The organism is Planktomarina temperata RCA23, from assembly GCF_000738435.1.
GTDB lineage: Bacteria > Pseudomonadota > Alphaproteobacteria > Rhodobacterales > Rhodobacteraceae > Planktomarina > Planktomarina temperata.
Genome location: NZ_CP003984.1, coordinates 975,993 through 1,033,663, shown reverse-complemented (window position 1 = coordinate 1,033,663; position 57,671 = coordinate 975,993). Strand labels below are relative to the sequence as shown.

Sequence of the window (57,671 nt, the reverse complement as noted above, 5' to 3'; positions counted from 1 at the left end):
AAAATCCTGACCCATTTTGTCGATCTCATCCAGCAGGATCAGCGGATTGGTGGTTTTGGCCTTTTTCAACGCCTGAATAATTTTACCGGGCATCGAGCCAATGTAAGTCCGGCGGTGACCGCGAATTTCGCTTTCATCACGCACCCCGCCCAAAGAGATACGAATAAATTCGCGCCCCGTGGCTTTGGCAACTGATTTTCCAAGCGAGGTTTTGCCCACGCCGGGAGGGCCCACCAAACACATGATGGGGCCTTTTAATTTGCGCGAACGCTGTTGCACGGCCAAATATTCAACAATGCGCTCTTTGACCTTCTCCAACCCATAATGATCATCATCCAGGGTCTTCTGTGCCTTGGTAAGATCTTTCTTGACCCGGCTGCGCACACCCCAGGGCAGAGACAGCATCCAATCAAGATAATTGCGCACGACGGTCGCTTCTGCTGACATCGGGGACATATTCTTGAGCTTTTTCAACTCAGCGGCGGCTTTGTCAGAGGCTTCCTTGGACAATTTCGTTTGTGCAATTTTGGCCTCCAGCTCGGCCAATTCGCCTTCGCCTTCTTCCCCCTCGCCCAATTCTTTTTGAATGGCTTTCATTTGCTCATTCAAATAATATTCGCGCTGGGTCTTCTCCATTTGGGTTTTGACCCGCGACTTGATCTTTTTCTCAACTTTCAGCACGGACATTTCGCCCTGCATCAGACCGTAGACTTTCTCCAAACGCTCCGCCACGCAGAGCAGCTCCAAAAGCTCCTGCTTTTGCTCAACCTCAACGCCAAGATGCCCAGAGGCGAGATCGGCCAACTTGCTTGAATTGCGCGTCTCGGCAATGGCCGCCAGCGCCTCCTCGGGTACGTTTTTCTTAACTTTGGCATAGAGCTCAAACTCAGATGAGACCGAACGCACCAAGGCTGCGACCATGTCCTCATCGCCCTGCGTCTCCTCCAAAAGGCTGGCCTCGGCTTCAAAATAAGACTCATTGCCGATGAAGCGATCAATCTGAACGCGAGCGCGGCCTTCGACCAGAACTTTAACCGTGCCATCAGGAAGTTTTAACAGCTGCAAGACATTGGCCAAAACACCGACCCGGAAAATCCCATCTTCAGAAGGGTCATCCTCTGCGGGGTCGCGCTGTGAGGACAGCAAAATTTGCTTGTCTTGCGTCATCACCTGCTCAAGCGCGCGCACAGATTTATCGCGCCCAACAAACAGAGGCACGATCATATGCGGAAACACAACGATGTCGCGCAGCGGCAATACAGGGTAGCTATCGGCTAAATTCAAAGTCATTCTCGTTCCTTAACTGTGGCAGGCATCGAGCGAATCCCAATCAGGCAATTCGCCCGGCCCCAATCTTGCTATATAACTGGGGCGCAACCGCCTCACTTTCAAGACCCCATGTAAACTGCCTGCACAATCTAAGAAGTGCAAGCATGAGGTTTAAATAAGTTTAAATATTGCGCCTTAGTCGATATAAAATCTCCAATCCCCCAGCGCCACAGGCATTTCATTTGCAGCCACCGGCGCCGCGCGATAGCATGAGATCAGTTCGAGAGGTGTCACAATGCGATTTGCCGTTAGTCTTGTGCTACTCACTGCACTGGCCAGCTGTGCCCCCCCGTTGCCCATTACAGATTACATCGCGGATGCCCGCAGTCCAAACGCCAAGATCACCACCCAGCCGCTGCGGTTTGATGTCATTACAGTCCGCAGCTTCGTGGCGGGCCATCGCCAAGAGCGGCCGGGCGCGCGCTGCCACATCTTCACGCCAGATCAGCGCCTGTCGGCCGCCTTTCAGACTCCGGCGCAGGTGCGCTTGCCGCTCTACAAAGGAGCGCCCGCGCCAATCAATGGATATTGCAGCCTGCCGGGCACAAATCTTGCGGCCCGCTTTACGCTCGAAGCCGTAAATCAATCTGCTCCCAAAAACGAAGGGCTGCGGCTCACATTGGGCAGCGGTGGGCCGCGCATTGCAGGCACGATTTCCCTGCGCGACCGCAGCAAGGACCGCTATGCCTATCCGGCGAAGCTGCGCATCACATTGGCACCCTAAAGGCCCCTTTGCTACACCGGCTCAATATCGCCCAAAGCCCGCTCTGCATGGAACTGGCGTTCAAATCCGGCAAAATCATCTACCGCAATAGCCGCGCGCATCTGCTGCATAATCTCTTGGAAATAATGCAGATTATGCCAGGTCAGCAACATGGAACTGATAATCTCCTGACTGCGGAAAACATGGTGCAAATAGGCGCGCGAATAATTGCTGCAGGCCGGGCAGCTGCAGGCCTCGTCCAAGGGCCGCGGGTCATCTTGGTGACGCGCATTTTTAATGTTTACCACACCCCGGCGGGTGAAGACCTGCCCTGTGCGACCGGACCGGCTGGGCAAAACACAATCCATCATATCAATGCCGCGTTTCACGGCGCCCACGATATCATCAGGCTTGCCAACACCCATCAAATATCGCGGCTTGTCCTCGGGCAATTGATCGGGCGCAAAATCGAGCACCTCGAACATGGCCTTCTGCCCCTCACCCACCGCCAGACCGCCAACCGCATAGCCTTCAAAACCAATGGCCTTGAGCGCATCGGCACTTTCGCCGCGCAATTGCTCATCCAAACCGCCCTGCTGAATGCCAAATAAAGCATGACCCGGACGATCACCGAAGGCCTCGCGAGAGCGCCCGGCCCATCGCATCGACATCCGCATGGAGCGGGCAATTTCATCACGTTCGGCCGGTAAAGCCGGGCATTCATCGAAACACATCACGATATCACTGCCCAAGAGCCGTTGGATCTCCATCGAGCGCTCGGGCGTCAGATGATGCTTTGAGCCATCAATATGCGACTTAAACGTCACCCCGTCTTCGCTCATCTTGCGCAGGCTCGACAGGCTCATCACTTGAAACCCGCCGCTATCGGTCAAAATGGGGCGCTCCCAGTTCATAAACTTGTGAAGCCCGCCCAGCCGATCAATCCGCTCCGCGGTCGGGCGCAGCATCAAATGATAGGTATTGCCCAACAATATATCCGCCCCAGTTTGCCGCACAGAGCCCGGCAACATCGCCTTGACCGTGGCCGCCGTTCCAACGGGCATAAAGGCTGGCGTGCGGATCTCGCCGCGCGGGGTGTGAATCGTGCCAGCCCGGGCCTTGCCTGAGCGCGCATGCAATTGGAATGAGAATTTTTCTGTCATGGGCCTCACATGCTCTAAACCTTATGAAGGATCAAGCGATTGGTCGCAAAATTCACGATTTTCACCCAAAACCAAGGGCGCGCCCGCCGCGCATCACGGTCTTACTTCAGGTTATTGCTTTACCCCAGCGTCCTGCCCCTTTATACCTTATAAAAATACTCAAGGATCATGACATGTCGGACGAGTCCCCTGTTGAAGGTACACCATTGATCGCGCCCTCGAGCACAGATCACCCGCTGTATGACAATATTGTCGACAGCATCCGCACGGTGTATGATCCTGAAATTCCAGTTAATATTTTCGATCTTGGCCTCATTTATACGGTAGATATCAATGAGGACTCCGAGGTGAAAATTGCCATGACCCTCACCGCGCCCGGCTGCCCGGTCGCCGGTGAAATGCCCGGCTGGGTGGCCGAGGCCGTTGAACCCTTGCCCGGCGTCAAACATGTGGATGTTGAGCTGGTTTGGGAGCCGCCTTGGGGCATGGATATGATGTCCGATGAGGCAAGGCTCGAATTGGGCTTTATGTAGGGTCCCGCGCCGTCTGAACACCGCAGGCTGGTCGCAAAGAGCGATTGCAACCTGCATGTCCCCTCTTGCAGTTCGCTTGGCCCGCTCTTAGGTTAAGAGCAGATTGAAAAGGATCAGACATGTTCGGTATTCCGGGTAAACAAGCTGTGACCCTCACCCCTGCCGCGATTGGGCAAATCACCAAGCTCATGGCGCGCGAGGGCCATAAGGGCCTGCGTATTGGCGTGAAAAAGGGCGGCTGCGCCGGCATGGAATATACAATGGACTATGTCGATGAGATCGAAGCCCATGATGAATTGATTGAAACCGAGGGCGCGCGGGTTATGATTGCCCCAATGGCGCAGATGTTCCTCTTCGGCACTGAGATTGACTATGAGACCAGCCTGTTGGAATCTGGCTTCAAATTCAAAAACCCAAATGTGGTTGATGCCTGTGGCTGCGGCGAAAGCATCAAATTTGACGAAACGCTTTTCGCCAAAAAATGAGCATTTCCGACGCTGATATCGCCTTTGTGAAAGATCTTTTTTCAGGCGTCGGCACTCTGACAACCCGCAAAATGTTTGGCGGATTGGCGGTCTATGCCGATGGGGTGATTTTTGCACTTGTCATCAGCACGGGCGCTTTGATGATCAAGGCAAAGGGCGCGCTTGCAAGCGACCTCGCCGCCCAAGGATCGCAGCAATTTATTCATGACGGCAAGGGCGACAAGCGTGTTGCCATGCCCTATTGGACCCTGCCCGACGCTGCAATGGACGAGCCGGAGCTGGCCTGCGATTGGGCCAGACGCTCTTTGCTGTAAAACTCCTAAATCAATACCCACCTCGTGGAAGGATCTCCGATGCCCCAAAAAATCGCCGCTGGAAATTGGAAAATGAACGGAACACAGGCCAGCCTGTCTGAGATCCAAGCCATTGCGGAGGCCGCACAAGAGAGCCCCTGCTCCACCATTCTATGCCCGCCGGCGCATCTACTACACAGAGCGGCCAAACTGGCTGGACCATTGGCCATCGGCGGGCAGAATTGCCACCACGCGCCGTCAGGTGCCTTCACCGGCGACATCAGCGCCGCGCAGCTGGCCGATTGCGGTGCCTCCTATGTCATTCTTGGCCACTCCGAGAGGCGCGAAGGCTATGGCGAGAGCGACAGTTTGGTGCGCGCCAAGGCGCAAGCGGCTCTCCAATCCGGGCTCACGCCCATCATCTGCCTTGGTGAGAGCCAAGAGCAACGCGCCGCAGGTCAGGCGCTTGAGGTCGTGTTGGCGCAGCTGTCCGGCTCCCTGCCCGATGATGCCCAGGTCATCATTGCCTATGAGCCAATTTGGGCCATAGGGACGGGTCTTGTTCCCACTGTGGCTGAAATCACCGAAGTCCACGATGCTTTGCGCGCTCAGCTCCATGCCATTTTTGGCGCGGCAGGTCAGGAGATCTCCATCCTTTATGGCGGCTCAGTCAAGCCGAGCAATGCCCAAGAAATTTTCGCCATCACCCATGTGAACGGCGCATTGGTGGGCGGTGCCAGTCTCAAAGCCGAGGATTTCCTACCCATTATGCGCAGCTTGGCTGAGAGTTAAAACAGCAGGTTCATCACCACCATAGAGACGACCAGAAACAATAGGGTCATCCCCGCGCCGCAACGCACGAAATCAACCACACGATAGCCGCCCGGCCCCATAATCAGAGCATTTACTTGATGGGTGGGGATCAAAAAAGAGTTTGAGGTCGAAATAGCCACGGTCAGCGCAAAAATCGCCGGGTTGCCGCCTGCCGCGACTGCGATGGAGACAGCCAAGGGCACGAGCAACACGGTGGCCCCCACATTGGACATCACCAAAGTGAAGATCGTGGCCATAATCGCCACGCCCACTTGCAAGCCCCAAATCGGCCATCCCTCTAAGAGCATGAGAACCTGTTGCGCAATCCAAGCCGCTGTGCCCGTGGCTTGGACAGCTACCCCAAGGGGGATAAGGCTGGCCAATAAAAACACGGTATTCCAGCTGACGGCCTCATAGGCCTCATCGATGGACAGGACACGCGACACGATCATGCCCGAGGCGCCGGTCAAGAGGCACAAAGACAGGCGAATATCGGTCAGCAAGATCATGGCAATCGCCAAGACAAAGAAGACCAAAGCCCAGCTCACTTTTTGCGGCCGCACCTCTTCGCGCGGGTATTCAGAGGTGACAATGACATAATCACGGTTGCGGCTCAGCCTTGTCAGGGATTCCCACTTGGTATGCACCACCAAAGTATCGCCTGCCAAAAGCGGCACATGGGTGAGACGCGTCGCGGCGTGATCAGGGGTTTCCACATGGCTCAAGGTGTCTTCCCCGCGATGAATGCCCAGCAACGACAGGCCATGGGTGGCGCGAAAACGGATCTGCCCCGGGGTTTTGCCAATCACAGATGAGCCGGGCGGCACAACAATCTCCGCCACACCTGCATGGGTCGCCGCAAAATTGTCGGAAAAATTGTCAAGCTGCGGTAAAATTTCCAAGCAGTAGATTTCGGCAAATTCCTCCACCACCCGCCGGCGGCCCAAAATGGCCAAACGGCAAGGGGCCTCAATCTGTGTGGGGGCCATGGGGGCCACCACTTGGCGGCCGCGATAATCTGTGCCGATGATATAGATGTGATGCGCATCCATGATATCGGCCAAACGATGGCCAATCAGAATATTGCCATCGGGCACTTTCACCTCAAAGATAACCGCCTTTAGCCCGTAAACCGCTTTGACATAGTCAAGCATCGATTGCGCCGAGGTGCCCTCACCCGCGCCATCTCTTCGCGGTAAAATCCAGCGTCCCAAGAGCATGAAATATAAGATCCCAGTTATAATCAAACACAGACCTATCGGCGTGACATCGAAAAGCTCAAAGGGGCGCATCTGTTGGTCGCTCGGCAATCCAGCATTGGCAACGCCCATAAGATCATTGAGCAAGATCAGCGGCGACGAGCCCACCATGGTGATCGTACCGCCCAAAATGGCGCAAAATCCCATAGGCATCAAAAGCCGAGACATGGGCAATTCTGCCCGCACGGAAATGCGGCTGAGCACCGGCAAAAACAGGGCTGCGGCCCCGACGTTTTGCATGAAAGATGAGATAACCCCGACCGAACCGGAAATGATCGGCACGATTCGCGTTTCCTTCGCCCCTCCGAGTTTCAAAATATAACCCGCCACTTTCGACATCAAACCAGTCTTATCGAGCCCCGCCCCGATGATCATAACGGCAATGATCGAAATCACCGCGTTTGAGGCAAAGCCGTCAAACAATCGCGAGGTATCGGCGAGATTGCCAAGTCCGGGCAGTTGGCTGAGCAACCCCAGGGCCAGCATGGTCAGGATTGCGGTCAAATCGATGCGAAAGGCTTCGGTGATAAACAATGTAACCGTCACAAAAAGCACCGTAAGCACAACGATCATGTCATGTGTCAGCGTCACCGGGTCCATTATTATCCTCCGTTTGGCCGCAAGCCCTTTGCAAAAGGGATATAGGCTTTGGCCTTTCTAATCTATCATTTTACAATCAATTCCGGTCCCATCATCGCATTTGGCAAGACCGTCGAAATCCAAGGCACATAGGTAATCAGAATTAAGAAAACGAACAGGACCGCCAAAAAGGGCAAGGCCGCGCGCACAACGGACATCATCGGCATATTCGCCACGCCAGAGGTCACAAAAAGATTGAGCCCCACGGGCGGGGTGATCATGCCGATCTCCATATTCACCACCATGATGATGCCCAGATGGATCGGGTCAATGCCCAGCTCAATTGCAATCGGGAAGACCAAGGGCGCCACGATGACCAAAAGCCCCGATGGCTCCATAAATTGCCCGCCAATCAACAAGATCACATTGACGATCACCAAGAACATAATCGGCCCAAACCCTGCGGACAGCATGGCAGAGGCAATATGCTGAGGGATTTGCTCATCCGTCAACACATGTTTGAGGATGAGCGCATTGGCGATGATGAACATCAAAGTCACTGTGAGTTTTCCAGACTCAAACAAGGTTTTGCGGGTGTCTTTATGCACAACAGCGGCTGGCAAATAGATAATCGCCTCAATCACACCTCGGCCCATGGCCTTGGCGCCGCCCAAAAGGCTGACGCCAAATCCAGTGGCCTCCCCCTCGCGGGCCGCTCCATGCAGCGAAAACGTGAAGATAATGGCTGGTGCCACGGTGGCCGCGAAGAGAAACACCGCAGCAACAAGAGCCAAAAGCCCGGTGCTGGCAAAAGCGAGCATCGAACCGGAGGCAAATTCCGATAGGCCGTGGAAAATTGAGATCATCGTCCAATAGGCAAAGATGACGCCCGGCACAGCGCCCAGCACCACGATCACGGGCCAAGCCACGCGGCTACGCTGGGCCGCAAAATGGGTCATCGCCCAGCCGGTGGCGAGGCAGACCAAAACCCAAGCAATCGCAACAGCCAGCCCCCAACCCGCGGGGTAGACACCCGCCTTGCCGAGCGAGACATGCAGCAAGAAGCCAATAATTGCAAAGGCCACAACGCGCAGCCCCAAACCAAAGGCGCGCTGCTCGCTCTCACGCAACCAGCCCTTGCCTTGCAAGGGGCCCATATCGCGGTAGATCATCAGAGCTGCGAAAAACGCATAGACGCAGGCCACAGCAGCGGCCTCTGTTGGGGTGAAAATACCGCCGTAAATTCCGCCCAGAATGATCACGATCAAAACCAATCCAAAGGCGGCATCGAGAACGGAAGCTGCAACCTCATCCCATCCTTGCCAATCCCCCTTTGGCAGGTTTTTCACTCGCGCCATAATGTAGATGGTAATCATCAACATGCTGCCAGCCAAAAGGCCCGGCAAGACCCCGGCCAAGAACATCCGCCCGACCGAAACATCCACCGAGGAGGCATAGACCACCATCACAATGGACGGTGGGATCAAAATGCCCAAAGTGCCCGCGTTGGCGATCACACCCGCAGCAAAGTCCTTTGTATAGCCCGCTTGGTGCATCCCCGCGATCACGATGGAGCCAATCGCCACAACCGTGGCCGGCGACGAACCCGAGAGCGCCGCAAACATCATACAAGCAAACACGCCGGCAATGGCCAGACCGCCCGGAACATGCCCCACAAGGGCCACAGAAAACCGGATAATCCGTCGCGCCACACCGCCGGTGGACATGAAGCCCGAGGCCAGTATGAAAAAGGGAATGGCCAGCAGGGTATAATGGCCCGCCATGGCCTGAAAGAATGTCTGTGCAATGGAGGCCAGCGAAGTATCGCCAAGGGCCAGCAAAAACAAGATGGACGCCATCCCCAGGCTGACCGCAATGGGCACGCCGATGAGCATCAGACCAACAACAACAGCAAATAAAATTGCAACTTCCATAGGGTTAGTCCTTAGCGTTCAAGTGTTTAACTTCGGCAACAGCCTCTTCAACTTCATGGCTGACAATCAAGCTGGCCTCTTGGCCGCGCAGCAAGCGCACGAAGACTTGGACAAAGCGGAACAAGAGCAGCGCCATGCCAAAGGGAAGAATAAAATAAGGAATGAACCGCGGGATTTTTTCATAGTCATCCCCATCGTTCATGAGAGGTTGGATCCAGCGCAACCATTCGGGAAAGGCGATATCAATGACCTCATACCATCCGCGGTAAGAGGTGCGTTTCATCTCTTCAAATCCGGTTGGAAACCAACGCCCCGTCGTTTGTGGCAAATTGGCGAAATTGGCCCAGTAATCCCAAGCCCCTTTCATCAGTAGCCCAGCATAGATCACGCAAACCGCCGCCGCGATCAGCGTTAGAATTCGGCGCGTTTTCGGTTTAAAAACATTGATGAGCGCATCGACGCCCAAATGCGCCGTCACCTTGACCGCATAGCTCACACCAAACAATACCAGCCACGCAAACAAGAAGGTTGTCGCTTCAAGCCCCCAAATCAATCCCGTGTTGAACCCATAGCGCAGGACCACATTGGTGAAGGTAATCAGAGTCATAAGGCCAAGAAGGATGGCGATGGCCGTCTCCTCAATCTCATTGACCCAATGGCCTATTCTGGAGCGAGGGGTCTGGGGGGATGATGACATTTTGCAAGTCCTAAAATGTAAAATTGGCCTGCATTTCTGCAGGCCAATAGGCTTGTGAGCCGCTTTAGTGGTTGGCGTTGATCGCCTGTGCAGCGTCGATATTGTCTTGGCCTACGCCGTCAACAAATTGACCCCAAACCGGCAACATGGCTTCAACCCAAGCGGCGCGCTGGTCGGCGTTCAATGTCCGCACAACACCGCCCGCATCCAAAATGGCTTGCTTGGCAGCCGCGTTCACCGCAGTGGACTCGCCATTGCGGGCCTCAGTCACCTCGGTCAAGATCGTCGCGAGTTGGTCACGCACATCTGAGGGCAGACCATCCCAAAAATCTGTTGAGGTCACAACGAGGTAATCGATCACACCGTGATCAGTTTCTGTCACACCGTCCTGAACTTCAAAGAATTTTTGGCCAAAGATATTGGACCAAGTGTTCTCTTGCCCATCCACAACGCCCGTTTGCAAAGCGCCATAGACCTCAGAGAAAGCCATTGGCTGCGGGCTTGCGCCCATTGCTGCCATTTGCGCTTTGAGCACTTCAGAGTTTTGCACGCGGAATTTCAAACCATCGGCATCGGACGGCAGCATCAAAGGAACATTGGCTGACATTTGCTTCATGCCATTGTGCCAGAACGCCAGGCCAAGCAGGCCGCGCTTGGTCATCGATTCTTTCATCGCTTGACCCGTTGCGGAGCTTTGGAACTCATCCACAGCATGGATGTTTTTGAACATAAACGGCAAATCGAAAATGCGGAACTGTTTGGTGAATTGCTCGAATTTTGACAAGGATGGCGCGGCCATTTGAACGTCACCGTTCAACAGGGCTTCCAACACTTGGTCATCGTTGTACAGTGTGGAATTTGGGAAAACTTCAACGCAGGCTTTGCCATTCATTTCCGCATTGACACGATCCATCAACAAAGTCGCCGCAATCCCTTTGGGATGCTTGTCTGTATTGGTCACATGGCTAAATTTAATGACAGTTTCGCCGGCATCACAGGCCGCAAAAGCTGCGCTTGCAGAAAACGACAGTGCAACAGCGGCCGCTGCCGCAGTAAAATATTTCATGGTATCCTCCCAAGTTAACCGGTTTGCCCGGAGTGAGACAGACTCTATATCGCGGTGGCTAAAAAACAAGGAACTTTCGTCGTTTTTACGTCGGATGTTGAAATACATTCAACACATCTTGTCACAGTGCACAGTTTCGGCTGTCATGGCGACATGAAAATATTCAAACAATCGCCCACAGATACCAGTTTTGTGCAAAATCCCTATCCCGCCTATGACCGCGCCCGCGCGATGGGTGATCTGGTGTGGTGGGATGACTATAAGATGCCAGCTGCCGTCAGCTACCGGGCGGTGCGCGGGCTGCTGACAAACCGCAAATTTGGCCGAGAGGCCCTGACCGCGCCCCAATGTCCCGCCCACCTCGCCGACTGGCAGGCCAATGAGAGCCACTCGATGCTTGAGCTTGAGCCGCCGCGCCACAGCCGGTTGCGCGGCTTGGTTTTGCGCGCCTTCACCAGCAAAAAAGTTGCCGCCATGGCCCCTCAGATCACAGAGACTTGCCACAGGTTGATCGACGCCTTCCCCGCCCAGCCCTTTGATTTCCTCAACGCCTTCGCCCGCCCCCTGCCGGTGCATATCATCGCCAAACTCTTGGGCGTGCCCACCGATCGAAGTTCGGATCTTCTAAGCTGGTCCAACGCAATGGTGGCCATGTATCAATCGAACCGCAGCTATGAGGTGGAAATCGCAGCCAATCAGGCCACGCTGGAGTTCACCGCCTTTCTGGACAGCTACATCGCCCACCGCCGCAGCCAGCCGCGTGACGATCTATTGTCCGATCTCATTGCAGCTGAGGAAGCAGGCGAAAAGCTCACCGGTGCCGAGTTGATCTCCACCTGCATATTGCTGCTCAACGCCGGGCATGAGGCCACGGTGCACACGCTGGGCAATGCGCTCAAAACGCTTCTGCCGAGCCCCCACCGTGAGGTGACACCGCAATTGGTTGAAGAAGTCTTGCGCTTCGACCCGCCTTTGCATCTCTTCACCCGATTTGCTTATGAAGACACCACGTGTTTTGGTTTTGATATTCACAAGGGCCAAGAGGTGGCTTGCCTTTTGGCAGCAGCCAATCGCGATCCCGCCTTTGTCGAAAATCCGCATGTTTTTGACCCACACCGCAAATCCACCGCCCATCAATCCTTCGGTGCCGGATTGCATTTTTGCGTTGGCGCGCCGCTTGCCCGGCTGGAAATTTCACTCAGTTTGCAGCTGCTCTTTGACCGCTGCCCGAATTTGCACATTAGCCAAGCGCCAACCTATGCCAACAGCTACCATTTCCACGGGCTCGATGCTTTGATGGTGCAGACTTAGGGCGAAGAGGCAGAGGCGCGGGGTTGACCTTTCGCCTTGTGCTGGTTTTATGCGCGCAAACTGGAGCCCTTCATGACCAAAGAACGCCTATATGTCTATGACACCACCCTAAGGGATGGTCAGCAGACGCAGGGGGTGCAATTTTCACTTGCGGAAAAACAGCAAATCGCAGCGACCTTAGACGCGCTTGGCGTTGATTATATTGAGGGCGGCTGGCCAGGGGCCAATCCGATCGACAGCGCTTGGTTTGACAGCCAACCCAAACTCCGCGCCACCTTCACGGCCTTTGGCATGACCAAACGCGCCGGACATTCCGCCGAAAATGACACGGCGCTCAATGCTGTGGTCAATGCCAATACAGCGGCTGTCTGTCTGGTCGGTAAAACCCATGATTTTCATGTCGAAACGGCGCTTGGCATCACCTTGGACGAAAATATTGAGAACATTAGGCGCTCAATCGAGCATCTCGTCAGCCAGGGCCGGGAAGCTCTGTTTGATGCGGAACATTTCTTTGATGGCTATAAGGCCAATCCCGATTATGCACGCGCCTGCATTCAGGCCGCCTTTGCCGCAGGCGCACGTTGGATCGTGCTATGCGACACCAATGGGGGCGCCTTGCCGGCCGAGGTTGGCCAGATCGTGCAAGAGGTCATCACAGCCGGGCTGCCGGGTGATCATTTGGGCATTCACACCCATAACGATACAGAAAATGCTGTCGCCAATACCCTGGCTGCCATCGATGCAGGGGCACGGCAAATTCAAGGCACGCTGAACGGGTTGGGCGAGCGATGCGGTAATGCCAACCTCACCTCACTTCTGCCAATCCTCAAGCTCAAAGAGCCCTATCGGTCGAACTATGAGATCGGCGTCACTGATGCGGCTTTGCGGGACATAAAACGCGCCTCACGGGTGCTCGACGATATTCTCAACCGGATACCAGCGCCCCAGGCCCCTTTCGTCGGAGCCAGCGCATTTGTCCATAAAGCCGGCCTACATGCCAGCGCCATCCTCAAGAACCCTGTCACCTATGAGCATATCGACCCGGCCTTGGTCGGCAATCAACGCGACATCCCCATGTCGAACCAAGCCGGGCAATCGAACCTACGCAAACGCCTCAAAGAGGCAAATTTGATCGTCGAAAAAGACGACCCCGCATTGGGGCGTATTTTGGAATTGGTCAAAGAGCGCGAAGCACAAGGATATTCCTACGACACGGCACAAGCCAGTTTTGAGATATTGGCACGGCGCGAATTGGGGCTCTGTCCAGTTTTTTTTGAAGTCAAACGCTACAAAGTCTCAGTGGAGCGGCGCAAAAACAAATACAATCGCATGGTGTCTTTGTCCGAGGCATTGGTTGTGGTGCGGATTGATGGCGAAAAGAAAATGTCCGTCAGCGAGTCAATGGATGAGCTGGGCAATGACCGGGGCCCTGTGAATGCGCTCTCCAAAGCTCTGGCCAAAGACCTTGGCCCTTATCAGGCGATGATCGATGACATGAATTTGACCGATTACAAGGTGCGCATCACCCAAGGTGGCACAGAGGCCGTCACGCGCGTGGTGATCGATTGCGAAGACAGCAAAGGACGCAGCTGGGCCACCGTCGGCGTTTCCGCCAATATCGTGGACGCCAGCTTTGAGGCTTTGTTGGATGCGGTCAATTGGAAGTTAATTCGCGACACGGCCCCGCCGGCCTAGGGCGCATGGGCCCCCTGTGCTGCGGGCCATATCAAACCTATCTTGTAAAAGGCTGACCTGATGACACGCTCTTTAGAAAGTTCTGCTTTTTGGACAGGGGTTGTGGATGTCTTGCCCTTTATTGTCATGGTCGTGCCATTCGCAACCCTCTTTGGAGTTGTTGCCATTGAAGCGGGGCTGAGCCTGGCCCAAACCCTGAGCTTTTCCATTCTTGTCATCGCGGGCGCCTCGCAATTTGCCGCGCTGCAATTGATGCTCGACAATGCCGCCATTGGATTCATTCTCGCTGCCGCTTTGGCGGTTAACCTACGAATGGCCATGTATTCCGCTGCTTTGGCACCCCATTTGGGCGGCGCGCCTCTGTTGCAGCGGGCCTTTATTGGGTACTTGAACTTTGATCACAGCTATGTGCTCGCTGTTGCAAAATATGAAGACCAACCCGACATGCCCCTGCCCTCACGGGTGGCTTATTTTGCAGGGGTCTCGCTCACGATTGCGCCGCTATGGTGCCTGTTTACTTATATCGGCGCAGAGATTGGCACTTGGATACCCAGCAGTTTGGAGGTGTCCTTTGTCTTGCCTCTGGCGTTTTTGTCCACTGTGGCGCCCTTGCTGAAATCGCTGGCCCATATCGCCACCGCCTTTGTGTCAGTTGTTCTAGCCCTAGCACTGGCCAGCCTGCCGTCGGGCAGCGGGCTCTTGATTGCAGCTTTTTGCGCCATGGTCACAGGGGTCATTGTCGAAACACTGCTGGAGCGCAGCGCATGAATTACTCGCAATTTGAAATCTGGCTGATTATTGCGCTCATCGCGATCGGTACATTTGCCATTCGCTTTTCGTTTCTTGGATTGATCGGCTCAAAGCGCATGGCGCCTGTGATTGAGCGTATGCTGCGCTTTACCCCGGTCGCAGTCCTTCCGGGCATGGTGGCGCCCCTCGTGCTCTGGCCAACCGATGCCGCCGATGGGGTCACCCTGTTGCATCTGGCCGCCGCAAGTGCCGCCGTTGGCACGGCCTATCTGACCCGCAAGGTCATTTGGGGCATGTTAGCGGGCCTCGGCGTTTTCTTCGCCCCGGTGATATTCGCTTTACTCTAGGCCCGTGAGATCCAGCCCTCACCCATCGCGTTCCAAGATCCATTCCACCTCGGGCGCCGCCACAAATCGCCACTTGCGCAGCGGCCCGGCCATGACATTGAGATAATACATTTCAAAGCCATGTGGCGCACCGCAAGGGTGATGGCCGCGCGGCACACAGACCACATCCCCATCTTTGGCCGCCATTGTCTCATCCAATTGCCCATCATCCGTGTAGACCCGCTGAATCCCAAAGCCCGAGGCAGGGTTGAGCCGATGATAGTAGGTCTCCTCAAGATAGGTGATCCGCGGATAATCATCTTCATCGTGGCGATGGCTAGGATATGAGGACCAATGCCCGGGCGGGGTGAACACCTCTGTCACCAGCAAGCTGTCACAGTAATCTTCATTTTCCATCGCAATATTGTTGATGTAGCGGGTATTCACCCCCTTGCCCCGCTCCGTCAGTGTGATGCCCTCGGGCCCAATCCGCCGCGCCGCATGCCCCCCTTTGCCCGGCGCTGTGCACAGAGCAATGACACAATCGGTCTCGGCCACGGCCGCCCAGTCGGTGTCATTGGGCAGATAAAGACAATGGGGCGGCGTCTTTTCAAACACCGACATCCGCGCGCCCAAGACCCCCCAATCCTGCCCTGCGCCCCAGATCTGCGCTTTACCTTCCACCATCACCAAAATAACTTCGCGATCCCCCGTCAGCTCAGCCGCGCGCTCGCCCGCGCGTAAATGATAGAGGGAAAAGCCCACATAGCGCCAACCCGCAGATTGCGGCGTGATTTCATGCACTTTTCCATGGGTTCCAAAAGGTTTTTTAAGCAGATCGGACATTGCGCCCCTCATAAGTTGAACTGTCCACAGTCATAACTAACTGCAAGCGGGGCATCAATCACCCCGTGCAAGGCACAAACGGGCACCCATGGGGGACGCTGGCCCTCATGCGAGCAACCGCATCAAACGCGCCTTGTGATCGACACCGCGCCGGCCGTTCAAATGATCTGAAAGATCTTGCAAACTGCCAAGATTGTGGCAGGCCACCAGTGAGGACACATGCGGCAGCATGGCTTTGATGCCTGCGGCCTGCGGCGAGAATTGGTCCCAGCGCAACAAGGGATTAAGCCATATCAGATCCCGGGCTTGCAGGGCCAGTCGGGCGATTTCTCCTTCAAGCGCCGCAAGTCCCGACCGCTCAAGCCCATCACTTATGAGCAAAACCACGGCCGGGGCTGACAAAACCCGCCGGGCCCAGTCACGATTAAACGTCCCAAGGCTTTCAGAGATGCGGGTGCCGCCCTCCCAATCCTGCACATGTTGACCGATCGCAGCCAGAGCAGCATCGGGGTCTTTAATGGTCAGCTGAGGCGAAATATTATGCAGCTGAGTGCCGAAGGTGAAGCCATGCACTGCGGCCCAGTCCGACCCACGCGCCTGTGCGCAGGAATGGACAAAATGCATCATCATTCGGCTGTATCGGGTCATGGATCCAGAAATATCACATAGCACCACGAGGTTGAGCTGTCGGGGCTTTGCCCGCTGCTTCGGCAAAGTGAGCAGTTCACCGCCGCTGCGCCGCGCCTGTTGCAGCGCTTTTCGCCGGTCAATCCGTAAGGCCCGAGCCGCCGTCTCAAAACGCCGCCCCGCCAGCTGTGGTAAATCCAACTGCAGGCTTCGAATGGCCTGTTCGGCTTGGCGAATTTCCGTGGCATTCATTGCCTCAAAATCCTTTTGCATCAGTTTCTCCACATCTGAATGAGAAAACTGCGCATCCAGTTCCAACAGCTCTTGAGGGGGCAGATCGCGCGGCTTTCCCCCACCGGCCGCCATCGCCTCCGCGGCCCTATTCTGCGCCGGTTTCATGGGCTTCTCAACCGAAGGGGCCGTGATCACAGGCAGGAGGTTGGTGATCATATTTTCCAAGAAATCAGGATCGCGCCAGAACATTGCAAAGACTTGATCAAATATAAGCAGATGCTCTGGCCGGGTCACAATCATCGCCCGTAGGGTGGTGTGAAAATCCTGCCGCTTGGTGAAGCCAACCAGCTGCACCGCCCGCAGGGCCTCCAGGATTTGCGCCGTTCCAACCGGCACGCCGGCCCGGCGCAAGGCGCGGCCAAAATAGACGATATTGTCCGGCAATCTCCCTGCAGCATCTGCCATTACAGCGCCTGCATATCTTGCCTGATTTGCTCCAAAATCCGTGTTGCAGGCCCCCCGGTGATCTTGGCAATATCATCTTGATATTTCAGCACCGCACCAATGGTGTCTGTGATCACATCGGGTGAGAGTGCCACAACATCCAACGCCACAAGGCATTTGGCCCAGTCCAAGGTCTCGGCCAGTCCGGGCCGCTTGAACAGCTCTTCCTCGCGAAGCTTTTGGATGAAAGCCACCACCTCGCGGCTTAAATCGGCGTTCACCTCTGGCAGGCGGGCACGCAAAATTTCCATCTCACGGTCAAACCCCGGATAATCGACCCAGTGATAGAGACAGCGGCGCTTCAACGCGTCATGTACCTCACGCGTGCGGTTAGAGGTCAAAATCACAATCGGCGGTTCTGGGGCTTTGATCACGCCCAGCTCTGGCACGGTGACTTGAAAATCAGAGAGCGCCTCCAACAAAAACGCCTCAAAGGGTGCATCTGTGCGGTCAATCTCATCGATCAGCAAGACCGGCGGCCCAGAGGGATGCGGCTCAACCGCCTGCAATAAGGCACGTTTGATCAAGTATTTTTCTGAATATATGTCGCCTTGCTCCGCCCCATTGCGCATTGCCAGCATTTGGCCGGCGAAATTCCATTCATAGACCGAGCTGCTGGCGTCTAACCCTTCATAGCATTGCAAGCGGATCAAATCTCGCCCAAGAGTTTTGGCGATCACCTTGGCCAGTTCTGTTTTGCCAACGCCGGCTTCGCCCTCCAAAAAGATTGGTCGATTGAGCGTCAGGGAGAGGAAGGTCAAGGTCGACAGCGCACGATCGGCCACATAGCCTTCAGAGGCGAGCAGAGCGGTGGTTGCGTCGATGGACTGCGGCAAGTTTTGCAAGATATCTGCCCTATAAATTGGCAACACCAACCCCAAAAATGGGGTTGGTGTGTAAGGTTTGTGAAAGATCTAGCCCAAAGCGCGTTTGGCCATGACCTTGATCAAATTAGCGCGATATTCCGCATTTCCATGAAGATCAGACAAAAGCCCGTCCGATGAGATCTCGACCCCATCAACAGCAGAGGCCGACCAATCCGCACTCAAGGCCGCTTCCAGACCGTCATGGCGATAGACCCCGTCTTCACTCGCGCCGGTCACAGCAACCCGGACGCTGCCGTCGGCTGATTTGGCCACAAACACGCCGGCCATTGCATAGCGCGACGCCGGATTAGGGAACTTGCCATAACCACCTTTCGCCGGGGCGGTGAAGCTGATGGCGGTGATGATCTCATCCTCTTCTAAGGCTGTGGTAAACATACCTTCGAAAAAATCATCCGCTGCAATTTCACGAGAGGTTGTGTGGATCCGCGCATTCAAGGCTAGGGCCGCTGCTGGATAATCAGCCGCCGGATCATTATTGGCCAAAGACCCGCCAATCGTTCCGCGATGACGGACAGCGGGATCGCCGATATTCGCCGCAAGTTTACAAATCGAAGGGCACAGCGCGGCGAGAGCGGCATGTCCCGCCACTTCTGCATGGGGTGTCATCGCCCCAATGGTGACCTGATCACCGGCAATGGTAATCCCGCGCAGATCCGCCGCGCCGCTTAGATCAATCACATCTGTCGGATCGGCAAGTCGTTGTTTCATGGTGGGGATTAAGGTTTGCCCCCCGGCCAATATTTTCCCATCTTCAGAGGTGTTCAACAGGGCGGCAGCCTCTTGTGCGGTGGCCGCTTTATGAAAATTGGTCTCATACATCGTCCAAACTCCTTATTCAGCTGCTAGTTTTTGGCTCACATCCTGCAACGCGGCCCAAACCGCAGAGGGGGTGGCCGGCATTGAAAGATTGTTATTGCCAATGGCATCCGTGATGGCGTTGATCACCGCAGGCGGCGAGCCAATCGCACCGGCCTCCCCACAGCCCTTCATCCCAAGCGGGTTTCCAGGACAGGTGGTCGAGGCATGATGCACCGAATAATTTGGCAAATCATCGGCGCGCGGCATGGCGTAATCCATATAGCTGGCCGATAGCTGTTGACCGGCCGCGTCATAGACAACATTTTCAAGCATCGCTTGGCCAATGCCCTGCGCAATACCGCCATGCACTTGGCCTTCCACAATCATCGGGTTGATGATGGTGCCAAAGTCATCAGAGGCTACAAATTGCACCACCTCCGTCACCCCGGTTTCGGGATCCACTTCGACCTCACAAATGTAACACCCCGCTGGGAATGTGAAATTGGTCGGGTCATAAAAGGCGCTTTCTTTCAGACCCGGCTCCATGCCTTCGGGGATATTATGGGCCGTATAGGCTGCAAGACCAACCTCATGCCAGAGCATCTGTTTGTCAGTGCCAGCCACTTTCACGGCCCCACCTTCGATCACGATATCATCCTCGCCGGCCTCAAGCACATGGGCGGCGATTTTCTTGACCTTGGCTTCCACTTTATCCATCGCTTTCACAATGGCAGACATGCCGACAGCACCGGACCGGGAGCCATAGGTGCCCATACCAAATTGCACCTTATCGGTGTCGCCATGGACAATCTGGATGTTTTCCGTTGGCAAATCAAAACGTTCCGACACGATCTGCGCGAATGTGGTTTCATGCCCCTGCCCGTGGCTGTGCGAGCCTGTGAGGATCTCAATGGTGCCCACGGGATTGACCCGAACCTCTGCGCTTTCCCACAGGCCAACGCCTGCTCCAAGGCTTCCCACCGCAGCTGACGGTGCGATGCCGCAGGCTTCGATATAGTTGGAATAGCCCATCCCTCGCAGCTTGCCACGGCTGGCCGCTTCGGCTTTTCTTGCGGCAAAACCCGCCACATCTGCGGCCTCTTGGGCCTGCTTCAAATTGGCGTCAAAATCACCGCTGTCATAGGCCATAATCACAGGCGTTTGATGCGGGAAGCTGCGCACGAAGTTCTTTGATCGCAGCTCGGCAGGGTCCATGCCCATTTCACGCGCCGCCGTTTCCATGATGCGTTCAACCACATAACAGGCCTCTGGGCGCCCCGCTCCGCGGTAGGCATCCACCGGCACGGTATTGGTGTAAACCGCCTGAACATCGCAATAGATATTTGCAATATCATACTGGCCTGACAGCAAAGTCGCGTAGAGATAGGTCGGCACAGCCGAGCTAAACAGGGACATATACGCGCCCAAATTGGCTTTGGTGTTCACCTTCAAGCCCACAATCTTGCCATCGCTGTCAAAACCGATTTTCGCGGTTGAAACATGATCGCGCCCATGGGCATCGGTGAGGAAAGCCTCAGTGCGGTCTGAGGTCCATTTCACCGAACAGCCCGACTTCATCGAGGCCCAAAGACAGGCAATCTCTTCGGGATAAATATAAATCTTGGATCCAAAACCGCCGCCAACATCTGGCGCAATCACCCGCAATTTATGCTCAGGCGCGACGTTATAGAAAGCCGAGAGCACCAAACGGGCCACATGGGGGTTTTGACTTGTGGTATAAAGCGTGTAGTGATCTTCCGCCTCGTTAAAAGTGGCAATTGCAGATCGTGGCTCCATTGGATTGGGCGCCAAACGATTGTTGGTGATCTCCATCTCCGTCACATGCGCCGCAGAGGCCAAGGCCGCGTCGGTGGGCGCCAAATCTCCAATTTCCCAGTCAAAGATCAAGTTGCCAGGGGCATTGTCATGTAGTTGCGGTGCACCGGGGGCCAAGGCCTCGACCGAGCCGACCACAACGGGCAGCTCTTCATAGGTCACAACCACCGCCTCAGCGGCCAATTTTGCCTGGGATTTGCTATCAGCCACCACAATGGCAACGGCATCACCCACATAGCGCACCTTTTCGGTCGCCAAAGCGGACCAAGCGCCCATATTCATGGGGGTGCCATCTTTGGAGGTAATGCCCCAACCGCAGATGATGTTGCCGATGCCATCGGCGACCAATTCCGGGCCAGTCAAAACCGTTTCAACCCCCTCCATAGCCAAAGCCGCGGAGGTGTCCAGCGAGACTATCCGCGCATGCGCATGCGGGCTGCGCACAAAGGCGGCATAGGCTTGGTTGGCCTCGATGATATCGTCTGTGTAACGGCCTTTGCCGGTGATGAATCTCTTGTCTTCCTTGCGCAAAACGCGCGCGCCAATTCCTTCTGACATATCCCGTCCCCCTATGCTGACGTCATCTTGGACGCACCGTCCGCGATGGATTTCACAATGTTATGGTAGCCGGTGCAGCGACAAATATTACCTTCAAGCTCATGGCGGATATTTTCTTCCGTCAGTGTTTTGCCCTCGGCTTGATAGCGTGCGACCATATCGGTTGCGGTCATGATCATGCCCGGGGTGCAAAACCCGCATTGCAGACCATGGTTTTCCTTAAACGCCACCTGCATGGGATGCAGCTCATCTTTCGATTTCGCGAGCCCTTCCACGGTCGTCACCGCCGCGCCTTCAGCACTGGCCGCGAGCATGGTGCAGGATTTCATCGCCTTGCCATCCACATGCACAACACAAGCGCCGCATTGGCTGGTGTCACAGCCCACATGGGTGCCCGTCAGTCGCAAATGATCCCGGATATATTCGACCAACAAAGTATTGCCGGCAACATCACGAGATACCGATTTGCCGTTCACAGTCATCGCAATTTTCATTCATTTTCTCCCTATTCGTAGTCTTTATTTTTGGCGTTATCATCTTACGCAAAGTCTTTGGCCTATGTCTCACCCACCGTCTTGGCAAAATAACCTAAGCGCTAGGCTTAACACAAAAGACAGATCACAAAGATCAAGGCAAACGCCTCCCAGTTTATTAACAATGGGTTAAGCGCAGGAACGTTAAGGTCTTAACACTGAGCTTATTGCATTCCTTTCATTATGCAAGACGCGACGTGCCGAAACCATCGCGTCGCCAGCCATCGCCCCCGGCGAGCGACCAACACGAGACACCAACCGGGCCGCCCGCCCTCTCAACAAACGATCTGTTTGGATGGTAAAGATGGACGCAACGCTCATGCACAAATTGTGCGCAAGAACTTCGGAATTTGTTTTTTGACCTTAAAGAATCCCGCGGTCGCATGGGGCCAGACCATCGCATCCCAATCGCGCCGCCATTCCGTCAAGGAAATGCCGGCCGCCTCGAGCTCTGGTTGGGCGCGCGCAAGCCAATCGCGCAGGGGGCCAACAGGCACATAGGGCGTCACAATTTGCTGCGCGCCCGATTGCAGCGCCCACCGCGCAAGATCTGACGGCGCGCCAATCTGCGTCGCTGAGACAGCAAGACCCGATCTTTGCGCAACATCGGCCAAAGCACCCGCCTCGAACCGCACCACAAGCTGCGCGACATCACGCGGCGAACGCAGGGGGCTCGCCGCCAAAGTGGCCGCAGCGGTGCAGATCAAGTCTCGAAAGGGAAAATCTTCGATCCGGCAATCCTCCTCCGTAAACAAAATCGCGGTTGGAAGGTGCAGTTGCGGCGCATTTGGCACCCTTGGAGGATTGCACTCTGGCAGCCCGTCAGGTTCAAGCGCCTCCAGCCCAGAGGCGCTCTGCGTCAACTCTTGCGCGCGCGGCACAAAGCGTTCTTCGGTGAAGCGCGCAATATTGCTCGCCTGTGCGACATAGGGTTTGCCGCGCGTGTGCAGCCCCGCGACCCAGCGCCAACTCAAGGTATTGGAGGCCGGATCCCCGTCTAACAAGTTCTTCAAGAAAAAATCTGCCCCAAGGCGCCATGGCAATTTAAGCGTGAAGATCCAAATGGAGGCAAACCACATCCGCGCATGGTTGTGCAAATATCCGGTCTCAATCAGCTCAGCTGCCCAACTGTCGAAATAGTCCAGCCCGGTTTGCGCCGTTTCGGCGGCATGAACCGCTTGGCGCAGCCCCACATCACCCTCCAGCGCGGCCAAGTCTTGCCGCAACCCCGCGGTATAGTTGTTCCACACCTCGGGCCGCTGTTCCAACCACCCCTTAAAATAACTGCGCCAAATCACCTCATCAATGAACTTTGCAGAGGCTTCAGCGCCTTGCGTTTTTATGGCCGTGGCGATGACCTCGGGCTCAGTTATGAGCCGGCGTCGGATATAGGCTGATAGCATCGACACATCCTGATGCGCAGCCGGTCCCCGATCGAAGTTGCGCCCCTGGGCATAATCGCGCCCCATTTTCGCGGAAAACTGTTCAAGCCGCGCTTGCCCCGCCGCACGGGTTGCCGTCATCACTTGTGCCATCGCCAGCTCCTATGTTGCCTCTGAGCTATAGCGGCACGCCGATATTGCAATGCGCTCTTGGCCTCTCACCCAGCAAAAATTCAAAGCACCGCGTTGCAGCGCGGTCAAATCAATCTAGTTGAAGGTTCCAAGAGTGGGCACCAGCCTGGGCAAAACGGAATTGAGGGAAAAGTGGCGGTATTACGCGTAATCTTAGGCGATCAGCTCAGTCCAACAATATCGAGTTTGCACGGTGCCGATAAGACCAAAGACACCATCTTGATCTGTGAAGTTCAGCAAGAAGCCACCTATGTCAAACACCATAAGAAAAAACTAGTCTTCATTTTCTCCGCCATGCGGCATTTCGCACAAGAGCTGCGGGACGCAAAATACCGGGTGATCTACCACAAGCTCGATGATGCCACGCCTGTGTCACGCTTTTCCGATGCAGTGACCCGCGCGGCTCAAATGGGCGATTTTGACGAAATCGTCGTAACAGAGCCCAGCGAATATCGTGTTTTGGAAGAGATCAAGCTTTGGCCTGATCTGCTAAATCTGCCGGTCGATATCCGCCCCGACACGCGATTTCTCGCCAGCCACAGCGACTTTCAGAACTGGAGCGCGGGGCGCAAATCCTTGCGCATGGAATATTTCTATCGTGAAATGCGCAAGCGTTACAATATCTTGATGGAGGGTGACCAGCCGATTGGAGATCAATGGAATTTTGACAGCGACAACCGCAAAGCGCCCAATGCGACACTGACTATTCCCGACACGTTTCGCCTTGCGCCCGATGGCGTCACCCAAGAGGTCTGCGCGATGGTCGAACAGCTGTTCCCCGACCATATGGGCGCCGCCACCCCCTTCCATTTCGCCGTGACCGCTGAGGGCGCACGCGCGGCATTGCAGCAATTTGTTGAGGAACGCTTGGCCTTCTTTGGCGATTACCAAGATGCCATGCTTCAAGATGAAGCCTGGATGTTCCATGCCCATATTGGGCTCTATCTCAACACCGGCTTGTTGCTTCCGCTTGAGTGTATTGCCGCAGCCGAGCAGGCCTATCATCGAGGTCAAGCGCCTCTCAATGCGGTTGAAGGCTTTATAAGGCAAATTTTGGGGTGGCGCGAATTTGTGCGCGGTCTCTATTGGCAAAATATGCCCGGCTATGAAACGCTCAACTTTTTTGATGCCCAGCGCGATCTACCCGACTTCTACTGGACCGCTGACACGCGCATGAACTGTTTGCGCCAATCGGTGCAAGAGACGATAGATCATGCCTATGCGCACCACATCCAAAGGTTGATGGTTCTGGGGAATTTTGCGCTCCTGGCCGGTATCTTGCCCGCGCAGGTCAATGACTGGTTTTTAAGCGTTTATGCCGATGCCTTCGAATGGGTTGAACTGCCAAATGTCTCGGGCATGGCGCTCTTTGCCGATGGCGGTAAATTGGCCAGCAAACCCTATGCCTCTGGCGGTGGCTATATCAACAAAATGTCCAACTATTGCAAAGGCTGCAGCTATAGCGTCACGGCCAAAAACGGCCCAAAGGCCTGCCCATTTAATTACCTTTATTGGGATTTTCTCGACCGCAACCGCGCCAAGCTGCGCGCCAATCCACGGGTTGGCATGATGTACCGGGTTTACGATCACATGGATGCCGACAAACAACAGGCCATCCGATCCGATGCCGAACAATTTTTAAAAGATCTCGCAACACAAGACCGCACCCCATGAATTTTCTTAACAGCCGCGCCATTCGAACCCAAATCCCAACCGCCCCCTTGTGGCTTGGCCTTGCCGGCGTGCTGCCGTTTCTTTGGGGGGCTATAAGCGCTTGGAACACGGATATTTCCCGACCGATCGCCGATTGGCTCGGCCCCGGTTTTTTGGGGCGCGATCTACAGCTGACCTATGGCGCGGTGATCTTATCGTTTATGTCCGGGGTGCTTTGGGGGTTCGCGTGTAAAGCACCAAAGCAAAACGCCCCCTTATTTTTCGGCCTATCGGTCCTTCCAGCGCTCTGGGCGACTTTCGTGCTGGCCAGCAACGCGCCCGAGCAGCTTGCGGCGCTCAGCGCCGGATTCTTGGCGCTCTTCGGCCTAGATATCGTGTTCTTCCGTCACCGATTGACGCCAGATTGGTGGCTGAAATTGCGCGCGCTGCTGACGGCTTTGGTTTTGACCTGTTTGAGTGTTCCCGTTTAATGTAGCGCGGCAGGTGTTTACTTTTCAGTTCATTCCCATGACTAAGTTCTCATACATTTAAATCTGGAAACTCATGCGGATCTCAACTCCTGAATTTATCACCCTGATGGCCATGCTGGTCGCGACCGTTGCCATCTCGATCGATGCGATGTTGCCGGCGCTGCCCGATATCGCTGCGCAACTGACACCTGAGCGCCCCAATAACGTGCAGTTGATCTTGTCGACCTTCATTATTGGCATGTCTGCCGGTACATTAATCGCCGGCCCGCTGTCGGACAGCTTTGGCCGTAAAACCGTGATTTATTGGGGCGCGGGGCTTTATATTTTGGCCTCCATCATCTGTATTTTCGCCAGCAATCTTGAGACCATGATTATTGCGCGCCTCTGTCAAGGCTTCGGTGCCGCCGCCCCGCGCGTTGTCTCCCAAGCTTTGATCCGCGATCTGTATTCTGGGCGCCAAATGGCACAGATTTCCTCATTTGTTATGATTATTTTCTCCATTGTTCCCGCTCTTGCCCCCTTGCTTGGGGCAGGATTGATCTCAATTTTTGCTTGGCAATCAATCTTTGTGATTTTCATTGTATTTTCAGCCCTGAGCACCACTTGGACCGGATTGCGAATTCAAGAACCCCTAGCACCAGAGCAGCGCATCCCCTTCCGCAGAAAGGCTTTTCAAACCGCCTTGGTCGAGATATTTTCCCTCGGCATGGTGCGCATGTCGATGCTGACCATGGTGTTTGCCTATGCGATGCTGTTTTTGAGCATCCTCATGGTGCAACAGATCTTCGATCAATTCTACAACCGCGCCGACAGTTTTCCCCAATGGTTTGCCTTGGTGGCGGGCCTGTCCGCCTCGGCCAGTTTTCTCAACTCCATGATCGTCATGCGCCTCGGAATGCGTCGCCTGATCAGTGCGGCCCTGCGCATACAGATTGTCTGGAGCCTCGGGATGCTGCTTCTATACGCGCAAGGGCTGATGGCCGGTGATCTTGGCTTTGCGCTTTTCATCTTTTGGATTTTCGGACTGTTTTTTCAAGCCGGAATGACGTTGGGCAACCTCACAGCTTTGGCTATGGAGCCACTCGGGCATATCGCCGGCACAGCCGCCAGCGTCACCAGCGCGGTTGCGACCTTGGGCTCTATCCTATTGGCCTCGGTCGCCGGGCAATTTTTTGACGGGACACCGCTCATATTGATTGTCGCCATCTTTGTATTGTCTATCTGCGGATCCCTCAGCGCTCATCGCCTGAAACGATTTGAACGCAGGGCGGCCATGTAAGATGCAATCACCGCAGCAGGCAAACCGCCGGCGCCGCAAGGCCGCGACTTGACAAGGGCGCCTATTTTCACTCCAAATTCACCGAAGACGGCGCGGAGTTTCAGAACTGAAAGCGAGTCTCGGCAACACCGTAATAAGGACAAGTCATGAATAACACAGCAGAGACGATCGGATTTATAGGCGTTGGCCTTATGGGACACGGTATTGCAAAGAACCTCTTGGCGGCAGGTTACCCAGTCTATGTTCTGGCCCATCGCAATCGCGCGCCCGTGGAAGATCTTTTGTCCAAAGGCGCAAAGGAGGTCAAAACTCTGGCCGATATGGCGCGCAATACAACGGTCATCCACATTTGCGCGCCCGGCTCACCGGAAGTGGAGGCTATCGTGGTCGAGCTCTTGCCCGATCTGCGTCCAGACACAGTGATCATTGACTGCTCAACCTCAGATCCCAATTCGACAGCGCGACTGGCCGCGCGCCTGGCAGAACAGGGCTGCCATATGGCCGATGCACCTCTGGGCGGCACACCCGTTCAGGCCGAATCCGGCGAATTGTCGACCATGATTGGGGCAACAGAAGACATTTATGCCCGCATTACACCCGTGGTCGAAACTTGGGCGCGTTCCATCGTGCACATGGGAGACAATGGCGCCGGGCACAAAATGAAACTGCTCAACAATTTTTTGTCGCTCGGATATGCCGCGATGTATTCGGAGGCCCTGGCTCTGGCCGAAAAAGTCGGCATCACCACCGCGCAATTTGACTCCGTTATTCGTGGCAGCCGAATGGATTGCGGATTTTATCAAACCTTCATGGGCTATGCTGTGGAGGGCAATCGCGAGGCGCATAAATTCACGCTGAAAAACGCTTTGAAAGATACAAGTTATCTTGCCAACATGGCCGATGGTGTCAATTTGGCAAATCCCATTGGTGGCGCGGTGAAAAATAGTTTTGCCTTGGCATTCGCAGCAGGTGGTGACGGCCCGGAAGATTATGTGCCGCATCTGGTGGATTATGTTATGGCGCAAAATGGCGTGAAAAAATGAGCGCCATATTGCGCCCATGCGGCGCAATTGATCGCAAAAAGGCTATGAGATGACTTATTCAGCCGGCGCAGCTTGGATGGACGGCAAGGTCATACCGGTATCGGAGGCCAAAATTTCGGTGTTTGATTGGGGTTTGACCCGCTCTGATATCACATATGATGTCGTCCATGTATGGGAAGGCGCCTTCTTTCGGCTGGAAGATTACTTAGACCGCTTCATGGTTTCGATGGATAAATTGCGGCTTGATGTGGGCATGACTCGCGCAGAGATAAAGGCAGCTCTGGTCGAATTGGTGGCCACATCGGGGCTAAAGTCCGCCTATGTCTCCATGGTGGCCTCCCGCGGCACACCGCAGGTTCCCGGCACGCGTGATCCAAGAGCCTGCACCAACCATTTTTACGCCTGGGCCGTTCCATTCATCTGGGTGATCCCACAGGAGGTGGCACAACGAGGCGCCCATATTTCTGTAGAAGAGAACCTGCGGCGTATCCCGCCTCACTCAGTTGATCCGACGGTTAAAAACTATCACTGGGGTGACATGACCGCCGCCCTATTTAACGCATTAGATGCCGGCTATGACACCACCGTATTGCTCGACACCGATGGCTATGTAACCGAAGGGCCGGGCTTTAATATCTTTGCAGTTATTGACGGTAAAGTGCTGACACCCAGATCGGGAATGCTCGAAGGCATTTCCAGAAAAACCGTCTTGGAGATTTGCGCCGACCTTGGCATTCCCTGTGCACAGACCGACATTAGTCTTGATGAATTCCTATCCGCCGATGAGGTTTTTACCGCAACCACAGCCGGTGGCCCGGTGCCTGTGACGCGCGTGAATAAAACCATTTTGGGCAATGATGCCGTCGGCCCCATCACGGCACGACTGCTCAAAACCTATTGGGATTGGCACAATCGCGATGATTTGACGGAGAAAATCACCTACGTTTAAGCGCCTCTTTCACCTCAAGCTTTTGAACGGCAAGCGGCGCCCTTTTGATTGAATATCCTTAAACAGATTGCCACCCTGCCCATTCCCCGTCACTGTGAACCCGATAAGGAGTGTGGCGCAGATGCTTCGAACTTTAGGATTGCTTCTTGGCTGTCAACTTGCGGGGGAATTTATCGCGCGCGGGTTGGGCCTGCCTATTCCCGGCCCTGTCTTGGGCTTGGTGATTTTGCTGGCGGCTCTTGCCCTCAGGCCGCCTTTGGCGAGCGCCCTGCGCCCGACGACACAAGTTATCCTGGCCCATTTGTCTTTGATGTTTGTCCCCGCCGGTGTCGGGGTTATTGGCAATTTAGACGTTCTGTCATCAGATTGGGCCAGGTTGCTTGTGGTTCTCATCCTGTCGACAATTTTGTCAATGCTTGTGACCGTCGCCACATTTATTGCGATGAAACGGCTCATGTACAGGGTGCAAAAATGAATGATTTTGTCAGCCTTTGGAGCTATTTATCCGCCACGCCCTTGCTCTGGCTTACAGCCACAATTGCCGCCTATCTGATCGCCAAAAGCCTGGCCGCACGATTGGGAAATCCCTCCTGGGCCAACCCGGTATTGATGTCGGTCCTGCTGCTCTCACCGGTGCTTGTTTTGACCAAGACCGATTACGGCACCTATTTCGAAGGCGCGCAATTTATACATTTTCTGTTAGGGCCCGCAACGGTCGCTTTGGCCCTGCCCCTTTGGGACAACCGCGCCACGATCCAAAAATCCGTGATTCCCATCCTATGCGCCCTGGTCGTGGGCTCTACGGTGGCGGCAGGATCGGCCATTGTATTGGCGCAGTTTTTTGATCTGCCCCTAAGCGTCCTGCTGTCCCTCGCACCAAAATCCACCACGGCTCCCGTGGCCTTGGGCATTTCAGAAGCCGTGGGCGGCATTCCAACGCTCACAGCCGTTCTGGTTATTTTAACAGGGATCATTGGGGCAATCACCGTGACCCCGTTGATGAACATCCTGTCTATCACAGATTGGCAAGCACGGGGTTTTGCAGTGGGTGTCGCCGCCCACGGAATTGGCACGGCGCGCGCCTTCAAGGTCAACCCAATTGCCGGCGCCTATGCAGGCATTGCCATGGCCCTCAATGCCTTGCTCACAAGTCTCATTGTGCCGATCCTGATAAGATGGTTGACCTAGACTAGCAGAAGATCCGCTTGCCCAGTCAAAGACCCCTGCGGCAATATCAAAGCGACCTTGGCACCCATGCCCCCCCCATCATCGCCGCTGGAAAGGGTCGGAAACCTGGCTCAGCCTTGCAATTTTATGGCAATATTTTTGGTCTGCACATAGTTCCAGAGGGCCTCGCGACCTTTCTCGCGGCTCTGGGCTTGGCACCTCACTTCTAGCTCCACCCACACCGCGCGAGTTGCTTGTTGTGGGTGCGGGTGGACTAGGCCCACATGTGGCGATGGCGCATATAGCGGCGCGTCCGTCAATTTCGCGTGTGCGGATCTGGAATCGCACTTGGTCCCGTGCCGAGGCTTTGGCAGCTCTGCTTTGTACTCTAGGCATCGAGGCCACTGCAGCACCAGATCTTGATGCTGCAGTGGCTGAAGCTGATGTCATCAGTTGTGTGACCATGTCGCGCGCGCCTCTTGTGAAGGGAGCGTTGCTGAAACCTGGAGCACATCTCGACCTGGTAGGGTCGTACTTAACCGACATGCCTGAAACGGATGATGACGCGATGCGCCGTGGATCGGTCTACACGTGTTGCGACCGTGGCCGCGAAGAAGTGGGCGAACTGACGATACCAATAGCGTCCGGTGCGCTAAGCTTGGATGACATCCAAGGTGATGCATTCGACTTAGTGCAGGGGCGCCGCTCAGGGCGGGTCTCTGCTAAAGAGATCACCCTATTCAAGAATATTGGTGGTGCTCATCAGGACGTATTCACCGCAGCTATCCTAAAACAAGCTGCAGGGCTCTAGCCTTCTGAGATTAGAGGCTGGTTAATACGTATCCCTCACAAACAAAGTCTATAGCTGTGTCACTCTCAGCCGCGACACCCTCTCAAATCGGTGTTGTCAGACAAACTTGACGGTTTCGCGGCCGATCCCTATTTTTGTTAAATTACAACATGTTCTCCCTTCAAATATTTCAAGACCTCACCTGAAATCATCCGATTGGCGGTGATGTATTACATACGTTACCCATTGAGTTTTCGTCAGGTGGAAGACATCTTGCATGAACGCGGCGTCGATATCTGTCACGAAACAGTTCGGTTTTGGGCACTGTCAGAGAAAACTGCTTGAAGCGGGCAGGGCTAATTTGTAACCTCTTCTAATGGCAAAACACTCTCCATTTTGCTATTTTAAAACCAGCCCTGAAGTCATTCGTTTGGCGGTAAACCCTTAATCGTCATCAGGCATAAGCCCCGCATCATTGCTGCCTTTGACCTGCCCCCCGAAAGGTCCCTCACTTTAATGTAGAGTTTGCTTAACCTTTGAAGGAGCAAACAAATGCTACAGAGTCGTTTTACCGAAGCCCAGATTATCGGGATGATCAAAGAACAAGAAGCTGGGATGCCAACTGCTGAGGTGTGCCGCAGGCATGGCCTCAGTCCCGCGTCGTTCTACAAGTTCAAAGCCAAATACGGTGGCATGAACGTTTCTGACACCCACCGCCTTAAATCGCTTGAAGATGAGAACGGCAAACTGAAGCGTCTGTTGGCGGACACGATGTTGGACAATGTAGTTTTGAAAGATTTGCTGGGAAAGAACTGACGACACCGAACGTGCGACGGGCTGCAGCACGCAAGGCGATGCGGGATCATGATATCTCACAACGCCGAGCGTGCAGGCTTGTCGGTGTCGATCCCAAGACCGTCCGGCGCGATCAGCCGCCGGATAATCCAGAAGTTCGCGAAGAGATGAAGGCGATTGCCAGCAAGCGGCGTCGGTTCGGCTATCGCCGGATCGGCGTGCCGTTGGAACGCAAAGGAATGACCATGAACCACAAGAAGCTGTATCGCCTCTATACTGAAGAAAAGCTTGGCGTCAGGCGGCGAAGGGGCCGCAAACGCGCAAGGGGATCGCGCACACCGATGCCAGTTGCGTTACGGCAAGGTGAACGTTGGTCTCTGGATTTTGTGTCCGACACTTTTGGCGCGTCACGCAAGTTCCGCATGTTGACCGTGAATGATGATTGCTGCCGCGAGAACCTGTGTTTGATGGCTGATACCAGTATCTCGGGCGCTCGGGTTGCACGGGAACTGGATGCGCTTGTCCGTATCTACGGGAAGCCAGCCTGCATCGTCTCGGACAATGGGACGGAGTTCACCAGTCGTGCGATCCTGAAGTGGGCGGGCGAGAACGATGTGGATTGGCATTACATCGATCCGGGAAAACCGCAGCAGAATGGCTTCATCGAAAGCTTCAATGGCAGCCTGAGAGACGAGCTGCTGAACGAGGAAATCTTCGATACGTTAGACGATGCCCGCCGCAAACTGGCCCTTTGGCGATACGATTACAACAACGTCAGACCGCACTCATCTCTGGGCAACCAAACACCCGCTGAAGCGCGCCGAGCGCTTGAGAAATTTGAGGGCTCCGCACACGACGCGCTTGCTCAAACTGACGAAGAAGAATATGAAATCCAAACCCGCAAACTCTCGTTATGAATGAGGGAGCCTCGGGGGGCAGGTCAGAACCGCTGGTGGCCTTGTGCAGCAGTACCTTGGTTACTGGTGAATAATTAAAAATTTATTGATTATATTTTGAGTCTCGGCGCTGTTGCAGTCCATTAGATGTGTGCTGTGCCCCTTGCCACAATTTTGGTTAACCAGTTGCAATGTTTCTGGAAACGCACTTTGTAAAAACTCTAGATCCGTAGACCGATTATATTCATCATCCTCATAAGCAAATACCAGCCTTTTAAGTGCAGGATTATTGGTCATCATTTTTTGCTGCTCTGGCCGGACTATTTGTCGCCAAATTGGGTATAAATCCACTTCATGTCTTGGCCCGCAGCAAGCAGGAGCAAATGCGATCACACCATTGAATTTTTCTGGAAAAGTGTCAGCTGCAATCAAAGCGGACCAACCGCCCGCTGAATGACCCGCAACAAAGATATTTTCTGGCCTCACATTAGCTGCATGAAGGCTATCTATGAGATTATTCAACTCAACAACTCGCTGCAGGATATAAGATCCATTAGCATGCCCAAATTGGTAATGGACACCATCACCGGGAAGATTTTCCTGTAATTTTTGGGAATCAGCAGCGGAAGAACAAAGATAGTAAATATGAAAATTAACAAAGCCCAGTACTTGTTTTATAGATTTTGGCACCGCGTTATAACTCCAATGACAATTTTCCTGCTGCCGAGGATTATTTGTGCCGTGCATATAAATTATAACCTTTTGAGAAGCAGCCTCATTCAGTTTTTTGAGATCAAGCTCATTGATAGCAGCGCCACAGGGTCTTCCAGTATCACTCAAAAATTGGCACATTGCATTCTTTGTTTCCGGATCCCAAAATCCATCAATGGGACCTTCATATAATCTCAACAAAGTAAGATTTTTTTGAAGTTTAATGACTGAAAATTTTTCCTCAGCTGCAACTTCACATGAAAGCAATATAAAAAAGACAACTATGATTTTATGCATTGGTAAAACCTGATAAAATGAATCAACCACAGCCTAGTCAAGCAGATATAAATTTAAGGTGCTTCCAGACTGGTTATAAATCGTATCACATTGCTGGCACAACCTAAACCCAGGCGCTCAATAATTGTGGCCATTTGTATAGTCAAAACTTCAACTTGCCTCAGCTTCATTACAATTTCTTCAAGTTTGTAGAGCTTGAGATCCATATTGATCCCCTAGCTCTTAACTATAGGGGGCACCAATTCAAAGGGAGAGAAAAACAAACGGACACTGAGGTTAGAACCAAGAATGTTTAAACGAAGGCGACTGTCTTTAACGTTTAAAATTCCTACTAAAGTTCAATTGCAACATTGAAAGCTTATCATTATGTAGAAAATCAACCTTGTACTCGATCGAAATTTTCGTCGATCTGTCAGCAGACTGTTTTGAGAAACCAAACTCAAAACCACGACCACAGCTTTGTGATGAAGCATAAGGTGCTAAACGTTCACAGCTGTACTGCGGCGTAAAACTGAACATTGCATTTGATGCTAGACCTAAGCTTTCCCCTAATGAAACATTAAACTCCGGTCTGAGGGTCAGGCGGGAAATTGACGTTGTGCCTGCATCCAATGTGATATTGTTATCAGAAAACCCCCAAGACTCTCCAATGAAATTTATTTCGCCAATTGATGTTTTACCATATGCATATGCGAGTTCAGGACGCAGCTCGAACCCTTCATATTTAAAAACCCCGGTCAAAGCCCCCCCAACTATATATTTTTCTGTAGTGTAATCGCTGGCCAGCGCAAGAGTACCATCGTCCATCTTCAAAGAGTTTCGGTAAAAATCACTTGATATATAACTATCGAAAAATAACGCATCAGCTAATTGAGAAACAAAATAAGCCCCAAATCCTATGCCATATTGACGTTGCGTGCCTTCAAATTCTCCGCTCAGCTTGGAATGTGCAAATTTCCCACTGAAGTCACTGCCAAACATTGCACTATCAGACAGGTATCGCTCCCATGATATTTGGCCTTTGAGCGATGAGTTAGTTGTGCCGTCTGCATAGCTATATATATTAAATTCACCTAATGCCACGCGACTTTGCTTGCCCGGATCACTCCAATGTTTGTCTATAAAGCTACCTTGGGCGATAACGCCGCCATCATTAATTTTGGTAAACCCATTAAAATTGAGACTTTGGTTGTCACAAGAAGTAAGAACCAAAATATCTTCCTCATAAATTTGATTTCTGCATGTTATGAAGCTCGAGCGTGCATCTTGTATCATTCCTTGCTGGGATGACATTTCACCCTGCAACAACCTTCCTTCATGCTCAACTATTATGGAACGTATTTGGTCTTTTTTAATTTTAAAATATGCACCAGGGGCTCCAGCTTCGACTGACAATGTGTTGGAGGCACTATTCATATTTCCAGTCGAATCTTGGACTACGCCCCCACCAATAGTTACGGTAACTACTTTTCCAAGAATTGCATTAACGGTAAATCCATAAGTATCGCCACTTCCAGTTAAGTTCGCGATGGTGCCGTTGCTAATAGTAATATCATTAACAGTTAGGAGCGATACATCAGACGAGAACTCCGCGTGGACATGGAATGATCCAATGACCGGAGTAGTTGGTCCCGCCAGAACAACCGTTACGACAGTATCGGCGAGACGAATAACATTCAGGTTGTTATTTATTGTTGTGAATGTGGCATTGGAGGCGGAGATCGCATTGTTCGAGCTGTCTTCAACACTGGCCCCAATCGCCACATAAACCACCTGCTCTGAGGGGAAGTCTACGGCCGGGTTTATAGTGATAACATTCCCGTTAATCGTCGCGTCAAAGGCAATATTATCACCGCCAGCGTTTGTTTTTCTCAATGTGATGAGACCATCTACATTCGTATTGGTAAGCGCCGAGTTGTCAGTATTCCGCACAGCTTCACTGAATGTGAGGGTGATATTGACATCTTTAGGAATGCTATCTGTGCCAGCTAATGGGCTAAAGGTAACCGTAGGAGCAGTACTATCTGTTTGCGTGATAGAGGCTGTGGCTCTTAATTCCACTGATGTTTCCGGCACGTGATTTGTAGCTTGAAAAACCAATGCATAGACCTCATTTGGATCCCCAGTTAATTTTAGACCTACAAAATTTGCGATGCCGCCAGATACTTGCACGCTAGTTGCTGATCCATTTGCATTTAGAGAGCCACTTTCACCACTAATAATACTGGCCGTTACTACTGTTGAATTATCTAAGGATTTTAGAGCTCCACTGGTATCCAAGAGACGTACTGATGGCTGCACCGACAGGTTCTCGCCATTAATCAACGAATCTCTTCCACTAATTGCAGGTTGGGTCGTAATTTCAACTGTACCAATCAAATTTTGTGTGACTGCTTCAAATCTAACTGTTCTATTACCAAGACTGTGGGCAACTCCATCTGTTGTGGTAACGATGGCGCTAAGTACTATCGGTCCAGGTGTAGTAGATAGTACCTCAAAACTGAATATTGCTGAGCCATTACTAGGCTTGGGTATGGTGATAGTTCTACCGGAAGGATTTACTTTAAGACTTCCACCGCTCGAAGTAACTGTTACGCTGGAGATTTCAGACGTGTCCGTAAGGGGATTATTGGCCTGATCTTTCAGACTTATGTCGACCGGGATACCTCCGGAATATATATCATATACAATAAATTCCCCACTTGGCGGATCAATTATTGTGGTGTTGCAGTTAAAACAAGGAGTAGTAATTTTTGGCATAGTGATGTTGCCACCACTGACTGGTATTCCTGAATTGCCGGCTATGTCTGTGAACTCAATATTATACGTGATTAATCCGTCCGTATCGCCTGAGGTAACGTTGTAGGTAACGGTCCATATATTCCCACTATTTGTATACGCAGGTGTATCCATAATCGCATTACCACTTGATAAAAACGTCACATCAGGCTGACTAATCTCCTCGCTGGATAGGAACGAAAGTGTTATTATATTACCAATATTTGCTACCGTTACAGTTGCATTATTTGACACAAAATTAACATCACGTAAGGTCGGCGCAGCACTATCCGCGGCCGTGAATGTGGCATTGGAGGCGGAGATCGCATTGTTCGTGCTGTCTTCAACACTGGCCCCAATCGCCACATAAACCACCTGCTCTGAGGGGAAGTCTACGGCCGGGTTTATAGTGATCACATTCCCGTTAATCGTCGCGTCAAAGGCAATATCATCACCGCCAGCGTTTGTTTTTCTCAATGTGATGAGACCATCTACATTCGTATTGGTAAGCGCCGAGTTGTCAGTATTTCGCACAGCTTCACTGAATGTGAGGGTGATATTGCTTGCATTCGCAACTGCTGCAGCCCCATCTGCTGGGCTGAAGGTCACCGTCGGCGCAGTGCTATCCGCGCCACCTGCAAACCACACTCTATATTCACTTCTGGCAGCATTTCCAGTCCCGTTTGGGGTTGGTGCTCCCAGCGCTGCCATTCCCGTTGCGTTTTGAAACATGTTAGTAAAATTATTGGCGTTATCGTTTATGTTCCATGAACCGCCGGATGTTCTAATATCTTGATTGAAAGTTGTGGCATTTTTAAACATGCCGCGAAAATTCGTAACGGCACTAGTGACCCAACCTCTAATATCTTGGTTAAATGTATTTTTACCCTCAAAGGCCCCGTTTAAACTAGTTAACGTGCTTACGTCGCAGGTGGCCACATCATCATCCGCGTCCCAGTTTTTAATGATATTCAGTGAAATGGGCTGTCCCACTGTTCTGTCGGTAATTGTATCGTACGCTACATTGTCAACAACACATCCAGCATTAACTTCAGTAGCGCTTAAAATCAAAAATACTAAAGCTAAGCTCCTGCTGCATCTCTTTAGTGAGAAGGTGATAAACTGAGTGGCTGCGTTTCTAAATGACATTGATAATTTGACTTTAACTTGTACTAATATTGGAAGTTGAAGATACAAAAAATATCAGTGAACCGAACCTTGAAAGGTACGAAATAAGATAGACTTATAGTTAGCTAGAATTTTACGTTGTTAAAACTGGTATATAATTAAGAAGTTTTTGAAAATGGTTAATAATGAGACGAAGCCTCCCAAATATGGACTTCATGCAACTATCCTAATATAATTACGGAAAGCAGATATTAACTGGAATAAATTAGTTTGTACAAAATTTCTGGAGAAAAAATATGTTAAATTTAAATGAACAACCTAATCTAGAAAGCCTCAAATCCTTTTATGAGGTTGCTAAGACGGGTACACTTGCTGAAACCGAGCGGAGAACTGGAGTTCCACGGTCAACCTTAAGTAGGCATATTGCATCCCTAGAAAAAGAGCTTTCAGCAGTCTTGTTTTACCGAAGCGACAGAGGCTTAACTTTAACACAGGTAGGTAGGATCGCGTTCCAGCATTCTGAAAATATATTTAAAGCGGCAGTAGATTTGTATGAAGCAGTCTTATTGCAAAACGTACAAATTTCAGGTCCCATGAAAATAATAGCAAGCAGCGGCATCGCCTCGATCATATTGCCAAAGATAATTTCGAGAATTCACGAAGTGTCTGACGACATACAATTAGAAGTAATATCGACGAATTCCGTTGAAAAAGAAGCTTTCCAAGATGCAGATATTGCAATTCAAACATATGCCCCAATTCAGCTAGATTTGATTGCGCTTAAAGTTGGCCAAATAAATTATGGGGCATATGCATCTATTAATTACCTTGAAAGAGTAGGCACCCCGAATAAGATATTAGAGCTTAAAGATCATTGCATCGTTGGCAGCATGCCAAAAACACTAGAAAATTTAATTACAAATAGGTGGGGGAAGGACATTCTGGATCATGTTGATGTGATTAAATGTAAAGATTACCCACTAATTTGGGAATTGGTAGCCGCAGGATGTGGAATTGGTCTTACGCACCTCAATCACGGGGATGCAAACCCAGCAGTAAAACGCATTATGGCTAATCATGGATCGTTAACCCTTCCAGTCTGGATGGTAGCTCATCCTGACGTTAACACACGCGCACGCATAAGACTTGTTTTTGATTTTATGGTTGAGGAAATGAAATTAGCACTTAGATACTGATACATAGTGACATTACGACTGACCTGCCCCCCGAGGCTCCCTCATTCATATACACCGCTCACTCCAAAACCCGAAGATTTTGTTCTGATATGATGCGGAAATTATCAGTGACCTGATTTCGGAAGTTGTGCCATTGCTCTGGGATAATTTTCCGAAAGAACTTCAGAATGGCTTCGGTAAATAGCTTTTGCGTGGGATAGGCGCGATTGTGGGTGACGTGTTGGTGCATCACGGCCCAGAGCCTTTCAATTGGATTCAGGTGCGGGCAATAGGGCGGCAGCTGGATCAGGTGGATGCGGCAGTTTTTGCGCGAGAGAAAAGCCCTGACATCCGGCCCTTTGTGGTAAGCAGCGTTGTCCCAGACCACGTGGATGATGCGTTTATCGTGATTGCGGGCCTCAATCTTGGCCAGCAATTGCACGGCACTCACGCCGTCCACTGTAATCGGCGCGACGAAAGGCGTATCAAAGGTTTCAAGGTTCAGTGCGCCGTGAATGTTGACGCGCGCCCGGCCTGAAGTCGTTTTGAGCGTGGGGTTTGTGCCCTTCTTCACCCAACCAAAGGCAGGCTTGCTTTGATATTCTGGATGTACGGCATCTGCAAAGTATACCGCCTCATCATCGGCCAGAGAATTCAGCATGTTTTCATACATTGCGATGAACTCAGCCTGTTTGGCTACATCGGCCACCCGCGGCAGAGCCTTGGGTTTGCGATACTCAAAGCCTTGTCGCGCCAAAAGCTTAACACAGCCTGAATGAGAATAGCGCAGATCGAATTGCGCCGTGATATAGCTGCGGATTTCCACTGTAGATCGGCAGAAACGTTCCTCAAGCCACGCGCAAAGAGCGGCTTTCTGCGCGACAGACAGCCGCGATTGCCCGCCTTTCCAACCGTCATAAGCCACCGCATCCCAGCCCTCAGACAGATATTGCTTATGCCAGCCACGCACCGTGTCGTCATCAAGGTAAAGAACCTGCGCAATCTCGACACAGGACTTCCCATCATCCAGCAGCAAAAGTGCATTCGCTCGCCGCGCAACGCCATGATCCTCGCGTTGGCGTTTTACACAGCTCAAAAGCTCGCAGCGGTCTTCACGGGAAGGAAAATTGGAACGGATCATACGGAAACAAGAATCCATTTACGCTCGAACATCAACAACTTCTTCGGGTCCTTAAGGACTCGCAGTATACCTGTTCGATAACCCTGAGATTACCGCATTACGAGTGACCGGCCCCGGAGGCTCAGCGTCTGCTTCCAGTGCTATTGCAGAGTATTTAGCGCGTCATAACATCAACACTGAAGCGTTTGGCGAATGTGACAGCGCATGTGCCCACATTTTTCTGGGAGGTGAAACCCGAACCCTATCCCCTGAAGCGAAATTAGGATTTCATCGAACGTGGATCGACCGGGAGTACATCAAAAAGAATTATGTTGAAAATCGTATCGAAGAGGGTTGGGACGATGAATTTGATTACGCTACAATGCTTTTCGGTTCAGCAATTGCCAGCATGGTCGAAGATGTCGAATTTATGCTCAGCCGAGGCGTGGACATAGATTTCATTTTGAGAATATTTTCAACAGATAGCCATGACATGTGGGTCCCAACAAGAGAAGAGCTTCTGTCAGCAGGCGTTCTAACTAAGTAATATGTGCTCGACATAAACCGCAGCTCGTCAAAGATAAACGGCAACTTTCAGCTGACTAATTTTACGTTCGTTGACTCAAAAACCTACAGGCCAATACTGGAGAAAAGTGGAATCACCTGCAATGTACAAGTGGCCGGTAGCAGGTGTTTATATGAACAATTTTATACGACGCCTGTTTGGGCGCTTCTATTCTGTAAACCATTCAGATGTGCTGAGCTACCAAGGCTCTTGGCGCAGAGGTATGTTCCACGGTCGTGGCGTTCTGCAGTACAAATATGGTGGCGTTTACGAGGGCGATTTCAAGTTTGGCGTAAAACATGGCTTTGGTATTTTCAATTCAGCTTCTGGCTTTCAATATGCTGGTGAATGGGCCAATGGCGAACAGACAGGATCAGCCAAAATATTTTATAAAAATGGCGACACGTATCATGGGTTATTGAAGAATGGCGTTCGATCTGGGTTTGGTGAATTATTTGAAAAGTCATCCCAAAGGACGTTCAAAGGGAGCTGGCAGAACGGAACCCTTACTGGTGATGTCCAAATAGCAAGCAATGACTGGAAGTTTTCTGGTACTTTCCCTGATCAGCATGGGCGCACAAGCGGCACAATAACCTACACAGACGGCGCTAAATATGTAGGAGAACTGCTACATTTTACGCGGCATGGTATCGGTAAGTATACTAGTAAATCTAGCAACCTAATATCTGGCTGCTGGGTAAATGATACCAGTGTGCATTACGCAACGAGCACAGACGACCAAGGCGTCCGATGGTACGGCACATTGGAGAATTTAAAGCCGCACGGCTTTATGAAGGTTCGCCTACCGAACGGACAGAACTATGACGGCGTTTGGGATAATGGGAGTTTGCAGCGGGTGTTAAGTGTCCCTAAAACGATTAATGCAAAGCCCGTTTACCATATCCACTAAATCGTTCGTGTGGATTAGTATTACAGAAAGAAGCTAGAAGACCTGATCTGTAAAGTGGAGGGTGCCGGGGGTATGGTCGGAGAGGTGAGCGAATAGATTGCTAATGACCGCTCATTTTCACAATCTTTAATTCAGTCTGTTTTAAAATCATTTTCACTATGATTTCGTTAATCGTTGCATTAGGGCTCACGTCTATTTTAGTAGATTAAGCAGCCTGCCCAATAAGGACGTATAATCATTAAAATACCCACTATTTTGAAACTGACCAAACCGTTTTTTTCCGTTCTTTTCTTGAATAGTGTAAAAAATTTCTTTTCCACCTCGTACATTTAGCCACTCAGTAGAAAAACTTCCTTCCCAAAATTCACCAGTTGGGAAAGTAAATCTGCCACAACCACCAAATCGTCCTTCACAAAAATCACCTTGGTATATTGAACCTAGCAGAAAAGTTTCGATACCCTTTCCACTTTTTTTCCCCAATTCAAAGGTACCATGATACTTACTGCCGTCTGAATATCTTTCTATTCCACGTCCGTGAGGGACTCCGTCCTTAAATTGTCCCTCGTACCTAGTACCATCGGGAAAAACTCGAACACCTTTACCATGATACCTAAAATTTTTGAAGAAACCCTCATAAAAACATGGGTAATGAAAAAGATACTTTCCATAACCGGAACGAATTCCATTTTTGATCTCACCAACAAAAGTGTTACCTCAGCCTTGTTCATAGAGGTCTATGACAGTACATTTCCCATTAAGTTTGCCAGATTCAAAATTTCCCACACTACAACTTTCGTCAGAAATTAATGTACCGAGGCCTTCAGCAAGCCCATCGATTACATTACCTGAAAATTTTTCTCCAGAACTGTCTAGTGACCAAATACCATCTGATAAATTCTGAGGTGTGGGGGCAGTGGCACCTAAGATAGGTTTTCTACAATTTTGACACCAGTCAACATCGAAATCACCATTAGAATCTGCTCCACAACTTGCACAAATTATCGACATGCTTGGCCCCAAACCTTGCCTTAAGAAATAATTATGGCCGCATTGGACAGCACTGCACCCGGAAATATGCTAAGAAGCGCTACCGCTGCTATAGACAAAACAGAGTGCAACTCCATGTTCACCAACATCACCGTTTCATTGATACCAGTGACCATCATAGCATAACCCAAAAATTTTCAAATCGTTCGTCTGCATTAGTATTACTTAGTCCAGCAGGGACTCCTACTTTGTAAAACGGGGGTGTACCCCCCGGTACCCTTCACCGACGGAGGAATTGGACAGTCAATAGGCTAATCTTAAACGGGTATTCCTGCTTTAGGATAATGTTGAAACACCTCTGCTGTGCCGTCGGCACTGATTATATACACATCGTAGGCTTCACGTTCATCTTCAGGTCCCATCCCGGGCGAGCCGTAAGGCATTGCTGGCACGGCTAATCCTAATGCATCAGGGAGGTCTGCTAAGAGACGTCTTATGTCGCTGGCGGGAACGTGTCCTTCGATGAAGTACCCATCAACTTTAGCGGTATGACAGGACATCATATTTTTGGGGATACCACTCTCAATCTTAAATTCAGTCAAAAGGCCACCAGCGCGATCTTCAGTGGTAACATTGAAGCCTTTGTCTGTTAAAATCTCTATCCATGCAGTGCAGCAGCCACATTGTGGGTTTTTAACTACGTGAATATCAGGAGAAGTGCCGTCACCTAAGGCAGCCAACGGAGCAGCAACGATAGAACTTGAAGCAAGTATTAACAGTTGCCGCCGGCTTAACGATACTTGGTCCCTCATTACTTATCCCCTTTCAACATCCGCCCGTGCAATTAGTGCGGCATCCAAACACATCCATAGCATGGTGGCACTCAAATGTATTACAATCGACAAAGCCAGAGATATGACAACAATTAATCAGTCTTAAAAGCCTTTCGCCACAAACACTAAATCGTTCGTCCATACTCGTATTACTAGTCTAGCTGGGACTCCTAGCCTGTAAAGGGGGGTACCGCTGGGGTGGGGTCTTGGGAATGAGGAATTAGATGGGTTGTGGATGCAAAAAACTAAAGTGACCACACCGAGCAATGATTAATCTTATATAATAGTTAAATGCCGCCAAGCATTATTCAAACGTAGCAATGAACGCGACAATTATTCGAGTTCAAAATACTACGCGAGGGCAATATACAGGGTAACCCATTGAAAGTAATGGTACCACCTCCTGGTCTCGAACCAGGGACCTCCTGATCCACAATCAGGCGCTCTAACCAACTGAGCTAAGGCGGCACTCAGAGCGATTTAGCGGGGCTGCTGCGTGAATGCAAGGGCTCGCGTGTGCAATAAACGCCATCGGCCGAGCAAAATGCAAGAAAATGCACCTGCGGACCCGAGCGGAGGCTTGAACCTGCGTGAAAGCCGCCGGAAAGACCCTTGATCATATCTCAAAAGCCCCTTACCCCAAGGACATAGAGCGAAAGGCACACCCATGGGCATCAACACAGAAAAAGACATCGAAGCCAATTTGCAAATTGGCCCCACGGATCAAGGCATGGTACGGATCTTCGTCACTGCCGGCGATGCTGAAATCCCGATGGACTTTGAAATTGACGAAGCCAATGATATTGCAGAAGAAATAATGGCCGCGGCCCGGGCAGCCGCAGCTGTGGCAAAATAGCCGCGATATCCGTCACGAGGAAGTGTTAAAGCGCGCCACGCCGCGGTCGCGACTGGCCTGTGCCCGTCTTGCGGCATGGCGAGCGAATTTTTGGATCATGACTTTGCGCCGGGCGGGTGCCAACCTATGTTCCGGCCCCATGCGCAGGATCGCCGCATCATAGGCATCGGCCATAATGAGCCCCGTGTCACCGGGCAATATTTCACTGGGAAACTCTTGGTCGACCGCCCAAAAATACCTGTCACACCACTGTAAATACTCTTGCCACTTATGGTCGGATTGAAAATCTGCGCGGGAAGATTTGCATTCGATAATCCATATCTCTCCCTTGGGTCCCAGCGCCATTACATCCACGCGGCGACCTGGTGTTGGGACCAATTCTTCGACTGAAACAAAATCATAGCTCAGCAAATGGCGGCAAACGCCCCGCGCCAAAAGCTGGCCCGGCATCAGATTTGAAAGATTGCTTTCATCCATGCGCCATTTATGGACGAATGGGTAAGCGGCGCAAGGGCAAGCTGCCTATTGCGCGCGGCCCAAACGCGGTTATCGTGACGGCCATGAGACGCCGCAAAACCAGACAAGCGGCCGATTCGACGCACAGTTGGTCGGTCCTACGCCATCCTTTTGAGCCACAAAGTATTTTCTCTCAAGATCGCGTGGAGGCCATCCATCAAGCGGCCTTGGACGTCTTGCAAAACCTTGGAATAAAAGTGCTTTTGCCCGAAGCGATTGAGCTTTTCGCCAAACATGGCGCGGCCGTCTCTGGGGACATGCTGCGGATCGGCTCGGATATGGTGGAGGCCGCCCTGGCTTCTGCGCCACAATCCTTCACCCTGCACGCGCCCAACCCTGCACGCAATCTGCCGGTCGCGCCGGGACAGTTGATCTTTACCCCCGGCGGCGGTTGCCCCAATGTCAGCGACGCCATCCGAGGCCGCAGGCCGGGTGATCTGGCCAGCTATCAAGATGCCGTGCGCTTAATGCAGAGCTTCGACGTCATCCACAAGCTCACCCCTGCGCCCGAACCGCAAGACATTCCAGTGCATTTGCGCCACTACGCAATGATGCAAACGCAAATGGGATTGGGAGATAAGGCCGTGACCGTCTATGGTCGGGGCCGGCAGCAGGTACAGGAGTGCTTTGAGATCATCCAAACCGCCCTGGGTCTCAGCGCTGCTGAATTTAGCGATGCGCCCTATTGCTCCACGGTCATTAATACCAACTCGCCGCGCATGTTGGACAAGCCCATGGCGCAGGCATTGATCGACTTCGCCCGCACCGGTCAAATGTGCATTGTCACGCCGTTTTGTTTGGCAGGGGCTATGGCTCCGATTACAATCGCCGGGGCTTTGACCTTGCAACATGCCGAGGCTTTGGCGGCCATTACGCTCAATCAACTCGCAAAACCGGGCGCTCCGGTGATGTATGGCGGCTTTGGCTCGAACGTGGATATGAAATCGGGAGCGCCGAGTTTTGGCACGCCGGAACATATTCAAATGTCGATCGGCTCGGGACAATTGGCCCGTCACATCGGCCTGCCTTGGCGTTCAGCTGCTGGGGCGGCCGCCAACACCAATGATATGCAAGCCACCCATGAAACCGTCATGTCGCTCTGGGGCTGTCTTCAAGCCAATGCGACTATGGTCATCCATGCGGCAGGCTGGCTTGAAGGCGGGCTGACCTTTGGTTTTGAGAAATTCATCCAGGACATCGAAGCGCTGCAAGCCATTGCCCATCTGTGCAAACCTGTGGCCGCAGACGCAGCCGCAATCGGGCTTGACGCCATCGAGCAAGTGGTACCCGGCGGACATTTTTTCGAAACAGATCAAACATTAAACAATTATAGCACAGCTTTTCTGGAGCCTATTAATGCGGATCTGTCAAATTTTGGCACTTGGCAAAAGAATGGCGCATTGACCGCCGAAGCCCGGGCCACGGCGAAATGGCAGGCAATCTTGCACGACTTTACCGCCCCGCCGGGTGCTCAGGAGCGGGTTGGCCGCGTGGAGGCAATGATCGCCCGGTTTACCCAAGCAGGCGGGGCACCGATTCTCGAGTGAGCCCTTGCACAAGTTCGTGCAAAGGCCTATCTCAAACAGCGGCGGGTTCTGCCCTTCTCGAAAGCGGTCAAATTCCAGTGGCCATACGCAATCCGAGGGAGCTGGCTCTGATTGAACCCTGGTTCTTTTACCTGGCGCCCACCTGTACATACAGGTCCTCGGGAATTCAGTACCAACACGGTTGTTCTGGTGGGCCCGCCACGTCTTGCTTCAGAATGCACCGTCTTTTTGATCCTCAATCGGCTCCATCGTCAGTTCAAAACTCGGCACCGCTTCGGTCAAATCATCAACCGCCAGAGCCCCACTTGGACGCGCCAGCCGGTTGCGCACAACCCATATGAGCCGGTTCTCTGCTCGGGTGATCGCCACATAGGCCAACCGTTTCCAAAGCTGCGTGCCCGCCTCTGTTCGGTTCATGCGGGCGGCCACAAAAATATCTGGCGCAAACACCTGGACCGTATCCCACTGCGAGCCCTGGGCCTTATGAATGGTCACCGCAGCCCCATGCAGAAAGGTGGCGCCCATGCGGGCGGCAAAGGGAATAAAGGGTTCTTCCTCATCGGGCATTTCAATCTTGACGATGCTGGCGGCGCTCAACTGCGGTTGCTCGGCACCGATGACATGCAGGCGCGAAAATCCCGGTTTGCGGCCCGGCCCAAGATAGACCACCTGCGCCCCTTTGATCAGACCCCGCGCCTCCAAATCCAACCGCTTTTTGCGGTGCTTTAAAGGAAGCTCAATACCATCACAGATCAATGGCTCGCCCCGCAAGAGCTCCTCCATCGGGGCTTGATAGGCGCCGCGGAAGGCTTGAATGAGCTTGATCCGTGTCACGTTGCGCCACACCAGAACGGGCGAGCGCGCCATGAGGTCGGACTCAACCCTTTGACCGATCACCACCCGATCATCGCGCATCGACGCATCCCGCACCATCTGTTCAAAATCAGAAAACTGCAAAGAAGCATCGCCCAAAGCATGGGCCAGATCTAAGATCGGATTGTCTTGCGTCTGACGATGGACGCGGCTGAGCACCAAGCGGCGCTCCTCAGGCAAAGCGTCAAACACCATCGCCCCCGATTGGTTCACAGGCGCCAATTGCGCCGGGTCGCCAAACAGAATCAATGTGGGGAAAATCTCTTTGAGATCTTCCAATTGCTGCGCATCGAGCATGGAGCTCTCATCGACAAAGCCCACGTCCAAAGGCTCCTCGCGGCGCTTCCATCCGGTAATAAAGTCAGACCCCCGCAGCCCCGCCGCTGCCAAAGCGCCCGGAATAGACGCATTGGAGGTGAAGAAACTCAAGGCTCGATCCAATGCGAGGTCACTGACCCCCTCCACCTCTGGCCGGTCGCCATTGCCACCGAGCCACTCTGCGATTTTTTCATACTCGGGATCATACATCGGCGTATAGAGAATGCGGTGGATGGTCGTCGCGGGTACACCTCTATTGCGCAATACGCTCGCAGCTTTGTTGGTGGGGGCCAGAATCGCCAAGGTCCGGCGGTCTTTGCGCGCGCGGGGTTCATAGTCTCCCGACACGATGTTCAGCCCCGCATCTTTCAACGCATGATACAGCTGCGCCAAAAGCAAGGTTTTGCCAGATCCGGCCTTGCCAATGACAGCGGCGATATTGTCTTTGCCCTCGCGCGGCGGGGTCACGATCCCATTGGCCAGATCCACGCCCGCAGAGCGCAGAATCTCACTGATGGTATCATAGGCCTGGGCCTGATCTTCGGAATAGGAAATTGGCGTCTGTGACATGCCTTTGTTTAGCCAATGGCTTGCCATGGGGCCAGAGCTATTGCGCGCACTCGGATGCCGGGAGCAAATTAATTGCCCCCGGCGGGTCTTTTACCGTGCAACCGCAAGGGTCTCTTCAATCGTGCGCAGCCCGCGGCGGGGCGCTTGCACCAATACAGACATATTGCCCGGCAGATGCTCATTGCGGCGCATTTTCATATGCGCTTCCGGCAGATCGTTCCAATCAAAGGTTTCAGACAAGCAAGGGTTAAGCTTGTCTTCACACATCAAGCGATTGGCCGCAGCCGCCTGCTTAAGGTTGGCAAAATGAGAGCCTTGAAGGCGTTTTTGATGCATCCACATATAGCGCACATCCAGGGTCAAATTGTAACCGGTCGTCCCTGCACAGATCACCACCATACCGCCTTTTTTGCACACGAAGGTTGAGACAGGAAAGGTGCTTTCGCCGGGATGCTCAAACACCAGGTCGGGGTTGTTTCCCTTGCCTGTGATCTCCCAAATCGCGGCGCCGAACTTGCGAGCCTCTTTAAACCAAGTGGCGTATTCAGGGGTGTTGACCGTGGGCATTTGTCCCCAGAAATTGAAATCGCGGCGGTTGATCACGCCTTTTGCGCCGAGCCCCATGACAAAATCACGTTTGCTTTCGTCACTGATGACACCAATCGCATTGGCACCAACCACATTGGCCAGCTGCACGGCATAAGAGCCCAACCCGCCCGATGCACCCCAGATCAATACGTTTTGCCCCGGTTTCAGCTCATGCGGCGCATGACCAAAGAGCATTCGGTAGGCGGTGGCTAGGGTCAGCGTGTAGCAGGCGCTTTCTTCCCAGGTTTGATGCTTCGGACGCGGCATCAATTGTTGGCTTTGAACCCGAGTGAACTGGCTGAACGAGCCATCGGGGGTTTCATAGCCCCAAATGCGCTGTGAGGTCGAATACATCGGATCACCGCCATTGCATTCCTCGTCATCCCCATCATCTTGATTGCAATGGATCACGACCTCATCGCCCAGTTTCCAACGGGTCACTTTTGAGCCCACAGCCCAGACGATGCCCGACGCGTCAGACCCCGCGATGTGATAGGGTTGCTTATGGCCATCAAAGGGGCTGATTGGCACGCCCAAAGCGGCCCAAACTCCATTATAGTTAATACCAGCCGCCATCACCAAGACCAAAACGTCGTAATTGTCCAATTCAGGCACGTCCAAAACCTCTTGCAACATGGCCGTATCTGGCTCGCCATGACGCTCTTTGCGAATGGCCCAGCCATACATTTGTTTCGGAACATGACCCAAGGGCGGCATTTCGCCCATGTCATAGAGATCTTTTTTCTCCGCGGTATAGGCGGTCAAGGGTGAGTTTGAATCCAATGGCATGAGAAGCCCCTTACGATATTGCTGCGATGCAGAATCAACCTGCACTTCAATGGATAAAATCCATCACGCAATATTGCAACCAATTTTCGTATTAATTTGTAATTTAATTACTCACGTAATTTTTCTGATATATGGGACAGGCTGGCGGCATAATAGGGGAGCACAAATTTGCCCTTCTCAGTAATGACATAACGCCCCCCATCCTGCACAATCAGCTTGCGCTGCATCAAATTTAAAACGCCCGCTTCCGCCGCCTCGGCCCAGGCCTCTGGAGTGGCTTGCAAATACTCCGGCTCAACTGCCTGCATGACCTCCGCAAATGCGGCAGTAAGCTCCAGCGCCCGCAGTGGCGCTTTATGAATTAATATCAATGAGATTAGAGGAACAGGCAGAACAGGAATGCCGGCCTCCACCTGGGCCATGATCTCGCGCGCCAGAACAGGAGAAGAGATCCCGCCCGTCTGTTTGTGAAACGCCGACAGGCTCACCGGCGCGCCAAAATGAACAGCCGCATAACCAAAGCGCCGATAGCGGCCCGTCAACCACAACCAAAACTGCTGTGCCAAAAAACGCGCGATGACGGAAATATTGGCACCAAAACGCCTTTCTCCGCGCTTGCCAGCAGCGAGAAGAATGTAATCCTCCAAGACCCGATCGTAATTGATCGAGACTGGCACGAATATGACATCTCGGCCCTTTGGTTCCCACCCAGCGATGACATAATTCATAAACCCCATCCGCGGCGGTGCCAAACGCCCGTCCAAGGACAGGCCACCCTCTGGAAACACCGCTTGTGTCACGCCGCCCTGCGTCGCCATCTGGACATAGCGGGCCAGAACCCGCCGATAAAGCAACCCACGCGATTTGCGGCGAATAAAAAACGCACCCATCGCGCGAATGAGTAGGCTAATCGGCCAGATCCGTGCCCATTCGCCCACCGCATAAGACAATGCAGAGCGTTTTGAGGCCAGATAAGTCACCAGAACATAATCCATATTTGAGCGATGGTTCATGACAAACACCACAGTTGCCTTGGGATCCAAGCCGCTCAAAACATCCTCAAAACGGCCAATGCGCACCCTATAGAGCGTCTCGCTGAGAAAGCGGGCAATGGTGCTGGCGACGGTGAAATAGACCGTCGCACTGAAGGACGGCACGATCTCCCGCGCGTATTTCTGCGCCTCTTGAAAAGCGACATTTTCAGGGATGCCCTCCTTGCGGGCGTGATCATTGACCGCCTGCATCACATCGGGATGATAGAGCAATCTTTGAATCATATCATGGCGCCGGGCCAATTTGAACGGTTCAATCGGACGGTCCAGCCGCGCGTTTAATTGGCTGACCACCCGCTCCATTCTGCGCCGGAAAAACCACCGTACAGAGGGGATCAAAGCACGCTCCAAAGCGGCAATCGCAGCGAAAATCGCCGCGATCACTACAAACCACATCGGAAGCTCAATTGTCTCAAACATCCGGCCAATCTGCCTGAAATGGCAGATATGCGCCAGATGGCAAAATTGCCGCGTTGCAGCGAATTGACAGGGTGGTATTATTCCGCCATTAAGTGCTAATGCGCAATTATATTTCGCACACAAGAAAGAGAGGCCCGTTATGACCCAAGTGCAAAAAGATCGTCCCTGGTTGTTTCGAACATATGCAGGCCATTCTACGGCCGAGGCTTCTAATGCGCTCTATCGCTCCAATCTCGCCAAAGGGCAAACGGGCCTGTCCGTGGCCTTTGATCTGCCGACACAAACGGGCTATGACAGCGATCATATTTTGGCGCGCGGCGAAGTGGGCAAAGTGGGCGTCCCCGTCAGCCATTTGGGGGATATGCGCACGCTCTTTGCCGACATCCCCCTCGATCAGATGAACACCTCAATGACCATCAATGCCACAGCGCCTTGGCTGCTGGCGCTCTATATCGCCGCAGCCGAGGAGCAAGGCGCCGATATCAGCGCGCTGCAAGGTACGGTGCAAAACGACATAATTAAGGAATATTTGAGCCGAGGCACCTATATTTGCCCGCCCAAACCCTCCTTGCGGATGATCACCGACATCGCCGCCTACACGCGCGCGCATCTGCCCAAATGGAACCCGATGAACGTCTGTTCTTATCACCTGCAAGAGGCCGGCGCGACACCCGAGCAAGAGCTGGCCTTTGCCCTCGCGACAGCGACTGCGGTTTTGGATGACCTCAAAGGCAAGGTACCCGAAGAACATTTTGGCCAAATGGTTGGGCGGATCAGCTTTTTCGTGAACGCCGGCATTCGTTTTGTCACTGAAATGTGCAAAATGCGGGCTTTTGTTGATCTTTGGGACGAGATCTGCCGCGACCGCTACGGGGTGAGTGATCCTAAGATGCGGCGTTTCCGCTATGGCGTGCAGGTCAATTCTTTGGGTCTGACCGAACAACAACCCGAAAACAACGTCTATCGCATCTTGATTGAAATGCTGGCGGTCACCCTGTCCAAAAAAGCCCGCGCCCGCGCTGTGCAATTGCCCGCTTGGAATGAGGCCTTAGGTCTGCCGCGCCCTTGGGATCAGCAATGGTCTCTACGGATGCAACAAATTATGGCCTTTGAAACCGATCTTTTGGAATATGAGGATCTGTTTGACGAAAACCCCGCCGTTGAGCGCAAAGTTGCCTCCCTCAAGGAGGGCGCACGGGCCGAGCTGGCGTTGATCGATTCCATGGGCGGCGCCGTCGAGGCGATCGAATATATGAAGTCGCGTTTGGTCGAGTCCAATGCGGCCCGCATTGGTCAGATTGAGAGCGGGGATATGACTGTGGTCGGGGTCAACGCTTATCAAAGCGGCGAAGCCAGCCCGCTCACCGCAGGCGACGATGCGATCATGACAGTGGACCCCAAGAACGAAGCCGAGCAAATCGCGCGGCTCACCCGCTGGCGCGCGGCACGAGATGCGCAGGCGGTGAACGAGGCCCTTCGGGATCTGCGCGCCGCCGCCCTCGATGGCAGCAATATTATGCCGCCCTCTATTGCCGCCGCAAAAGCCGGGGTAACCACGGGCGAATGGGGCGATGTGCTGCGCCAAGCCTTCGGTCAATATAGAGGCCCCACGGGCGTCAGCGCCACCCCGTCCAATCGTACCGAAGGTTTAGATGAGATTCGCGATCAAGTCGCGGCAGTCAGTGATCGGCTGGGACGCAAGCTGACTTTTTTGATGGGAAAACCGGGTCTGGATGGGCATTCCAACGGAGCCGAACAAATCGCCACCCGCGCGCGGGATTGCGGGATGGAGATCTCTTATGAAGGCATCCGCCTCACGCCGGACGAAATCATCACAGCCGCGCGCGATGGCGCGGTGCATGTGATCGGCCTGTCTATTCTCTCAGGCTCACATATGCCCCTGATGCAAGAGTTGATGTCCAAGCTGCGCGCGGCCGAGCTGATCCATATTCCGGTGATCGTCGGCGGGATTATTCCCGATGAGGATGCGCAGAAGTTGCGGGCCATGGGAATAGCGCGCATCTATACGCCAAAGGACTTTGAGCTCAACCGGATCATGTTCGATATCGTCGCCCTTGCCGATCCCGGTCCAGGCAATATTGCGGCGCAATAGCAAGGCGTTAGTAAAAACTCTGCGGATCAATATCAATCGACAAGCGGAGGGAGTTTGGCAGCTTGAATAGGGCTGTCCAAGCGGTCAAAGCCGCTTGAATAGGGGCGTTTTTTTCTGCCTTAATTAAGAGCCGTACCCTATGGCGCCCACGGATGCGGGCAATTGGAGCTGGGGCCGGTCCAAAAATCTGTGCACCGATCTGTGTCAAAGGCTGACAATTGCGCGCCATGGCCTGCCCAACCTCAAAGGCCTCCTGCGCATCGGGTGAGGATAATACAACCCCGACCAAGCGGCCATAGGGTGGCACGCCGGCTTGTGCGCGGGCTTGCGCTTCGGCGCTCCAAAAGGCCTCTTCATCCCCATCCAGAATTGCGCGGATGACCGGGTGCTCTGGCTGATGGGTTTGCAGGGCCGCCACCCCCGGCTTGTCGGACCGTCCAGCGCGACCGGCCACTTGACGCATCAGCTGGAAGGTTCGTTCTGCGGCGCGCAGGTCCGAACCTTGAAGCCCTAAATCTGCGTCAATCACCCCAACCAAGGTTAACTTTGGGAAGTTATGCCCTTTGGCGACCAGCTGCGTGCCAATGATCACATCCACCTCCCCGGCGGCAAGTTTGGCGATTTGCTCTTTCAATGCGCGCGCTGAGCCAAATAAATCAGAGGAGAGAACCGCGACTTTCGCCTCGGGGAAAAGCGCTGTGGCCTCCTCGGCCAATCGCTCCACACCGGGCCCCACCACAGCCAAACGGTCTTCTGCCGCACAACTGGGACAAATTTTTGGTACTGGTTTGCTTTCGCCACATTGGTGACACATTAGGCGCTTGAGAAAGCGATGCTCGACCATCCGCGCATCGCAATGATCGCAACCCACTTGATTGCCACAAGCCCGGCAGAGCGTGATGGGCGCATAACCGCGGCGATTGATAAAGAGCAAGGATTGCTCCCCTGCCTGAATGCGTGCCTCAACCATCTTTTGCAGGCGGGGGGATATCCAACGATCTGCAGGCAGCGTTTCTTGCCGCATATCAATCGCCATCATCTCGGGCAAAACTGACGCTCCAAAGCGGCTTTTCAGTTCAATTTTCGTATATTTTCCGGCCTCGACATTGGCCCAACTTTCGAGACTGGGCGTGGCGCTGGCCAGCACCACCTGCCCGCCAACCAAAGACGCGCGCAGCACGGCCATGTCGCGCGCGTTATACAGCACGCCGTCCTCTTGCTTGTAGCTGCTGTCGTGTTCCTCATCGACAACGATCAGCCCCAAATCTTGAAAGGGTAGAAACAAAGCCGACCGGGCCCCCACGACCATTTGCGCATGACCTTGCCCCACCATTTTCCAAGTGCGGCGCCGCTCTGTCATGGTCACACCCGAATGCCATTCCGCCGGGCGTGCGCCAAAGCGGGCCTCAACCCGGGTCAAAAATTCTGCTGTCAAAGCGATTTCAGGCAACAAGACCAAGGCCTGTCGCCCCTCGTTGAGGCAGCTTGCCACCGCCTCCAAATAGACCTCCGTTTTGCCCGATCCAGTGACACCTTTCAAAAGCGTCGTGCGATAGCCCGCGGAATTTGCCTGCAATTGCGCAACCGCTGCGGCCTGATCTTCTGACAGGCTCTTGCCGGGCAAGCTTGGGTTTAAATGCGCAAAGGGCATATCTTGCGGCGTGGCCAGCTCCTCCACCGCCCCCAGTTTCACCAGGCCTTTAACCACCGATGAGGTGACGCCTGCCGCATCGGACAATTCCTTGAGTGTGAAACTCAGCTCAGCAAATTCTTCCAAAACCGCGAGCACTTTTTGCCGCGCATCGGTCATACGGGCCTCGGTCTGTGCACCCAAACGGTAAACCTGCCGCATCGAGGGCGGATCTCCCAAGCCCGGCGCGCGCGTGGCCAGGCGCAGCATTTTCGACATAGGTGTGAGCGTATACTCCGAGACCCGACGCAAGAATTCTGCCATACTCTGTTGCATGGGCGCCACATCAAGCACGCGGATCACCGAGCGGATCTTGGCGTGGTCATAATCCCCCGCGCCGGCCCGCCAGACGACACCCAAGACCTTGCGCGGTCCCAAGGGCACCTCAACAAAGGCCCCCTGCCAGCATCCCCCTTCAGGCGCCTTATAATCCAGCACCCGATCCAGCGGTTGGCTGGTTAAGACGGCAACCAAATCACCTTGATGAAAGAATTGAGGCTCTGACACAGCATTTCCTTAACAGCAGGGCTTTCAGTACCCTAAAAACTCCGATAAAGCTTGCCCCAACGAAGGCCAACCTATCAAGGACATACGCCATGAAATTTTTTGTTGATACTGCTGAAATAGACGCAATTGCCGAATTGAACGATTTGGGCATGGTCGACGGGGTGACGACCAACCCCTCTCTGATCTTGAAATCTGGCCGTGATATCATTGAAGTTACACGCGAAATTTGCGAATTGGTCTCCGGTCCGGTTAGCGCAGAAGTGGTTGCGACCAAAGCGGAAGATATGATCGCCGAAGGGCGTAAGCTGGCGGAAATTGCGCCGAACATCACCGTCAAACTGCCGCTGACTTGGGACGGGCTCAAAGCCTGTAAGACCTTGTCGGGTGAAGGCAAAATGGTGAATGTCACCCTCTGCTTCAGCGCCAACCAAGCACTTTTGGCCGCCAAGGCTGGAGCCACCTTCATCAGCCCCTTCATTGGCCGCCTGGATGATGTGAACATCGACGGTATGGATTTAATCGCAGATATCCGCCAAATTTATGACAACTTTGGTTTCGATACACAAATTTTGGCCGCTTCTATCCGCACAGTGAACCATGTCACGCAATCGGCCTTGATTGGGGCAGATGTGATCACAGCGCCGCCAAATGTGATCAAATCCCTGGCCAATCATCCATTGACCGACAAGGGTTTGGAGCAATTTATGTCAGATTGGGCAAAAACAGGGCAGAAAATTCTCTAACCTATGGTAAGCCTGTCTCCATGCAATGGGGACCGCCATCGCATAAGTGAATGGGACAGCCATGACACCGCAAACCGCAGCGCAGGCCGAAGAAATCTTGCGCGATATCATCACCCAGAATCCACGGATCGTTCTAGACGCCCCGGAGGTGATGCGCGCATTACTGACGGCCCATGATGAGACTTTGGGTCAAAATATTGTGGACTTGCGCAGCGTGGCCATGCACCGGCTTGAAGCGCAATTGGGCCGGCTGGAAGAAACTAACCGCTCCGTTATTGCGGCCGCTTACGACAACCTCGCCGGCACGCAGCAAATCCATCGCGCCTTACTGAAAATCATGGAGCCGACCGATTTTGGCGGGTTCTTGACCATGATTGGCGCAGAGATGGTCGATATTTTGCGGATCGACTATGCCTGTTTGATTCTGGAAACGCAGACTCAAAGTCCCGATCCCAACCTCGCGCCGCTTGGCCCTGTTGTGAAACCGGCCCCGATCGGCTTTGTCTCCCATTACCTGTCCCAAAATTTAGAGGCCAAGGTGACCCTGCGCACGGTCACGAAGCCGGATGTTTTTGTCTACCCTGAAGCCACTGGGCCTGTGGGGTCTGAGGCTTGTTTGCAGCTGGATTTTGGCGCCGGCACCCTGCCCGGACTTTTGGTCCTTGGCGCCAAGGATGCCGAGCAATTTTCCCCCGCCCAGGGAACAGATTTGTTGACATTCTTTGCAACAATCTTTGAACGCGCCCTGCGCCGGTGGCTGACATAGGGGGCGATGATGTCACAGAGGCCTGACCTCACCTTGATATCACCGGCTATTCGCGATGCCATGGAGCATTGGCTGTCTCACGAGCGCGCTTTAAAATCTGCGGCTGACAATACCCTTAGCGCCTACGCAACCGACGTGGCTGGATTTACCGCCTTCATGGCCCAACATCGCGGCGGACGGCAGGGGCTGTCGTCTCTGGCCGCCATCGCCACACGCGATATGCGCGCGTGGATGGCACATGAGCGCGGCCGCGGAGTGAGCAGCCGCAGTTTAGCGCGATCTCTCTCTGCGGTGAAAACCTTCTTTCGTTGGCTCGCCGAGCGCCATGCGCTTGCGCCAACCGCCGTTTTATCGGCACGCGCGCCAAAATTCGAACGCAAACTGCCCCGTCCTTTGACCGAAGATGCCGCTCATGAAATGATTGGAACCGTCGAGATGCAGGCCCAAGAGGATTGGATCGCCGCTCGCGATGCGGCAGTATTAACCCTGCTCTATGGTTGCGGCCTGCGGATATCGGAGGCCCTCGGATTAACCGGGGCAGATCACCCATTGCCCGATGTCCTGCGCATCACCGGAAAAGGCGGCAAGCAAAGATTGGTGCCGGTCCTGCCGGTGGCCCGCGCCGCTGTCACGCGGTATGTGGAGCTCTGCCCCTTTCACATCAGAGCAAAGGATCCGATCTTTCGAGGAAAGCGCGGCGGGGCATTGGGGCCAGGAATGGTTCAAAAATCCATGCGCATGGCTCGGATGCAATTGGGTCTGCCGGCAAGTGCCACCCCCCACGCCATGCGCCACTCCTTTGCCACACATCTGCTCAGCGCCGGCGGTGACCTGCGCACCATCCAAGAGCTGCTGGGCCATGCTTCGCTCTCGACCACGCAAACCTATACCGCGGTTGACAGCGGGCGATTGATGGACATTTACAACGCCGCCCACCCCAAAGCTTGATTGCCACCGGCTGAGAATTGCGCCTATATGGGAGCATGGATATTCGATTAAAAGCCTTGGCAGTTCACTTGCTGACTGCAACCGGAGCTGTTTTTGCCATGTTGGCAATGCTGGAAGCGGTCAATGAAAAATGGGACATGATGTTTGTCTGGCTTGTGGTGGCGTTTTTCGTCGATGGAATCGATGGTCCCTTAGCCCGTCGCTATGATGTCAAAACCAATGCCCCACTCTTCGATGGGGTGCTGCTCGATTTAATCATCGATTACCTCACCTATGTGTTCATTCCTGCCTATGCCCTCTTTGCCAGCGGCTTGCTGGCTGGGTGGTCGGGATGGGTGGCGATCATTGTCATCACTTTCGCCAGCGCGATGTATTTCGCAGATCAGCGTATGAAGACAAAAGACAATTCCTTTCAGGGCTTTCCAGGCGCTTGGAATATGGCGGTGATTGTCATCTTTGCCACCGAACCCAACCA

General features: G+C 53.1%; 53 protein-coding genes, 1 tRNA gene and 2 pseudogenes (2 of these 56 cut by a window edge). 29 read left to right on the top strand and 27 right to left on the bottom strand.

Translation table 11 applies throughout. The features are described 5' to 3' along the window. A protein-coding gene (gene lon / locus RCA23_RS04935) for an endopeptidase La (protein WP_044049361.1) crosses the window boundary here: on the bottom strand, positions 1-1,290 show its 5' portion. The gene continues 1,119 nt to the left of window position 1, outside the view; 1,290 of the gene's 2,409 nt are visible here — the first part of the coding sequence; it begins with the start codon at positions 1,288-1,290; the stop codon falls past the left edge of the window. Between the two features lie 274 nt (positions 1,291-1,564). Between lon and RCA23_RS04930 the strand changes: the two genes are divergently transcribed. Then, a complete protein-coding gene (locus RCA23_RS04930) occupies positions 1,565-2,053 on the top strand; it encodes a hypothetical protein (RefSeq protein ID WP_044049360.1) in 489 nt (162 codons plus the stop codon). Positions 2,054-2,064: 11 nt separating this feature from the next. On the opposite strand, the gene tgt is transcribed toward RCA23_RS04930, so the two are convergent. Then, positions 2,065-3,195 carry a tRNA guanosine(34) transglycosylase Tgt gene (tgt, locus tag RCA23_RS04925; RefSeq protein ID WP_044049359.1) on the bottom strand — a complete coding sequence of 377 codons (1,131 nt, stop codon included), beginning with the start codon at positions 3,193-3,195 and terminating at the stop codon, positions 2,065-2,067. 173 nt (positions 3,196-3,368) lie between these two features. On the opposite strand from tgt, the gene RCA23_RS04920 reads away from it, so the two are divergent. The 4 genes from RCA23_RS04920 (at position 3,369) to tpiA (ending at position 5,298) form a co-directional block, all read left to right on the top strand. After that, complete coding sequence (locus RCA23_RS04920) at positions 3,369-3,728, top strand: SUF system Fe-S cluster assembly protein (protein WP_044051298.1); 360 nt, start codon at positions 3,369-3,371, stop codon at positions 3,726-3,728. Positions 3,729-3,847: 119 nt separating this feature from the next. After that, the gene (locus tag RCA23_RS04915; protein ID WP_044049358.1) at positions 3,848-4,213 is read left to right on the top strand and encodes a HesB/IscA family protein; all 366 of its coding nucleotides are present in this window, start codon (positions 3,848-3,850) and stop codon (positions 4,211-4,213) included. After that, positions 4,210-4,527, top strand: a complete 318-nt coding sequence (locus RCA23_RS04910) for a TfoX/Sxy family protein (RefSeq protein WP_044049357.1) — start codon at positions 4,210-4,212, stop codon at positions 4,525-4,527. Before RCA23_RS04915 ends, RCA23_RS04910 begins: the two co-directional genes overlap by 4 nt. Positions 4,528-4,566: 39 nt before the next feature. Next, positions 4,567-5,298, top strand: a complete 732-nt coding sequence (gene tpiA / locus RCA23_RS04905) for a triose-phosphate isomerase (RefSeq protein ID WP_044049356.1) — start codon at positions 4,567-4,569, stop codon at positions 5,296-5,298. On the opposite strand, the gene RCA23_RS04900 is transcribed toward tpiA, so the two are convergent. The 4 genes from RCA23_RS04900 to RCA23_RS04885 form a co-directional block, all read right to left on the bottom strand. Further along, complete coding sequence (locus RCA23_RS04900) at positions 5,295-7,178, bottom strand: SLC13 family permease (protein WP_044049355.1); 1,884 nt, start codon at positions 7,176-7,178, stop codon at positions 5,295-5,297. The genes tpiA and RCA23_RS04900 overlap by 4 nt on opposite strands. 65 nt (positions 7,179-7,243) lie before the next feature. Further along, positions 7,244-9,091, bottom strand: a complete 1,848-nt coding sequence (locus tag RCA23_RS16905; protein ID WP_044049354.1) for a TRAP transporter large permease — start codon at positions 9,089-9,091, stop codon at positions 7,244-7,246. Between the two features lie 4 nt (positions 9,092-9,095). Next, entirely contained in the window at positions 9,096-9,788 is a 693-nt protein-coding gene (locus RCA23_RS04890) for a TRAP transporter small permease subunit (RefSeq protein ID WP_044049353.1), read from the bottom strand. A gap of 64 nt (positions 9,789-9,852) precedes the next feature. Continuing rightward, the gene (locus RCA23_RS04885) at positions 9,853-10,854 is read right to left on the bottom strand and encodes a DctP family TRAP transporter solute-binding subunit (protein WP_044049351.1); all 1,002 of its coding nucleotides are present in this window, start codon (positions 10,852-10,854) and stop codon (positions 9,853-9,855) included. A gap of 153 nt (positions 10,855-11,007) precedes the next feature. On the opposite strand from RCA23_RS04885, the gene RCA23_RS04880 reads away from it, so the two are divergent. The 4 genes from RCA23_RS04880 (at position 11,008) to RCA23_RS04865 (ending at position 14,957) form a co-directional block, all read left to right on the top strand. Beyond that, positions 11,008-12,165, top strand: coding sequence for a cytochrome P450 (locus RCA23_RS04880; RefSeq protein WP_044049350.1), 1,158 nt, complete (start codon positions 11,008-11,010; stop codon positions 12,163-12,165). A gap of 72 nt (positions 12,166-12,237) precedes the next feature. Beyond that, on the top strand, positions 12,238-13,860 hold the full coding sequence (cimA, locus tag RCA23_RS04875; protein ID WP_044049348.1) for a citramalate synthase: 1,623 nt from the start codon (positions 12,238-12,240) through the stop codon (positions 13,858-13,860). A 60-nt stretch (positions 13,861-13,920) separates the two neighbouring features. Next, positions 13,921-14,628, top strand: a complete 708-nt coding sequence (locus RCA23_RS04870) for an AzlC family ABC transporter permease (RefSeq protein WP_044049347.1) — start codon at positions 13,921-13,923, stop codon at positions 14,626-14,628. Continuing rightward, entirely contained in the window at positions 14,625-14,957 is a 333-nt protein-coding gene (locus RCA23_RS04865) for an AzlD domain-containing protein (protein WP_044049346.1), read from the top strand. The genes RCA23_RS04870 and RCA23_RS04865 overlap by 4 nt, the downstream gene beginning before the upstream one ends. Positions 14,958-14,975: 18 nt before the next feature. Here the strand turns inward: RCA23_RS04865 and iolB are convergent, their stop codons facing one another. The 7 genes from iolB to RCA23_RS04830 form a co-directional block, all read right to left on the bottom strand. Continuing rightward, positions 14,976-15,782 carry a 5-deoxy-glucuronate isomerase gene (iolB, locus tag RCA23_RS04860; RefSeq protein ID WP_044049345.1) on the bottom strand — a complete coding sequence of 269 codons (807 nt, stop codon included), beginning with the start codon at positions 15,780-15,782 and terminating at the stop codon, positions 14,976-14,978. A 105-nt stretch (positions 15,783-15,887) separates the two neighbouring features. Then, positions 15,888-17,108, bottom strand: coding sequence for a vWA domain-containing protein (locus tag RCA23_RS04855; protein ID WP_044049344.1), 1,221 nt, complete (start codon positions 17,106-17,108; stop codon positions 15,888-15,890). Beyond that, positions 17,108-17,995, bottom strand: a complete 888-nt coding sequence (locus RCA23_RS04850; protein ID WP_044051297.1) for an AAA family ATPase — start codon at positions 17,993-17,995, stop codon at positions 17,108-17,110. Before RCA23_RS04850 ends, RCA23_RS04855 begins: the two co-directional genes overlap by 1 nt. 66 nt (positions 17,996-18,061) lie before the next feature. Beyond that, entirely contained in the window at positions 18,062-18,853 is a 792-nt protein-coding gene (locus tag RCA23_RS04845) for an FAD binding domain-containing protein (RefSeq protein WP_044049343.1), read from the bottom strand. Positions 18,854-18,865: 12 nt separating this feature from the next. After that, entirely contained in the window at positions 18,866-21,226 is a 2,361-nt protein-coding gene (locus RCA23_RS04840; RefSeq protein ID WP_044049342.1) for a xanthine dehydrogenase family protein molybdopterin-binding subunit, read from the bottom strand. An 11-nt stretch (positions 21,227-21,237) separates the two neighbouring features. Then, complete coding sequence (locus tag RCA23_RS04835) at positions 21,238-21,720, bottom strand: (2Fe-2S)-binding protein (protein ID WP_044049341.1); 483 nt, start codon at positions 21,718-21,720, stop codon at positions 21,238-21,240. A gap of 356 nt (positions 21,721-22,076) precedes the next feature. Further along, positions 22,077-23,294 carry an FAD-binding domain-containing protein gene (locus tag RCA23_RS04830; RefSeq protein WP_044049340.1) on the bottom strand — a complete coding sequence of 406 codons (1,218 nt, stop codon included), beginning with the start codon at positions 23,292-23,294 and terminating at the stop codon, positions 22,077-22,079. 171 nt (positions 23,295-23,465) lie between these two features. On the opposite strand from RCA23_RS04830, the gene RCA23_RS04825 reads away from it, so the two are divergent. The 10 genes and pseudogenes from RCA23_RS04825 (at position 23,466) to RCA23_RS04775 (ending at position 32,417) form a co-directional block, all read left to right on the top strand. Continuing rightward, positions 23,466-25,007, top strand: a complete 1,542-nt coding sequence (locus RCA23_RS04825; protein WP_044051296.1) for a cryptochrome/photolyase family protein — start codon at positions 23,466-23,468, stop codon at positions 25,005-25,007. Beyond that, complete coding sequence (locus tag RCA23_RS04820; protein WP_044049339.1) at positions 25,004-25,477, top strand: DUF3429 domain-containing protein; 474 nt, start codon at positions 25,004-25,006, stop codon at positions 25,475-25,477. Before RCA23_RS04825 ends, RCA23_RS04820 begins: the two co-directional genes overlap by 4 nt. A gap of 73 nt (positions 25,478-25,550) precedes the next feature. After that, complete coding sequence (locus RCA23_RS04815) at positions 25,551-26,756, top strand: multidrug effflux MFS transporter (RefSeq protein WP_044049338.1); 1,206 nt, start codon at positions 25,551-25,553, stop codon at positions 26,754-26,756. A 146-nt stretch (positions 26,757-26,902) separates the two neighbouring features. Further along, positions 26,903-27,799: an NAD(P)-dependent oxidoreductase gene (locus tag RCA23_RS04810; protein ID WP_044049336.1), complete on the top strand. Its 897-nt coding sequence runs from the start codon at positions 26,903-26,905 to the stop codon at positions 27,797-27,799. 49 nt (positions 27,800-27,848) lie between these two features. After that, complete coding sequence (locus RCA23_RS04805; RefSeq protein ID WP_044049335.1) at positions 27,849-28,748, top strand: aminotransferase class IV; 900 nt, start codon at positions 27,849-27,851, stop codon at positions 28,746-28,748. A gap of 121 nt (positions 28,749-28,869) precedes the next feature. After that, entirely contained in the window at positions 28,870-29,223 is a 354-nt protein-coding gene (locus tag RCA23_RS04800) for a CidA/LrgA family protein (protein WP_044049334.1), read from the top strand. After that, positions 29,220-29,936: an LrgB family protein gene (locus RCA23_RS04795; protein WP_044049333.1), complete on the top strand. Its 717-nt coding sequence runs from the start codon at positions 29,220-29,222 to the stop codon at positions 29,934-29,936. The genes RCA23_RS04800 and RCA23_RS04795 overlap by 4 nt, the downstream gene beginning before the upstream one ends. Before the next feature lie 43 nt (positions 29,937-29,979). Next, positions 29,980-30,726: a hypothetical protein gene (locus RCA23_RS04785; RefSeq protein ID WP_169701448.1), complete on the top strand. Its 747-nt coding sequence runs from the start codon at positions 29,980-29,982 to the stop codon at positions 30,724-30,726. Positions 30,727-30,867: 141 nt separating this feature from the next. Then, a pseudogene (locus RCA23_RS16740) lies at positions 30,868-31,026 on the top strand (IS6 family transposase); the annotation flags it as partial. 231 nt (positions 31,027-31,257) lie between these two features. Beyond that, positions 31,258-32,417 (top strand): IS3 family transposase gene (locus RCA23_RS04775; protein WP_169701334.1). Its coding sequence is split into 2 segments (ribosomal slippage): positions 31,258-31,507 and positions 31,507-32,417, totalling 1,161 coding nucleotides; the frame shifts between segments, so codons are not numbered across the junction. 60 nt (positions 32,418-32,477) lie between these two features. Here RCA23_RS04775 and RCA23_RS04770 read toward each other — a convergent pair. The 3 genes from RCA23_RS04770 to RCA23_RS04765 all read right to left on the bottom strand — a co-directional run bounded on the left by RCA23_RS04770 (position 32,478) and on the right by RCA23_RS04765 (position 37,331). Further along, positions 32,478-33,434 carry an alpha/beta hydrolase-fold protein gene (locus RCA23_RS04770; protein WP_044049329.1) on the bottom strand — a complete coding sequence of 319 codons (957 nt, stop codon included), beginning with the start codon at positions 33,432-33,434 and terminating at the stop codon, positions 32,478-32,480. A gap of 23 nt (positions 33,435-33,457) precedes the next feature. After that, positions 33,458-33,610, bottom strand: a complete 153-nt coding sequence (locus RCA23_RS16410) for a hypothetical protein (RefSeq protein WP_169701333.1) — start codon at positions 33,608-33,610, stop codon at positions 33,458-33,460. Between the two features lie 106 nt (positions 33,611-33,716). Then, on the bottom strand, positions 33,717-37,331 hold the full coding sequence (locus RCA23_RS04765) for an Ig-like domain-containing protein (protein WP_044049328.1): 3,615 nt from the start codon (positions 37,329-37,331) through the stop codon (positions 33,717-33,719). Between the two features lie 275 nt (positions 37,332-37,606). Here RCA23_RS04765 and RCA23_RS04760 point away from each other — a divergent pair, with 275 nt between their 5' ends. Continuing rightward, entirely contained in the window at positions 37,607-38,506 is a 900-nt protein-coding gene (locus tag RCA23_RS04760) for a LysR family transcriptional regulator (RefSeq protein WP_044049327.1), read from the top strand. Between the two features lie 58 nt (positions 38,507-38,564). Here the strand turns inward: RCA23_RS04760 and RCA23_RS04755 are convergent, their stop codons facing one another. Continuing rightward, a complete protein-coding gene (locus tag RCA23_RS04755; RefSeq protein WP_044051294.1) occupies positions 38,565-39,626 on the bottom strand; it encodes an IS630 family transposase in 1,062 nt (353 codons plus the stop codon). A 103-nt stretch (positions 39,627-39,729) separates the two neighbouring features. Here RCA23_RS04755 and RCA23_RS04750 point away from each other — a divergent pair, with 103 nt between their 5' ends. Together RCA23_RS04750 and RCA23_RS04745 are read left to right on the top strand one after the other, a co-directional pair. Next, the gene (locus RCA23_RS04750) at positions 39,730-40,152 is read left to right on the top strand and encodes a hypothetical protein (protein ID WP_044049326.1); all 423 of its coding nucleotides are present in this window, start codon (positions 39,730-39,732) and stop codon (positions 40,150-40,152) included. Positions 40,153-40,258: 106 nt separating this feature from the next. Next, positions 40,259-41,080, top strand: coding sequence for a hypothetical protein (locus tag RCA23_RS04745; RefSeq protein ID WP_169701332.1), 822 nt, complete (start codon positions 40,259-40,261; stop codon positions 41,078-41,080). A 192-nt stretch (positions 41,081-41,272) separates the two neighbouring features. On the opposite strand, the gene RCA23_RS16205 is transcribed toward RCA23_RS04745, so the two are convergent. The 5 genes and pseudogenes from RCA23_RS16205 to RCA23_RS04730 form a co-directional block, all read right to left on the bottom strand. Further along, positions 41,273-41,560 carry a hypothetical protein gene (locus RCA23_RS16205; protein ID WP_081870893.1) on the bottom strand — a complete coding sequence of 96 codons (288 nt, stop codon included), beginning with the start codon at positions 41,558-41,560 and terminating at the stop codon, positions 41,273-41,275. A 27-nt stretch (positions 41,561-41,587) separates the two neighbouring features. After that, positions 41,588-41,785, bottom strand: a pseudogene (locus tag RCA23_RS16980) (2-isopropylmalate synthase); the annotation flags it as partial. A 9-nt stretch (positions 41,786-41,794) separates the two neighbouring features. Then, complete coding sequence (locus RCA23_RS16405) at positions 41,795-42,088, bottom strand: hypothetical protein (RefSeq protein WP_169701331.1); 294 nt, start codon at positions 42,086-42,088, stop codon at positions 41,795-41,797. A gap of 296 nt (positions 42,089-42,384) precedes the next feature. After that, positions 42,385-42,879, bottom strand: a complete 495-nt coding sequence (locus tag RCA23_RS04735) for a DUF411 domain-containing protein (RefSeq protein ID WP_044049323.1) — start codon at positions 42,877-42,879, stop codon at positions 42,385-42,387. A gap of 412 nt (positions 42,880-43,291) precedes the next feature. Next, positions 43,292-43,368: transfer RNA gene (locus RCA23_RS04730), tRNA-His, on the bottom strand. A 199-nt stretch (positions 43,369-43,567) separates the two neighbouring features. Here RCA23_RS04730 and RCA23_RS04725 point away from each other — a divergent pair. After that, positions 43,568-43,756 (top strand): DUF6324 family protein, encoded by a 189-nt coding sequence (locus RCA23_RS04725; RefSeq protein ID WP_044049322.1) that lies wholly within the window; start codon positions 43,568-43,570, stop codon positions 43,754-43,756. A 12-nt stretch (positions 43,757-43,768) separates the two neighbouring features. On the opposite strand, the gene RCA23_RS04720 is transcribed toward RCA23_RS04725, so the two are convergent. Beyond that, complete coding sequence (locus RCA23_RS04720) at positions 43,769-44,233, bottom strand: MmcB family DNA repair protein (protein WP_044049320.1); 465 nt, start codon at positions 44,231-44,233, stop codon at positions 43,769-43,771. An 83-nt stretch (positions 44,234-44,316) separates the two neighbouring features. Between RCA23_RS04720 and RCA23_RS04715 the strand changes: the two genes are divergently transcribed. Then, positions 44,317-45,819, top strand: coding sequence for a trimethylamine methyltransferase family protein (locus RCA23_RS04715; RefSeq protein WP_044051293.1), 1,503 nt, complete (start codon positions 44,317-44,319; stop codon positions 45,817-45,819). A 210-nt stretch (positions 45,820-46,029) separates the two neighbouring features. Here RCA23_RS04715 and RCA23_RS04710 read toward each other — a convergent pair whose 3' ends face one another. The 3 genes from RCA23_RS04710 to RCA23_RS04700 form a co-directional block, all read right to left on the bottom strand. Continuing rightward, the gene (locus RCA23_RS04710; protein ID WP_044049319.1) at positions 46,030-47,580 is read right to left on the bottom strand and encodes an AAA family ATPase; all 1,551 of its coding nucleotides are present in this window, start codon (positions 47,578-47,580) and stop codon (positions 46,030-46,032) included. A gap of 90 nt (positions 47,581-47,670) precedes the next feature. After that, on the bottom strand, positions 47,671-48,957 hold the full coding sequence (gene ccrA / locus RCA23_RS04705) for a crotonyl-CoA carboxylase/reductase (protein ID WP_044049318.1): 1,287 nt from the start codon (positions 48,955-48,957) through the stop codon (positions 47,671-47,673). Positions 48,958-49,064: 107 nt separating this feature from the next. Next, positions 49,065-50,429, bottom strand: coding sequence for a 1-acyl-sn-glycerol-3-phosphate acyltransferase (locus RCA23_RS04700; protein WP_044049317.1), 1,365 nt, complete (start codon positions 50,427-50,429; stop codon positions 49,065-49,067). Between the two features lie 139 nt (positions 50,430-50,568). Here RCA23_RS04700 and RCA23_RS04695 point away from each other — a divergent pair, with 139 nt between their 5' ends. Then, positions 50,569-52,542 carry a protein meaA gene (locus RCA23_RS04695; protein WP_044049316.1) on the top strand — a complete coding sequence of 658 codons (1,974 nt, stop codon included), beginning with the start codon at positions 50,569-50,571 and terminating at the stop codon, positions 52,540-52,542. 7 nt (positions 52,543-52,549) lie between these two features. Here RCA23_RS04695 and RCA23_RS04690 read toward each other — a convergent pair whose 3' ends face one another. Further along, a complete protein-coding gene (locus RCA23_RS04690; protein ID WP_044049315.1) occupies positions 52,550-54,739 on the bottom strand; it encodes a primosomal protein N' in 2,190 nt (729 codons plus the stop codon). Between the two features lie 89 nt (positions 54,740-54,828). Here RCA23_RS04690 and fsa point away from each other — a divergent pair, with 89 nt between their 5' ends. The 4 genes from fsa to RCA23_RS04670 all read left to right on the top strand — a co-directional run. Further along, a complete protein-coding gene (fsa, locus tag RCA23_RS04685) occupies positions 54,829-55,482 on the top strand; it encodes a fructose-6-phosphate aldolase (RefSeq protein ID WP_044049314.1) in 654 nt (217 codons plus the stop codon). 61 nt (positions 55,483-55,543) lie between these two features. Beyond that, complete coding sequence (locus RCA23_RS04680) at positions 55,544-56,248, top strand: DUF484 family protein (RefSeq protein WP_044049313.1); 705 nt, start codon at positions 55,544-55,546, stop codon at positions 56,246-56,248. A gap of 9 nt (positions 56,249-56,257) precedes the next feature. Beyond that, the gene (locus RCA23_RS04675) at positions 56,258-57,196 is read left to right on the top strand and encodes a tyrosine-type recombinase/integrase (RefSeq protein ID WP_044049312.1); all 939 of its coding nucleotides are present in this window, start codon (positions 56,258-56,260) and stop codon (positions 57,194-57,196) included. Between the two features lie 35 nt (positions 57,197-57,231). Next, a protein-coding gene (locus RCA23_RS04670) for a CDP-alcohol phosphatidyltransferase family protein (RefSeq protein ID WP_044049311.1) crosses the window boundary here: on the top strand, positions 57,232-57,671 show its 5' portion. It continues 250 nt past the right edge of the window; only the first 440 of its 690 coding nucleotides appear in the window; the start codon lies at positions 57,232-57,234; its stop codon lies beyond the right edge, outside the window.

Bases quoted from the DNA above. Each gene is read 5' to 3' on its own strand.
- RCA23_RS04720 (WP_044049320.1), bottom strand. From the start codon at position 44,233: ATGGATGAAAGCAATCTTTCAAATCTGATGCCGGGCCAGCTTTTGGCG.
- RCA23_RS16410 (WP_169701333.1), bottom strand. From the start codon at position 33,610: ATGGATCTCAAGCTCTACAAACTTGAAGAAATTGTAATGAAGCTGAGG.
- RCA23_RS04805 (WP_044049335.1), top strand. From the start codon at position 27,849: ATGACTTATTCAGCCGGCGCAGCTTGGATGGACGGCAAGGTCATACCG.
- ccrA (WP_044049318.1), bottom strand. From the start codon at position 48,957: ATGCCATTGGATTCAAACTCACCCTTGACCGCCTATACCGCGGAGAAA.
- RCA23_RS04890 (WP_044049353.1), bottom strand. From the start codon at position 9,788: ATGTCATCATCCCCCCAGACCCCTCGCTCCAGAATAGGCCATTGGGTC.
- cimA (WP_044049348.1), top strand. From the start codon at position 12,238: ATGACCAAAGAACGCCTATATGTCTATGACACCACCCTAAGGGATGGT.
- RCA23_RS04700 (WP_044049317.1), bottom strand. From the start codon at position 50,429: ATGTTTGAGACAATTGAGCTTCCGATGTGGTTTGTAGTGATCGCGGCG.
- RCA23_RS04795 (WP_044049333.1), top strand. From the start codon at position 29,220: ATGAATGATTTTGTCAGCCTTTGGAGCTATTTATCCGCCACGCCCTTG.
- RCA23_RS04880 (WP_044049350.1), top strand. From the start codon at position 11,008: ATGAAAATATTCAAACAATCGCCCACAGATACCAGTTTTGTGCAAAAT.
- RCA23_RS04930 (WP_044049360.1), top strand. From the start codon at position 1,565: ATGCGATTTGCCGTTAGTCTTGTGCTACTCACTGCACTGGCCAGCTGT.
- RCA23_RS04675 (WP_044049312.1), top strand. From the start codon at position 56,258: ATGTCACAGAGGCCTGACCTCACCTTGATATCACCGGCTATTCGCGAT.
- RCA23_RS04830 (WP_044049340.1), bottom strand. From the start codon at position 23,294: ATGGCACAAGTGATGACGGCAACCCGTGCGGCGGGGCAAGCGCGGCTT.
- fsa (WP_044049314.1), top strand. From the start codon at position 54,829: ATGAAATTTTTTGTTGATACTGCTGAAATAGACGCAATTGCCGAATTG.
- RCA23_RS04900 (WP_044049355.1), bottom strand. From the start codon at position 7,178: ATGGACCCGGTGACGCTGACACATGACATGATCGTTGTGCTTACGGTG.
- RCA23_RS04800 (WP_044049334.1), top strand. From the start codon at position 28,870: ATGCTTCGAACTTTAGGATTGCTTCTTGGCTGTCAACTTGCGGGGGAA.
- RCA23_RS04870 (WP_044049347.1), top strand. From the start codon at position 13,921: ATGACACGCTCTTTAGAAAGTTCTGCTTTTTGGACAGGGGTTGTGGAT.
- RCA23_RS04710 (WP_044049319.1), bottom strand. From the start codon at position 47,580: ATGTCACAGACGCCAATTTCCTATTCCGAAGATCAGGCCCAGGCCTAT.
- RCA23_RS16905 (WP_044049354.1), bottom strand. From the start codon at position 9,091: ATGGAAGTTGCAATTTTATTTGCTGTTGTTGTTGGTCTGATGCTCATC.
- RCA23_RS04885 (WP_044049351.1), bottom strand. From the start codon at position 10,854: ATGAAATATTTTACTGCGGCAGCGGCCGCTGTTGCACTGTCGTTTTCT.
- iolB (WP_044049345.1), bottom strand. From the start codon at position 15,782: ATGTCCGATCTGCTTAAAAAACCTTTTGGAACCCATGGAAAAGTGCAT.
- RCA23_RS04815 (WP_044049338.1), top strand. From the start codon at position 25,551: ATGCGGATCTCAACTCCTGAATTTATCACCCTGATGGCCATGCTGGTC.
- RCA23_RS04810 (WP_044049336.1), top strand. From the start codon at position 26,903: ATGAATAACACAGCAGAGACGATCGGATTTATAGGCGTTGGCCTTATG.
- RCA23_RS16405 (WP_169701331.1), bottom strand. From the start codon at position 42,088: ATGTCGATAATTTGTGCAAGTTGTGGAGCAGATTCTAATGGTGATTTC.
- RCA23_RS04845 (WP_044049343.1), bottom strand. From the start codon at position 18,853: ATGTATGAGACCAATTTTCATAAAGCGGCCACCGCACAAGAGGCTGCC.
- RCA23_RS04735 (WP_044049323.1), bottom strand. From the start codon at position 42,879: ATGAGGGACCAAGTATCGTTAAGCCGGCGGCAACTGTTAATACTTGCT.
- RCA23_RS04865 (WP_044049346.1), top strand. From the start codon at position 14,625: ATGAATTACTCGCAATTTGAAATCTGGCTGATTATTGCGCTCATCGCG.
- RCA23_RS04680 (WP_044049313.1), top strand. From the start codon at position 55,544: ATGACACCGCAAACCGCAGCGCAGGCCGAAGAAATCTTGCGCGATATC.
- RCA23_RS04840 (WP_044049342.1), bottom strand. From the start codon at position 21,226: ATGTCAGAAGGAATTGGCGCGCGCGTTTTGCGCAAGGAAGACAAGAGA.
- RCA23_RS04920 (WP_044051298.1), top strand. From the start codon at position 3,369: ATGTCGGACGAGTCCCCTGTTGAAGGTACACCATTGATCGCGCCCTCG.
- RCA23_RS04715 (WP_044051293.1), top strand. From the start codon at position 44,317: ATGAGACGCCGCAAAACCAGACAAGCGGCCGATTCGACGCACAGTTGG.
- RCA23_RS04760 (WP_044049327.1), top strand. From the start codon at position 37,607: ATGTTAAATTTAAATGAACAACCTAATCTAGAAAGCCTCAAATCCTTT.
- RCA23_RS04915 (WP_044049358.1), top strand. From the start codon at position 3,848: ATGTTCGGTATTCCGGGTAAACAAGCTGTGACCCTCACCCCTGCCGCG.
- RCA23_RS04835 (WP_044049341.1), bottom strand. From the start codon at position 21,720: ATGAAAATTGCGATGACTGTGAACGGCAAATCGGTATCTCGTGATGTT.
- RCA23_RS04765 (WP_044049328.1), bottom strand. From the start codon at position 37,331: ATGTCATTTAGAAACGCAGCCACTCAGTTTATCACCTTCTCACTAAAG.
- RCA23_RS04910 (WP_044049357.1), top strand. From the start codon at position 4,210: ATGAGCATTTCCGACGCTGATATCGCCTTTGTGAAAGATCTTTTTTCA.
- RCA23_RS04855 (WP_044049344.1), bottom strand. From the start codon at position 17,108: ATGGCAGATGCTGCAGGGAGATTGCCGGACAATATCGTCTATTTTGGC.
- RCA23_RS04820 (WP_044049339.1), top strand. From the start codon at position 25,004: ATGAATTTTCTTAACAGCCGCGCCATTCGAACCCAAATCCCAACCGCC.
- RCA23_RS04725 (WP_044049322.1), top strand. From the start codon at position 43,568: ATGGGCATCAACACAGAAAAAGACATCGAAGCCAATTTGCAAATTGGC.
- RCA23_RS04755 (WP_044051294.1), bottom strand. From the start codon at position 39,626: ATGATCCGTTCCAATTTTCCTTCCCGTGAAGACCGCTGCGAGCTTTTG.
- tpiA (WP_044049356.1), top strand. From the start codon at position 4,567: ATGCCCCAAAAAATCGCCGCTGGAAATTGGAAAATGAACGGAACACAG.
- tgt (WP_044049359.1), bottom strand. From the start codon at position 3,195: ATGACAGAAAAATTCTCATTCCAATTGCATGCGCGCTCAGGCAAGGCC.
- RCA23_RS04695 (WP_044049316.1), top strand. From the start codon at position 50,569: ATGACCCAAGTGCAAAAAGATCGTCCCTGGTTGTTTCGAACATATGCA.